Below are 56284 nucleotides of genomic sequence, written 5' to 3'. Positions count from 1 at the left end.
AGGCGGTGCGCGGTCATGGCGCTGGTCGGTCAACGCGCGCAACTGCGTCATCGCGGCCGCCGCCGCCGTCGACGGATGGCCCGCCCGCGCGCTGCCGTGGCAGCCCTCGGACGAGGAGCCCGGCTGGTGGGAGCGGATGCTGGCCACCCACTTTCCCGACGCCGAGGTGTCCGTCTGTGCCACCTGGTCCCAGGTGAACGATGCCGTCGTGGACACCGGGCCGGGTACCAGGGGCGTGGTCTGGCTGCGCCGTCAGCTGCGCGGGCAGGAGGTGACCGGGCAGCTGTTCTACGCCCGGTTCGACGAGCGGAACACGGTCGCGTCCGTGCTCGACCCGCAGATCGGCGCGCTCGCTTCGGTGGACGATGGTGAGGTGGAGCGGCTCGTGGTGGCTCGCTTCCGTCGGCAGGCTGCCTGACGCGTTTCCTGGTAAGGCTTTTCGCGTCGCGCGGTCCCCGGAAAGGCTTGGCCTGCCCGAGGACCTACCGCGTGTGCGCCGTGGAATCACCACTCATGACGATTCGCCGATACTCGTTGACAAGGGCTTTCAGCGAGGTCCCGGGTACCCGCATGGACGCCGGCGCGCCGGGGTTGAACAGCACGTCGGCACCGGAGTCGGCCAGCTCCTTGACGGTGACGTCCACCCAGCCGTGCGCGGCCACCCGGGGGCGATGCGCCGGCGCGGTCGTCGCCAGCAGGGACGGTACGCCGTCCGGCGCGGGCTCGATGACGGCGAGGCCCGTTTCGTCCACGGCGAGTCCGAAGTAGATCTCCGGCAGCACGGCCAGGAGGTCGGACATCTCGGCCTCGCCGCGGGCGACGAGTTGCAGGTTCGCGTCGACCGGGTCGGTCGGGAGTCCCGGCTCGGACGGTTCGTAGCCCGGATTGGGCCGGAAGTGCCCGGTCGTCCCGTTCTGCCCGATGTACCAGGCGCCCACGACGGCGCCGTCCGGCGGCTCGGGCTGCTCTTCGGTGGGCCGCCAGGCGGTGTCGACCATGAGCACCCACTGGTCCCGCAGGGGGACGTCGGTGCTGCTGGTCGTGATCGTGCTGTCCTCGGTCATCGGGGTCCTTTCGTCGCCGTGTTCGCCGGAAGGGCCACGTCGTCAGTAGCCGACGTAGCCGCCGCCGTCCGCCAGGCCCTGGATGCCCGGTACTCCGTTCAGCGAGCCGTAGCGGGAAATCGCGTAGCGGACCCCGGCGATGATGTTGTCCACCGGGTTGTTGATGACGTCGTGGCCGGGCAGCTTGTAGGCGTCGAACGTCGTGTCGATCGTCTGCATCAGGCCCATGCTGGGATGGCCTGCCGCGGCGTTGCTGTCCCAGTTGTTGATGGCGTTGGGGTCGCCGCCGGACTCGTGCTGGATGATGGTCGCGATGAGCGCCGCGTCGGCGTCGCTGACGTTCACGCCGTTGGCCCGGAGAATCTCGATGGCTTCCCGGATCCAGTCGGCTACGTCGCCGCTCGGCGGAACCATCGACCAGCCGCCCCCGCCGGGCACGGACACCGGGTAGGTGTGCGATGGCACGCCCGCGCCTCCGCCGGACGAGTAGGTGACGGGGTACTCGGCACGGGACGTCGATCCGGTCGACGACGTCGGTACGGCGGCGGGGGAAGACTCCGACGCCGCAGCCGGTTCCTGCTTCGCCTTCGAGGCCGCGGGCGCTCCTTCGGTGGGGGAGGCCGGATCGGATGGCTCCCGAGGGCGCGTCCTTCCCGGCTGACCGTCTTCGCGGGGTGACCCGGCCCGCGGACCCCACTGCGAAAAGACGAGCGGATCCGCCACCGGATAGAGGTCCGGCCGTTGGAGGCCACCGGTGCTCGCGCGCACGACATGGCCGTGGGGTGAACCATTCGGCGGGAAGGGCGACTGGTGGGACACCGTGAAGACGCCGTGGTTCGGCTCGCCCGGCGACCCGGAACCGCCGCCGCCCGGCCCCCCGGTGTGGTCCGGACTCTCGGTGCCTGCCGGACTTCCGCCGCCCGGCCCTTCGGTGCCTGCCGGGCTCCCGCTCTCCGGATACGTTGTGCTTTCCGGACTACCGGTTCCCGGATCCGACGCGCCGGGCTCGTACTCGGCGCGGGTGAGGGTGTCGTTCAGCGCCCGCGTGTCCTCGGTGAGCTGTCGTACGGCGGCGGTGCTCCCGTGGTCGACCGCTTCGAGGTCCTGGGCCACCGTCTTCAGATCGCGGGCGATCTTGCCGAGCGTCGCCCGGAGATCGTTCGTGTGCTGGACGATGCCGCCTTCCCGGTGCTGCAGTACAGCCTGGAACCGGGCGGCGGCGGGGAAGTCGCCCGGGCGGAGACCGGCGGCGTTGAGCCGCCCGAGCGAGGACATGTCGTCCATGAGCTCGCCGATCTCGGCCGCGCTCCGTCGCAGCACGTCGGGATCCAGCGAGGTCCGGTCGGGAGAACTGGTCATCGCTGTCGACCCCCTTTACGTGACGGCCCGGTCACGGGACTTCCGGAGCTGCTGGGACCAGCAAACCGTGAGAGCGGTACCGGCGGCCAGGGTTGTGCACGTCCGGCTCGCAGGTTTGTCCCTTCGGCCAGGGAATGAGCCCGTACCGCACGTGGTGCGGCGAAACTGACCACGGCCGGGTCGAGCCCGATACGGCCGGATTCGGAGGAGGCAGTTGATGAAGAAACTGATGGTCGCCACGCTGCTGGGGCTCGGCGCGGTGGTGGCCACGGCGGTCCCCGCGTCGGCCGACTCACTGACCTATTCGGGCCGCTGGTTCCACGACAACCGCGAGTGCGTGCTGACCGGGCTCGCCGTCAGCAAGGGCCCCTACGAGTGCAGGTGGAACGCGGGCGGCAGCGTCTGGGAACTGTGGTGGAGCTGAGCGGCACGACATACGGAGAACTCGGTGTGGTGCGCTGAAGTCCCACCGGATCCGTTTTGACACCAGGAAGACGGAGTCCGCGCTGTCCGGCGCGGGCCCCGTCTTCCTTGGCCACACCGGAACACTTCAGTCGGCTGACGAGTTCCGGTTGTTCTGGACACCGTTTTCCTCATGGCGCCGCCAGAGCGCGTCGCAGATTTCGTGTATTCCCGCTTGGAGGTGCCGGCGGTAGCTGCTGAACGGCACGCCGAGCCTGGCCGCGGCGGCCCTCTGGCTGGTGTCACGGTCGAGGTGGGTGGCCTGGACGGCGCGCAGGTGTTTGATGCTCCGTGGGTCGCGACGCAGGGCGTCGACGGTGGTGACAACGGCCGCACGCAAGGCGCCGACATCACCGTAGACCCGGATGAGCCGGTTCACCGCGATCGCCTCGTCGTCATGCCAGTCGCGCAGGGCCTGCTTGACCGCGGTGAAGAATTCCTCCTGGGAAATCGCCGGTGCCTGCCCGGCGCCCTGCGCGGCGTACCCCAGCATGCCGGCGAGCCTCAGTTTCCGCTCGGCTCGTTCGAGATGATGCCCGAGGGGAGTCTCGCGCCAGTCGCGCGTGAACAGCCCCCAGCTCCCGTCCTCCACCTCGGGGATCTTCCGGTACAGCACAAGGTCGTACGCTTCGAGATGGGGCGCGACGATCGTGGCGTTCGGCGCGGGTACGAAGCTCGCGACGAGGCTGTTGTCGCGATGCAACGACTTGATGGACTGGTACCCGGTGTGGAGCGTCACCTCGATCACGTAGTGCTTGGAGGACAACGCCGGAACGTGGAAGCGAGCCACCCCGACATGTTCTCCGGGTTTCACCTGCCCGGCGTGCTCGAGATACTCCTGGACCGGCGCGAGCGCGGGGTCCCCGCCGAGCTCGTCCGTCCCCGGAGACAGGCGCAGCCAGACGTCGAAGGACACCACCGTCAGGTCCCCGGCGCGGTGGTGGACGGTGAAGCCTTCCGGTTGCCTGTCGAGCCAGTAGGCCACCAGGCGCGCGTGTTCCTCGCCCCGGTCCTCGCGCGCCAGCCGCAGTAGATCCTCACGCATCTCCGGCAGGTACGCACTCTCGAACAACGCCTCGCGTCCCCGAAAAGCGAGGCTCTCGTTGCTTGACGAGGTGAGATACCGGCTGAGGTACAGCAGATCCTTCGCCGCCACGTCGATCGCGTCGTCCGAAACGGCCGATCGGCCGTCGAGCAAATGCCGCCACAAACGCAGATTCACTTCGGCGTAGACGAGCGGGTCGCGCCATTTGAAGGAGGAATCGAGTACCTCGCGGACCAGTTCGTGGCAGATCAGTCCGTGCCGCCCGACTTCCACGTACGGCAGTTCGGTGAGCCAATCGAACACGACGCGTGCGTCGTGTTCGCTCAGGCCGGTGCGCAGCAGGCCCATGGTGGTGTGGCGGACGTGGCCGCAGACGCGCAGGCCGTACTCGTGCGCGGCGGACGGTGCCCGGTCGATCACGCGGGCCAGCAGGGTCTCGACGACCTGGGGGCTGGGTTCCCACGGGGTGTCGCAGGCCGTAGCGGGTGTGGCAGCGGTTTCTTCGGCCGCCAGGCAGAGGGTGAGCGGATGCCCGGCGGCGAAGCTGTTCACGGTGGTGTGCAGTTCACCGGGAACACCACGCTGGGTGAGCAGATCACCGGCCTCGTCCACGGTCAGCGGCGCCAGGGCGATCGTGCGCACGAGGTGTCGCCAGCCGGGGCCGAGTGTCCAGCGTGGTTCGGGGCGGTGCCGCCCGGCCACGACGACGACGGTGTCTTCGGGCGCGGTGGGCAGCAACTGGTCGCGGAACCAGGTTTCCAGGGCCTGACAGTGCTCGAACCCGTCGACGACCAGCACCGGCCGGGTACTCGTGTGCACCGGCGCGACGGCCTCGGCCAGCGTGGTGGTGGAGGTGAGCACGTACTCCCCGTCCACCCACACCACGGTGTGCCCCCGTTCCAGGGCGTCGTCGGCGAGTTGCCGCAGCAGCGCCGACTTCCCGATCCCGCCGGGCCCGTGCACGAACAACACCTGCGGAGCGCCCGGCTCGCCGGCAAGCGCCGAGGCGAAAACCCGCCGATACTCGGCGCGGCCGACGAAACCCGCACGGGAGAACTGCCGCACACGCTCGGCCATCGAACGCCGTCCGCTCGGGCAGACGCTTGGGAGGGGCACTACTTCGTTCACGCCTCGTCCCCTTCGAACTCGGACGGTTTCACGCCGGTGTCGGCAAGCATATTTCCGATAGCGGGCGGACTCACGCGGGCGGCACCTCACAATTCCATTGAGGACAGTAGCGGGGCGGTCGCTCTCCGGCACGGTCGATCGACGGTGAGGGCGTTCTCGGCGTGAGAGGGTCAAACGGTGATTCCATAGTGAAAAAGTGAAGATATTTCTTCTTATGGCCCCGGGCAGGCTCGGAAAAGCTTTGCCCGCGCGGAAAACCCTGCGCGAGGGGAAGTGGCGCGGAAGGGCGGCATAGGGGTCATCGGCACGTACTCGCTATCGCCAGGTTAACCGTGTAACTAGAATCGTGGCGTCCAGCCTACCCGCCCGGCCGCGAAGCCGGGATGTGAGATCCGGCTCGCCCCCGCCGGCGGCCCGCGACGGCACAGGGCACGACCGGCGGGCGGGGGTTCAGCGCGGCGAGGCCGCCGATCCGGTCGCCCGGTGGGCCGTGCTGCCCCGCACCACCAGTTCGGTGGGCAGGGTGACGACGTGTGTTCCCGGCTCCCCGCCGATGGTGTCCAACAGCAGGCGGGCCGCCTGCTGTCCCTTTTGCGTCATGGGCTGCCGGACTGTGGTCAGCCCCGCGCCCGCCGCCGCGGGCAGATCGTCGAACCCCACCACGGCCAGGTCTTCGGGAACACGCAGGCCACGGCTGGCCGCCGCTTCGAGCAGGGCCAGTGCCAGTACGTCGGTCGCGGCCAGTACCGCCGTCACCCGGCGGGTGTCGAGCAGCGTTTCGGCGCCCGCGCGGGACTGCGCCGCGCTGAACCCCCCAGCCTCGACGACCGGCGGCACGCCGACCCCGGCCTCGGCGAAGGCGTCGCGGTAACCCTTGACCCGCGCTTTCATGACCCGGTCACGAGCATGGGCGACCCGCGAGTGGGACGCCGTCCCCGAACGGCCGTCCGGGCTCAGGCGGCTGACCAGCACGCCCACGTCGCGGTGGCCGAGCGCCAGCAGGTGCCGCGCCGCTTCGCGGGCCGCGCCGCGGTCGTCGACGCCGACCATGGAGTGTCCCTTGAGCGCGGGGCCGTCGATGGTCACGACCGGCAGCCGGCGGCGCAGGACGCTGTCGAGCACCGGGTGCCGATCCGGCATCGCGTACACCATGAAGCCGTCGACCACGCCGCGCAGCAACGTGTCGAGGCTCGCGGCGGCGGGTGTCGTCTCCAGCGGTGCGGGCAGCAAGGTCAAGGCGATCTGGGCCAGCTCGCCGACTTCCGAGATGCCGCGCATCAGCAGCGCCACTCCCGGATCTTCGAACGCGTAGGACAGGGAATCGGTCAGCACCAGTCCGAGCGCGCCGATCTTGCCCGTACGCAGCCCGCGGCCGGTGGGGTTCGGCCCCGGGTAGCCCAGCGCGGCGGCCGTCTCGAGGATGCGTGCTCGCTGCTGCTTGGAAAGTTTGTCGGGCCGGTTGTAGGCATACGAGACCGCGGCGTGCGAGACGCCGACGGCTTCCGCCACCTCCCGCATGGTTACCAAAGACGGCCTCCGGCTTCCTCTTCGGCTGCGTTCCGCCGCCTCGGTTTCCCTGTGGGCATCCTACGTTCGCGTGCTCGCCCCGATGGCCGTTGCTTGCACAGACGCACATGATCAGGTTACCCGGTTAACCGTCGATGGTCGGCCGAATGATCACGTGGCTCAGGCGGGGCAACAATCGTTGCCCGCGAGGGCACGGCGCTGTTCCACCATGTCGCCGGCGCGTTGTCCGACGGACAGGTCGAAGTCGAGGAGCTGGCGGCGGAACAGCCGCTCACCCAGCTCGCACTGACGAAGGTGGTCTCGCGCCCGCTGGCCGCCGGTCGCGACACCGTGGCGAGCATGATCACCTACGGCGTGCTGGCACTGCCGCTACTGCCGCGCAACCCGGACCGGCTCGCGAGGCTCCGCGACGACCCGGCCGCGGCACCCCACGCCACCGAAGAACCCCTCCGTCCGCCCGGCACCGGCGCCGGGCTGACGCGGGTGGCACGGGCGGACACCGAGCTCGCGGACACCCTCGTCGCGGCGGGGTGACTACCTGGTGGCCTCGGTGCGGGCCGCCAACCACGATCCCGGCGGTTTCCCGCTCCCGGCCCGACCGGCTGGGGCTCACCCGGCCGCGCGGCACGCATCTCGGCCACGGCCCCGCAGCAGTGCCCCGGCCAGCACATCGCCCGGCTGGAGCCGATCGCGGTGCCGTTCGAGGAGATCCAGTGCAAAAAGGACACTGCCGGGCTCGGACCGGTCGCGTTGCCGGTCGCCTGGGACGAGGTGCGGCCCTGTCGGACAGTCCGGACCTCCACGCCCACGTCCTGACCGAGGTCGCGCTCGCCGTGGCCGAGTCGATCGCTGGGAGCGTCCCGCGCAAGGCGTTGCACCCGGCCCGCGCTCTCGGGCTCCCCAGCGACCACAGTGGACAGTCCGCAACCGGAAGGAAAGCTTCCGGAAAGCACAAAACCCCAGGTCATCGTTTCCGATAACCTGGGGAGTGCGGGTGCGCCATCAGGGACTCGAACCCCGAACCCGCTGGTTAAGAGTCGAAACCCGGACGTGTCGGGTGGTGTCGAGTGATGCCATCCAAGGTCGTTTCGTCTGCTCGGGGCGCTGATTGGACAGTCCGAAGTGTCGGCTTGTGTCGTGCGGTGTCGTCGTGTCCGTGTTCTCTCGGGCTCCCCTCGGGCTCACAGATGCCGGTCTCTGTCGCCTGGTCAGGCCGAGTACGGACATGTTCGTGGTGCCGTGTGAGCCGGCGGGTGTGGTGGCGGTGAGTGCGGTCGGTGATCGGGTGCGCCGGGATCGGGCGTTGTGGATCCAGTGTGCATGTACGGCGCTGGTGGCTCTTGGTGCGGCGTATGCGTCGTATCGCCATGGTCGGGAGTTCGCGTTGCGGTTCGGTGCGGATGAGTCGACGGCGTCGATCTGGCCGTTGATCGTGGATGGCCTGCTGACCGCGGCGACGGTCGAGCTGTGGAAGAACGGCCATGATGCCCGCGCAACTGGTCGCTGGGCGGCGTGGCTGGCGTTCGGCTTCGGCATCTCACTGTCGTTGTGCGCGAATATCGGTTCGGCTTCGCGGTTGAGCGTGTTCGGCGTGATGGTCGCGGCGTGCCCGCCGCTGGCTCTGCTACTGGCCGTCGAGCTGCTGAACCGGGCGCTAAAACGGCACCGAGCTGAGACGGTGCCTGTGGCGACGGAGAGTGTTTCCGAGACCACCAACGAGAGCGACGATCGCTGCGAGTCTCCTGTCGAGACTGGGGCGGAGGTCAGTCTCGCTGTGGTCTCGGACGGGGCGAGACTGACCGCGGAGGAGCGGATGTGGGCCTACTTCGTGGTGGAGCGCGCGAAGGGGCGTACACCGAGCGGTGCTGAGCTGGATCGGATGGCCGGCACGCACAATTACGGTCGGCGGATGGTCCGGAGGTGGCGTGACAACGGGCGGCTCTCCGAGCTTGTGGCACAGCGGCCGCTGCGCGCCGTTCGAGCCTCGCTGTGAGGTCGGTCTGGGAGCTCATCCTGCTAAGGGCGGTGGGTATCTTTCGTAACGGACGCTCGCGTAGACGTGCACGATCGTCTTGGCAGTCCTCGTTCGTGAGCCGATCACGCGCCGATCGGGACGTCATGTGGCCGGAAACCTGAGCGGGCATGGCCGAAAGTCCCCGCTCGCCGCGACGGAGGCCACTGGTGCGCCGTCAGTCCGGTCGGCAGGCTGGAAGTGCGGCGAGGAGGACGGGACGATGCTGACCAAAGCGACAGCGAGCACCGGGAAGACGCACACGTGGTCACAGGACGAGAAGACCGTTCTCGTGGGTGCTGCCCGCGAAGCTCCCCCGCGGAGACTCGGCGGTGGTTGGGTGATGGGGATCGACGGTGGCGTGATCGACTTGTACGAGCGGCCCGGTGTGCCGGTACTCGGTGGTGACCGTACGGGCCGCGCGCGGCTGATCGGCTGCGGCGCCGTGCTGGCGAATCTCGAGGTGGCCGTGCGGGTGCTGGGCTGGGTGCCCCGGACCGGGTTCGGGGGTACCCCGGCGGAACCGGACCGGGTCGCGCGGATCGTCAGCGGGACACGGGCGGCGCCGACCGCGCGAGACCGGGCCCGGTACTGCGCGGTGTTCGGCAGAGCCATCGAGTCCGAAGTAGACAGACTGTGGCTGTCGGACAGGCTGGTGCGCCGGTTGCGGCCGTGGCTTCAGGGGAGTGGCGTGTATATCCGGGCACTCCGGGAGGAACGTGCGGAGACCCGGATGCGCCGCCGCTGCTTGCCAGTCGGCGGGGACGGGCGTTCGTGTGACTGTGTGGCGGTCGCGGTCGACACCGAGACGCGTTCTCAGCTGGTCAAGGTCGGAAGGGTGGCCCAGTACCTGCTGCTCGCCGCTGCCGAACTGGGCGTCGAGGGCAGGTTGGAGACCAAGCCCTTCGCTTATCCGGGGACTCGCGCGGAGAAGGCAGCCGCACTGGGGATGCCCGGTCTCGCGGAACTGCTCGTCACCATCGCGATACCCGATGGGGTGCGAGGACCGGTCGACGGCCCGGTGCGCCCGGCCGCCTGACGTCCGGCGCCGGGCGCCGGACCGTCATCGCGTTCCCGCTTGACCGCAGCCGCGCGTTTCGCGTTCACGGAGACGACGCGGCGTGGTGCCGAGCGACCCGGTGCGTCGGCCGCCGCTGCGGGCGGGCGCACCGCACGCGTGGGAAGGAGATGTACATGGACGATCGTGAGAAGGCACAGGCAGGGACGGAAGGCCGAACCGGAAACACTCCTCCAGACCGTGAAGAATCATGACCAGGGTCCGCGGGGCCGCGATCTCGTGACCACGCACGTCTTCAGCGTTGAGGAGGAGACCCCCGCTCGAGGAGATCGTGCGGACCCTGGTGGACCACAAGGTGAGCGCGTTGCCGGTGCTCGATGGGCAGCGTCGCGTGGTCGGGGTGACCCCGAGGCCAACCTCGTGCTCAAGCAGCGGGAGCCTCCTCACCCGTCCCCATCGCGCGCCGCTGATCGGCCGGATCCGGACGACAGGGCGGATCGCACGCTCCGCGTACGGGTGGGCCGAACGCCCCTGCGACGGGTGACCTTCGCCCACAGCGGCGTCGCCGCGACGCGGTGAGCATGGCGGACGGACGATTCGCGCGAGGCGAGGAGACACCATGGCACAGGTGCGGGACTTGAGCGGGATCCGGGCGGCAGACGCCGAATCCGCCGGGGGCAAGGCGGCGAACCTCGGCGAGCTGATCGCGGCGGGGTTCGAGGTGCCCGGTGGCTTTGTACTGCCACGGGAGGCGTACTGGGCGGCGATGGAGCGGGCGGGGGTACGTACCGAGATCGCGGAGCTGCATGCCAAGGCCCTGACCGTGGTCGACGACGCCGACGAGCTGAGCGGTTACTGTGACCGTCTTCGCCGGCTCGTGCGCGGCGCCGGAATGGGTGCCCCGCTGCGTGAGGAACTGCTCGGGGCGTACCACGCGCTGGACTCGTCGATCCCGGTCGCGGTGCGGTCGTCGGCCACCGGCGAGGACGGCGCGGAGGCGTCGTTCGCGGGGATGAACGCGAGCTTCACCAACGTCTGGGGTGACAACGCGCTCGCGGAGCGGGTCGTCGACTGCTGGATGTCGTTGTTCTCCCCTCGGGTGGTCAGCTACCGGGCGAGCCGCGGCTTCACCGGCGAGCCCGCGATCGCCGTGGTGGTGCAGCGCATGATCCCGGCCGAACGTTCCGGGGTGATCTTCACCGCCGATCCGCGCACCGGCGACCGGCAGCGGGTCGTCATCGAGGCGGTTTTCGGCCAGGGTGAGGCGATCGTCAGCGGCGCGGTGGAACCGGACACCTACGTGGTGGCGAAGGAGGACCTGCGGGTGCTGTCCGCCAGGGTCGGGACCAAGAGCCACAAGATCATCGCCGAGGCGGGCGGAGGTGACGTCAAGATCGAGCTTCCCCGGCAGGCGGGCGGGCGGCGGGTGCTGGGCGACGCCGCGCTCCTGGAGCTGGCGCGTACCGCCGTCCGGGTCGAGGATCACTACGGTGTGCCGCAGGATATCGAGTTCGCCATGGCGGACAACAAGATCTGGCTCGTCCAGTCGCGGCCGATCACCACCTTGGCGCCGGTGGGCAAGCGCGCAGACCACGTGCTCGTGTCCGGCCTCGGCGCTTCACCGGGTCAGGGAAACGGAAGCGTTCGGGTCCTGCGCGACCCCGCCGAGGCCAAGCACCTGCGCGACGGCGAGGTGCTGGTGGCGCCGATGACGAATCCGGACTGGGTGCCCGCGATCCGCCGGGCGGCGGCGCTCGTCACCGACGGGGGCGGCATGACCTGCCACGCCGCGGTCGTCGCCCGCGAGCTCGGGGTGCCGTGCGTGGTCGGGACCGGCGACGCCACCCGGGTGCTCGCCGGGCGGGGGCTGGTCACCGTCGACGGGACCGAAGGGGAGGTCCGTGAGGGCGTGCCTCGGGAGCCCGTCCGCGCCGAAACCGTTGTCGCGCAACCGGCTCCGGAGCCGATCGGCACCCTGCTGTACGTCAACCTCGCGATGCCCGAGCACGCCGAGGAGGTGGCGCGGCGCCCGGTCGACGGTGTCGGGCTGCTCCGGGCCGAGTTCCTGCTGACCGAGGCGCTCGGTGGCAGGCACCCGCGGCAGCTGATCGCCCGCGGCGAGCAAGAGTCCTTTGTGGACGCCATGGCGGCGTCGCTGCTGCGGATCACGAAGGCGTTCTCGCCGCGGCCTGTCGTCTACCGGACGACCGATCTGCGCACCAACGAGTTCCGTGGCCTGACCGGCGGCGCGGAGTACGAGCCGGTGGAGAGCAACCCGATGATCGGCTACCGGGGCTGCTACCGCTACGTGCGGGAGGAGGAGCTGTTCGGGCTGGAACTGCGCACGCTGGCCAGGGTCCGCGAGCAGACCCCCAACCTGCACCTGATGATTCCCTTCGTCCGCACCAAATGGGAGCTCGAAGCCTGCCTCGACCTGGTGGACGCGAGCCCGCTCGGGCGGCAGCGCGGCCTGCGCCGGTGGATCATGGCCGAGGTGCCGTCGGTGACGCACTACCTGCCGGAGTACGCGGGGCTCGGGATCGACGGTGTTTCCATCGGCAGCAACGACCTGACCCAGCTCGTCCTCGGTGTCGACCGGGATTCGGCGGAGTGCGCCGAACTGTTCGACGAGTCCGATCCCGCGGTGCTGGGCGCGATCGCCCGGATCGTGCGCACGGCGGTGGACCTCGGGATCACGTCGTCGCTGTGCGGGCAGGCGCCGTCCGCGAACCCTGGCTTCGCCGAACATCTGGTGCGGTGCGGGATCACCTCGATCTCGGTCAACCCGGACGTGCTCGGCCCGGCCCGGTCCGCGATCGCCGCGGCGGAGCGGCGGCTCCTGCTCGGGCGTGCCCGGTGACGGCCGCGATCGAGATCGAGGGCCTGCGGAAGTCGTTCGGGCATACCGTCGCGCTCGACGGGCTGGACCTGAGCGTGCGCGCCGGCGAGGTCCACGGCTTCCTCGGCCCGAACGGGGCGGGGAAGACGACCACGATCCGGCTGCTGCTGGGGCTGCTGCGCGCCGATGGCGGCCGGATGCGGCTGCTCGGCCGCGACCCGTGGCGGGACGTGGTGTCGCTGCACCGGCGGCTGGCCTACGTCCCCGGCGAGGTGTCGCTGTGGCCCGCGCTGACCGGCGGGGAGGTGATCGACCTGCTCGGCAGGTTGCGTGGCGGCCTCGACCCGCGCCGCCGCGAACGGTACCTCCACCGCTTCGAACTGGACCCCACCGTCCGGGGGCGCGCCTACTCGAAGGGGAACCGGCAGAAGGTGGCGCTGGTCGCGGCGCTCGCGTCCGATGTGGACATTCTGCTGCTGGACGAGCCGACCGCGGGGCTCGACCCGCTGATGGAGGAGGTCTTCCGCGAATGCGTCCGCGAGGAGCGGGCACGCGGCAGGACCGTGCTGTTGTCGAGCCATATCCTGGCCGAGGCCGAGGCGCTGTGCGACCGGGTCAGCATCATCCGGGCCGGGCGCACAGTCGACACCGGGAGCCTGGACGAGCTACGGCACCTCGCCCGCACCTCGATCGTCGTCCGGATGGCAGGGCCACCGGACGGATTGGCGGCCCTGCCCGGCGTGCACGACTTCGGCCGGGATGGCGACGTCGTGCGGATGAGCGTCGACAACACCGGTCTGGACGCCGTGCTGGCGCTGCTGGGCCGGTGCGGGGTACGGAGCCTGACGACGAAGACTCCCACGCTCGAAGAGCTGTTCCTCCGCCACTATCGCGCCGACACCCCGGCGGTGACGGCATGAGCGGGCCGGGCGGCCGGGTGATCGGTACCGGCGCGCTGCTCCGGCTGGCGGTCCGCGTCGACCGGGTCCGTCTGCCCTTCTGGATCGTGACCTTCGCGGTGATCACCGGCGCCTCCGCCGCGGCCACCGCCGAGCTGTACCCGACCGCCGAATCCCGGGCCTCGTTCACCGACGGGGCCGAGGCGGTTCCGGCGCTGCTGGCAATGTACGGCCACATCTACGACCCGGCGTCACTCGGCGCGATCGCGGTGCTGAAGCTGACCGGGTTCGGGGCGGCGCTCGCCGCGCTCGTGACGGTCTTCACCGCGGTCCGGCACACCCGCGCCGAGGAAGAGGCAGGACGGCTCGAACTGCTGGGCGCGGGAGTGCTGGGACGTTACGCGCCGCTGGCATCCGGGCTGGGCGTGGTCGCGGGCTGGAGCGTCCTGCTCGGTGCGGGCACTACGGCGGGGCTGGCCCTCGTAGGGCTTCCGGTGGCCGGGTCGCTCGCGCTCGGGGCCGGGTGGACGGCTGCGGGCCTGGTGTTCGGCGCGCTGGCCGTCCTGACCGCGCAGCTGACCAGAAGCGCCCGCACGGCGTCGGGGCTGGCGGCCGTGGTGCTGGCGGCGATGTTCGCGCTGCGCGCGGTGGGCGACTCCAGCGGCCCCGGATGGCTGTCGTGGGTCTCACCGATCGGCTGGGTGCAGCAGGTCCGCCCGTTCGCGGGGGACCGCTGGTGGGTGTTCGTCCTTCCCATGGCCTGCACGGCAGTGCTCGTCGCGGTCGCGGTCGCGTGCGCACGGATCCGCGACCACGGCGCGGGACTGCTCCCCGGACGTCCCGGCCCCGCGCGGGCGGGACGGTTGCTGGGCGGCACGGGTGGGTTGGCCGTGCGGCTCACCCGGATGAGCCTGCTCGTATGGCTGTCGGCCTTCCTCCTGACGGGATTGCTGGTCGGCAGTATCGCCTCGGACATCGGGGAGTTCCTGGACAATCCACGGGCGCGGGCCTTCATCGCGGCGCTCGGTGGTGCGCAGGGGGTGACGGACGCGTTCCTGGCCGCGGAACTGGCGTTCGCCGGTCTGTTCGCCTCGATGTACGTGGTCGCGGTGCTCGCGCGGCTGCACGAGGAGGAACAGTCGCTGCGGACGGAACCCTTGCTGGGCACGGCGATCGGGCGCGTGCGCCTGCTCGCCGGGTATCTGGGGCTGGCCGCCGCCGGGAGTCTGCTGGGCCTCACCGTCGCGGGCGCCGGGGCGGGGCTGGCCTACGGCGCGCACACCGGGCACGTCGCCGCCGAGCTGGTGCGGGTGACCGGCGCCGCGCTGGCCCAGTGGCCCGCGGTGCTGGTTTCCCTGGGGACGGCTGTCGCGGTTTTCGGTCTGCTGCCCCGGTTCTGGGTGCTGGCCTGGGCGGTGCTGGCGTTCTTCGGCGTGATCGGCGAATTCGGCGTCCTGCTCGGCCTCGCCCAGTGGATCCTCGACCTTTCGCCGTTCTCGCACCTGCCCCGGCTGCCCGGCGGCACCGCCACCGCGACGCCGCTGATCTGGCTGACGGTGGTGGGCGCCGGGCTCGCTGTGGCCGGGCTGATCGGGTTCCGGCGGCGGGACGTGCCCGCCTGAGGCCGGTGTCAGCTCAGGTGCGCGAGCGCCCGCGCGAGGGATTCGGCCGGGGTGCCGTCGCACGGCACCGGGCGGGACTCCGGCCACGGTTCGGTGTCGGCGGCCATCCGGTCGGCGATCTCCGGTGAAGCGTCCGAAAAGGACGGTCCACGGGACTCCAGGCGATCGGCCGCGGTGGCCGCGGGAACGTGGCACCGCAGCGCGACGAGGTCGCTGTGCGTTCGCGCGGCGACCCCGGTCGCGAGCTTCCGGTGCGTGTCCGCGTTCCACGATGCGTCGATCACCACGGTCTCGCCGAGCGCGAGCAGGGCGCCAGCGCGGTGGACGAGTTCGGCATAGGTCCGGTCGGTGTGCTCGGGGGTGTAGAGGCCATGCCGGTACTCGTCCGCGGCGGACGTCTCCGGGGACAGCCCGGCCACCTCCTTGCGGACGCGGTCGCTGAGCAGGAGGCCGGCGCCCAGCCGGTCGGCGAGCGCGGCGGCGACGGTGGACTTCCCGGTGCCCGGCAGCCCGCCGACGAGGATCAGCCGTACCCTGGCGGCGCGGAGATGGTCCAGCGCGATCCGGGCGTACTGGCGGGCCAGGGGAGCCGAGGAGCCGTCGCCCTGCCTGTGCCGCAGGCAGGCCACCTTGACCCGTACGAAGGCCCGGTAGGCGAGGTAGTGGTGCCGGAGCGCGGCGGGGGCGGGATCTCCGGAGAACTCGGCGTAGCGGTCCAGCAGCCGGGCCGCGAGGCTCGCGGCGCCGAGCCGTTCGAGGTCCATCGCGAGGAACGCGACGTCGTCGAGGCCGTCGAGCCTGCGGAGCCGGTCGTCGAATTCGAGGCAGTCGAGTACCCGGGGCCCGTCGTCGAGACAGAAGATGTCGTCGGCGAGCAGGTCGCCGTGCCCATCGACGATCCGGCCGTCGGCGATCCGCCGGTCGAACAGCGCTTCGCGCCCGGCGAGGAACTCCCGGGTCAGGTGCTCGGTCTCGGCGGCCTCGGCCGCGTCGAGCACCGGACCGTGAAACGGGCCGACCTGGGCGAAACTGGCCTCCCAGCGCGCCCGGATCGCGTCGCGCGAGCCCTCGGCGGAGATCTCCGCGCTCCGGTCGGCGCGGGCGTGGAAGCTCGCCAGCAGGCGGGCGAGCCGGTCCACCTGTGTGTCCAGCGGCTCTCCCTGTTTGACCACAGTGGACAGTCGGCGTTCCTCGGGCATTCGGCGCATCACCACGAAGTGGTCGCAGGGCTCGCCGTCGGGCCCGGTCAGGTCGGCGACACCGAGGTAGACGTCGGGAGCGAGCCGCCGGTTGAGCTCGACTTCGCGGTGGCAGACCCGTCGGCGCGCCGTCCGGGAGGTGAAGTCCAGGAAGCCCAGATCGACCGGCTTCTTCAGCTTGTAGGCGTGGTCGCCGACGAGGAACACCGCACCGATGTGCGTCTCGTGCACGGCGGCCCAGGCGGGCGGCGGGGGAACCGGCGGCGTGGGGGAGGAGGCCATGGGACCAGGCTCCTCGGGAGCAGCATCCGCGCACAGGGCCGGAGGTCACCACAGCGATGTGACGATCCGCCCGGTCCCGGCGAAGGCGGGAACCGTACCGATGTCGAGAGGATGGTAAAGCTCGGTACCGGTGTCCCGGACGAGGTGCCCAGCGGTTCGGGGCTTGTGGTGGGTGCCTACCCCACCGGCGCCCGGGAGCGCGAGAGCCGCCAGGGTCGCGACTGCGGTGTCACGATGGCTTTCGAGTCCGAAGTGGACAGATTGGCTGGTTCCGGGGCCTCGTCGCTCATCGGCGAAACCCCGGAGTCTCCTGCGCGCGTGGTATTCCTGCCACCAGGCGACCGAGGGTCGGTGTCGACGCGACCATCGGCTTGGCGTGCTGGTCAAGGTGGTTCATGCTCGAAGACCACCCACCGTCCCCCGATGAGTCTCTCGCGCCGGTTGTTCGCCCTGATCGCCCGGGCGAAACGGGAACTCGGCCTCGTGCCGATCCTCACCTCCGAAGGAACCGTCGACACGCCCTTCGACGAGGAGGCCAACGGCGACCCTGCTGATCGCCGTACGAACCGTGTTCGAAGAGGTCGCGCGGCAGGTACGCGACGCCAGAGTCGAGGTCGCCATACACGCGGGGAGCGAACTCGTCCTGCGGATCCAGCACGCCGGGAGCAGCACCCGTACCGCTCTCGTGGAGGGCTGCGCCAACGCGGGCGCGCCTGGCGGCACCGCCCGGAACACGAGGCCCGGGACCGGCACCGACCTGGAATGGCGCCCGTCGCCGGGCAGGCTCGGGCAGCGGGCTCCTAGAGATTCCTGGCGATGAGTTCGACCAGGTCCAGGGTGCGGTGCGCGTAGCCCCATTCGTTGTCGTACCAGCCGAAAACCTTCACGAGGTGGTCCTGCGTGCTGGTCAAATTCGCGTCGAACACGCACGAGGCGGGGTCGCCGATGACGTCGCGGGACACGATCGGCGCTTCGGTGTATCTCAGGATTCCCTTGAGGTCGTCTTCGGCGGCCTCGGCGAAAGCGCGGTTCACCTGCGCGGGGGTGACCGGATTCGCGACTTCGACCGTCAGGTCGGTGAGCGAGCCGTCTTCGACCGGGACGCGGACGGCGACTCCGTCCAGCCTGCCTTCCAACAGCGGCAGTACCTGGCCGATGGCACGGGCCGCGCCGGTGCTGGTGGGGATCATGTTCACCGCCGCGGAGCGGGCGCGGCGCAGGTCCTTGTGCGGGCTGTCCAGCAGCGCCTGATCGTTGGTGTAGCTGTGAATCGTGGTCATCAGGCCCCGGTGGATGGTGAACGCGCGGTGCAGCACCTTCACCATCGGGGCCGCGCAGTTGGTCGTGCACGACGCGTTCGAGAGCACGTCGTGCCGGTACGGGTCGTACTGGTCCTCGTTGACGCCGAGGACGATGGTCGCGTCGACATCCTTGCCCGGCGCGGAGATCACGACCTTACGGGCCCCCGCGGTGAGATGCGCCGCGGCGGCCTCCCGGCTCCGGAACCGGCCGGACGACTCGATCACGACGTCGACGCCCAGATCACGCCAGGGCAGCCCGGCGGGATCGGCGGTACTCAGCACGCGCACGCGCCGGTCGCCGACGAGAATGTCGGACCCGTCGACGGTCACCGGGACGCGCAGCCTGCCGTAGGTCGAGTCGAACTCCAGCAGGTGCGCCATCGTCCCGGCGGGGGCGACGTCGTTGACCGCGATCACCTCGACGGGGCTTTTACTCCTTTCCAGGGCACACCGCAGGATGTCCCGCCCTATCCTGCCGAAGCCGTTGATACCCACTCTGACCGTCACGGTTTCCCTACCTTTCAAGTGGCCGACCAGGTCGAGACTGCCCGCGCGAGAGGGCTGGCGCCTAGGGCCGAACAGCACTGAAGCCAGGGACCAACGCCGTCGCCGTGCGGTCGGGGACTTTCGGCTCCATCGCCGACGGCCCGGGTCGGCCACAGTGGCGGTTATGAACGGATTGTGCGTGGATCTGTACGAAATCCGGATGGCGGTGAGCTACCTGCGCCGGGGGATGCGCGGGCCCGCGACGTTCAGTCTCTTCGTGCGGGAACTACCGCCGTGCCGGGGGTTCCTGGTCGCGGCGGGTCTTGCCGACTGCCTGGATTTCCTGACGCGGTTCACCTTCGACGAGGACGAGCTGGACTACGTCGGCCGGACGTTCGGCCTGGATCGACGGGACCGGCAAGCCCTTGCCGTCCTCCGATTCACCGGGGACGTGCGGGCCGTCCCCGAGGGAAGGGTGGTCTTCGCCGGGGAACCGCTGCTGGAGGTGACGGCGCCGATCGCGCAGGCCCAGCTGGTCGAAACGGCGATGCTGAACTTCGTGACCTTCCAGACCGCGATCGCGTCGAAGGCCGCGCGCTGCCGTCTCGCCGCGGGCGAAGCCGACCTGGTCGACTTCGCCGCGCGCCGTACCCACGGATTCGAGGCGGCGGCCGCGGCGGCCCGTGCCTCCGCGATCGCGGGATTCGGGGCCACCAGCTATGTCGCGGCCGCGCGTGCCTACGGTCTCCGGTGTGCCGGGACGATGGCGCACTCCTACGTCGAAGCCTTCTCGGACGAGCGCATGGCCTTCTCGGCGTTCGCCGAGGACTTTCCGGACGTCGCGGTGTTCCTCGTCGACACCTACGACAGCCTCGCCGGTGTCGACGCGGCCATCGACGTGGCGCTGCGGCTCGGCGCCGGGGCGAGGCGAGGAGTACGTCTGGATTCCGGTGATCTGGCGGCGCTGGCGGCCGGGACACGCCGCCGGCTGGACGCCGCGGGACTCGGGGACGCGCGCATCATGGCCAGCGGTGGTCTCGACGAGCACCGGATCGCGGCCCTGCTCACGGCCGGTGCGCCGATCGACGCGTTCGGGGTCGGGACCAAGATGGGCGTGTCCGCCGACGCACCGTCGCTGGACACCGCCTACAAGCTGGTCGAGTACGACGGGAGACCGGTCCTCAAGCTGTCGGCGGGAAAGGCGACGTTGCCGGGGGCGAAGCAGGCTTTCCGGGGCGCGGAAGGGGACGTGCTGACCCTGCGCGGGGAGCGGGCGGCCGGTACGCCGTTGCTCGTCCCGGTGATGCGTGACGGCCGCCTGCTCGGTCCACTTCGGACACCGGAGCAGTTGGTGCGGGACGCGCGGACCCGGTGCGCGGCCGATCTGGCCGCGCTGCCCGAGCACAGCCGCCGCCTGGTGGATCCGGTGCCTGTCCCGGTGACACCGAGCGCGGCGCTGACGGAGCTGACCGACCGGCTGCGCGCCCGGCACCCCAGCGGCGGTGCGCGGTCTTGAGCCGTCTCACGGTGTCGCGCGGGCGAGCAGGATGCGGTGCACGGACCTGGCCGCGTCGGCGCAGTGGTGTCCGCCGGGCTCGTCGAACGGGGTCTGTTCGAGGCCACGGGCCAGGCTCGAGATCGCGTCGGCCAGCAGGTCGATCTCCTGTTTGAGGTCGCGCAGCCGGGTGTGCACGTGCTCCTCGGCCACGACCTGCGCGGGTGGCTCGCCCGGAAGCAGCACCGCGCGGAGCGACTTCGGCAGCTGGGCCAGCGAGTGGTCGAGCTGCTCCGGGGAGAAGAGCTCCCTCAGCGCTTCCGACACCGCCCGCGCGGCCGGGCCGGCGTCGTCGACGGCGATTCCGGCCTCGTGGGCGAACTCGCCCACGAACTCCGTGGTGGTGTATCGGATCGGCACCCGGCTCGGGGCCCAGCCTTCGAAATAGACGCCGCGCAGCAGTTCGGGCAGTTGCGCGGCGAAGTGCGCCGCGGCGTCGGCGGTCAGCCGGTCGCGCAGCAGGTGCAGCCACGCCCGCAGGACGCGGTAGGTGTGGTGGCGGTCGCCGGTGCCCAGCCGGTCGGCGATCGCGGCGAGCCATTCGTGTGCGGAGTGTACGGCGTGTGCGAGCGGATCGTGCTGGTGGTTCATCAGTCGTCCTCCGGTCTTTCGCGGGTCAGGCAGGTACCAGGAGAATCCACAGTGGACCGGCGGCGAACGGGAGCGGTGTGCCCGCCGTGGTGTGGAAACGGGTGGGGGAGTCCGGGGTGGCGCGGGTCCAGGAGGCGGCGAAGCGGAGACCGTCGCGCAGCACGGTCGCCGGTCCGGTGCCGATCGTCGTGGCGATGGGCGAGCCGGACACGGTTCCGTACTCACCGGGCTCCCCGTACCGGACGGTCACCCGCTGCTCCACCACGGTCGCCGCCGTGACCGCACCGGATTCGGTCGACGTCACCGGCGAGCCGTCGAGCGAGACCGTCCACCGCGCGGTGCTCGCGGACCAGCCGAACTCGAACCTCGCCGCGCCGTAGCCGATGGCGTACCCGGATGCCGGCACGCCCGCGGGCGGCACCGGTCCGTACCGCGGTGTCTCCTCACCCGGCGGGACGTCGTCGCTCGGCAGCCGCGCGGCGTGCACGTAAAGGTTGTGCGGGGCGGGGCGGGCCGGATCGCGGAAATAGAGATCCGGCACCTCCTGGGGAGAGGCGTTGACGAAAGACGCGGCATGGAGCGCGGGCAGGATCTCCGGGGCCGCGCCGGAGTAGGCGAGTGTCGGCCTGCCGTACTGCGAGAGCAACTGGACATCGGTGGCCCGCGCGCTGCGGACCGGCCCGGCCAGGGCGGGCGCGGCCGAGAAGTAGACCACGATCAGCCGTGTCAGGCCGCCTTCCACCGGCTCGACGTAGACGACGTCGGCGGCGCCCAGCCCGGTCTGCGGCCGAGCCTCGGGCACGTCGTCGATCTTGACCGCGAACACGGGGTGCCGGTGTGGTGGAACCGGCTGGGTGGACCCGGCGGGGTCCCCGGCCGTCGACGGTCCGGACAGCGAGCGCGCGACGACGAGTGTGGCGGTGGTGAGTGCCAGCGCGACGACGGCGACGAGGATCCACCAACGGCGTTTCACGGAACCGGCTGCTTTCCCGCGTCTTCCGGGTATCCGTGCAGAGCGAAGGCGATGCGCTTGCCCAGTGAGACGGCGTGGTCGGCGAAACGCTCGTAGTAGCGGCCGAGCAGCGCCACGTCCATGGCGGTCTCCAGGTCCGGCCTGGTGTCGGCGTGCTGCAGACGCCGGTACAGCGTCTCGGCGAGCCGGTCCATTTCGTCGTCCTCGCGGGCCAGTTCGGGGGCCTTCGCGGCGTTCCGTTCGGTGAGCGCCTGACGGGCCTCGGCGGTCAGACGCCGCGCGACCCCGCCCATCTCGGCGACGAGTTCCCTGGCCATGGCGGGGACCACCGGAACGGCCCGGCCTCGCCGCGCGAACTCGGCGAGATGCCGGACGAGCGCGCCCATCCGCTCCAGGTCCACGCTCATCCGCAGCCCGGCGACGATCGTCCGCAGGTCGGTGGCCACGGGTTGCTGCCGGGCGAGCAGCGTGAGCGCTTCGGATTCCAGGGCGTGGTGGAAGGCGTGGATCTTCTCCGCCTCGGCGACCACCTCGCCCGCGAGCACGGGATCGTCGGTCAGTAACGCCGTCGTCGCGCGGCCCACCGCCTGCTCGGCCAGACCGGTGAGTTCGGCGAGCCGTGCCACGAACCGGGCCAGCTCTTCTCGGTAGGCCTCACGCATCGGTGTCCTCCAGACGGACCGGGATCGTTCGTCCTCGACGGTAAGAGGGGTGTCGTGAGGCGGATAGGGCCTGTGGTCGCGAATGGCGGGGACATTCGCCTCTGCGCGGGGCCGGGGCACGGCGGCGACGCTGACAGGCGGACCGCGTCCGGGCCCGGCGGGATCGCCGGGCCCGGCTCGAACCTCCTCAGCGGGAGCCCGAGCGGAAGCGTCCTTTGTGGAATGTAGTCGCCGGGTACAGACGAAGGGAGCGTGATCCTCGATGTCCGGGGACCCGAAGCCGATAGTGGTCGGTGTCGACGGATCGGCGTCCGCGCTGCGGGCGGTGGGCTGGGCGGCCGCCGAGGCACGACGGAGGCATGTGCTCCTGAGCCTGGTGCACGTCGTCGACGAGGCACCGCTGGCCGCCGTCCGGTTCGTGCCGCGCTACGACGAGGTCGTGCGCATCGCGAGCATGCGGGGACGTCGCCTGCTGCGCCAGGCCAGGGATCTGGCCCGGCAGGCTGAGCCGACGGTGGCGCAAAGCGAGCACCTGTTGCGCGGAACCGTGAGCGGATGGCTGCGCACCGAGTCGGAGGACGCGAGCCTGCTGGTGCTCGGCACGGAGCCGGCCGGGGCGATCGGACGGCTGGTGGCGGGGTCGGTCGCGATCGACCTCGCGGCGCACGCGTCCTGTCCCGTCGTGCTCGTCCGATCGCACGTCGCGGAGGACGAACCGCCGGAGACCGGGCCGATCGTGGTCGGGGTCGCCGGGACGCCGGCGAGCGAGGCCGCGCTCGCCTTCGCCTTCGAGGAGGCCGCGTTGCGGCGCACGGGGCTGGTCGTGGTGCACAGCCTGGACGATCGCCTGCTCGTCACGCTGTTCGAGGAGGGCAAGCGGCAGCTCGACCACACGGCGGTGGAAAAGCACGAGGACCAGGCCCTCGCCGATCGGCTCGCGGGCTGGCGGGAGAAGTATCCGGACGTTTCCGTGGACCGGATCGTGGTGCGCGGCCGTCCCGCGACCCGGTTGCTCGACCTCGCCGACCGCGCGCAGCTGCTCGTCGTCGGTGGCCGGGGCCGCGGCGGGTTCACCGGGCTGCTGTTCGGCTCGACCAGCCAGGATGTGCTCTCCCGCGCGCTGTGCCCGGTCGTCGTGGTCCGCGACTACGAAGACTCCGGCACGCCGCCCCGCGGCTGAGGCGGGGTGTCCCGGGCGATCAAGGGTGCGCGAGCACCCACGACGCGAGTACCAGGCCACCGGAGTTGGTCGTCAGGTGCACCAGTACGGGGGCCAGCAGACCACGGCCGGTGTGCCGCCACCAGCACAGGAACACCCCGGCACCGGCCGCCGCCAGCATCGCCAGTGCCGAGACGACGCCGAGCGGGAGCCCGCCCACGGTCGCGTGCACGGCGGAGTTCCGCACGAGTGCGAGTGAGGGCAGCAGATGCCAGAGTCCGAAAAGGACGGACGCGCCGAGCACCGGCCACCAGCGCCACCGGTCGCCCGCGCCGAGCAGCGCGGGCAGCACGCCGCGGAAGGCGACCTCCTCCACCAGTACGGTCCCCAGCGGGATACGGATCAGCGCGAGCCAGGCCAGCTGCCCGGCGTCCGGCGATCCCACCCGGCCGTCGTGGAACAGCGGGCGCAACGCCGGGACGGCGAGCGCGATCCCGAACCCCGCCGCGACGAGACCGGCGCCGCACAGGCCGACCAGCGCGGCGCGGGGGAGGTGCCGCCGTCCGAGCCCGATCGCGCCAGGACGAAGCCCGGCGAACAGCGCGAGCCCGACGAGCAGACCGGCGGCGACCGCGCCACACACCGGGTACGCCCAGCCAGGGAGTACCCGGTTGGCGAGGGTGGTGGCGGTCGCCAGCACCAGCACGGCCAGCACCACCGCGACGACGCGGCGCGGCCGGACGGCGAGGGGGAGCGGAGACGTGGTGAGCGTATTCATCGTGGTTCCATTGTGCGCCCGGGAGCGGCGGTGGTGCGAGGCGATCGCGTGAACGGGCCGGGGACGCGCGACCCCTTCGTGGACTGGCTGCGCGCGACGAGCCTGGTCGTGGTGGTGATCTGGCACTGGGCGTTCACGATCCTGCGCTGGACGCCGGACGGGCCGAGCCCGACCAGTCCGCTGGGCTTCCTGTCCGGGTTGTGGATCCTGACCTGGCTGCTGCAGGTGCTGCCGGTGTTCTTCTACGTCGGCGGACACGTGCATCTGATCTCGTGGGAACACGCCCGTGCACGTGGCGAGCGGCTCGCCGGGTACGTGTGGGGACATGTCCGGCACCTCGTGCTGCCCGCGATCGCGCTGGTAGTGACATGGACCGTGCTCGGCACTGTGCTGGCGGCGGCCTTCGACCTGCGCTGGATCCGTGGTGCCGTGCTGCTCGTCCTCAGCCCGCTGTGGTTCCTCGGCGTGTATGTGGGGCTGCTCGTGTTGCTGCCGCTGTGGTTGTGGTTGCACCGCCGGTACGACGTGCTGGTGCTGGTGTGGCTCGGCGGTATCGCGTTGCTGGCGGACGTGCTCCGGTTCCGTTACGGCGTTTCGTGGGCGGGCTGGGTCAACCTGCTCGTCGTGTGGGCGCTGGCGCACCAGGCAGGGTTCTTCTTCCAGCGGTTGGCCGACGCGCCGCGCCGATGGACCCAGGCCCTGCTGTGGGCGGGACTGTTGGGTCTGGCCGGTCTGGTGTTTTCGGGGCTGTACCCCGGTTCTATGGTCGGGGTCCCCGGGGACCGCGTGTCGAACATGGGGCCACCGACCTTCGTCATCGTCGCCCTGCTGGTGTTCCAGGCGGGACTGGCCGAGCTGATCCGCCCGGTGCTGCGGCGCTGGTTCGACCGGCCGGGGCCGCACCGGTTCACCGCGGCGCTGTCCCGGTTCGCGCTCCCCTTGTTCCTCTTCCACACCACCGGGATGGCGCTGGCCCGCGGGTTCGGCTATCTCGTGTTCGACCATCGCCTCGTCGACGACAGGGCGCCGGACCTGATCTGGTGGGTCCAGCGGCCACTGGCGATACTCGGCCCGTTGGTGTGCACCGTGCCCTTGATCGTGCTGTTCGGCAGGAACCGGAAGAAACACACGGTGTGAGCGCCGCGCGGCCGCGGTTGCCTGCCAGGCAAGGGCTTTTGGTCACCGGAGGAGCGTGCGAACGGCCGTGGTGGCGCGATGTGGAGCGGGAGTTTCCTGGCCGGGGTACCTTTCCGCGATACTGGAGGCTGCTATGGGGCACCGTTTCCCGTTGGATGAGCTCGGATTGAACACCGGCAAGAAGGTCAGGCTGCGGCGTGTCCTGTACGGGCACGGACTCCGCAACGGTACGGCGTTCTTCCTGCCCTACGACCAGGGGCTCGAACACGGACCGAGGGATTTCTTCGCGAACCCGGTGGCGGGCGATCCGCGGTATGTCGTCAAACTCGCGATCGAAGGCGGGTTCAACGGCATCGTGCTCCAGATCGGTCTGGCGGAGAAGTTCTACTGGGACTACGCGGGCGAGGTACCGCTGGTACTGAAACTGAACGGCAAGACCGAGATCCCGTCCGACGCCGAGGCGCTTTCCCCGCTGCACGGCAGTGTGGCGGAGGCCGTACGGTTGGGCGCGGACGCGGTCGGTTACACGCTCTACGTCGGGACTCCCGCGCAGGAGCGGGACTTCGCGCAGTACCGGCGGGTGCGGGCGGACGCGCAGCGGCTGGGCATGCCGCTGATCGTGTGGGCGTATCCGCGTGGCTCCGCGGTCGAGGCCAAGGGAGGCCGGGATTCCTTCTACGCCGTCGACTACGCGGCCAGGACCGCGGCCGAACTCGGCGCCGACGTCGTTAAGGTGAATTTCCCGCATCCGGAGAAGACCGACGGCGTCCCGGCGACCTACGCGCGGGAGTTCACCAGCCGGCAGGCGATCGACGCGGTCGTGCGTTCCGCGGGCCGGACGTTGCTGCTGGTCTCGGGTGGTGGTAAGACAAGCGACGAGGCGATGCTGAACAAGGCGCGGGAGTCGATGGCGGCCGGGGCGACCGGTCTCATCTTCGGCCGCAACGTTTGGCAGCGCGAGCACGACGAGTCGCTGCGGTTCGTCGCGGCGCTGCGGGAAATCCTCGCCGAACACCCGGGTCCCGGCTGAGGCCGGGCACCGGGCCGCTCAGCGCCGCAGGGCGGCGTAGACGATGATGTTGTCGCGATAGCTCCGCGCCGCGCGGTCGAAGCTGCCGCCGCAGGTGATCAGCCGCAGTTCCGGGCCGGGTGTGTCGCCGTAGACCGCGTCGGTGGGGAACCGGTCCTTGGCGACTTCGGCCACGCGGGAAACGACGAAGACGAGTTTCGTGCCGTCCTTCCGTGTCACAGCGATCTGGTCGCCCGGTACGAGTTCCTTGAGCCGGAAGAAGATCCCGGCCTCCTTGTTGCCGTCGACGTGGCCGACGACCACGGCGGGGCCCTTCTCGCCCGGGGCGGGGCCGAGCGCGTACCACCCGGCCTGCATCGGGCGGCTCACCGGTGGCACCTCGAGTGTGTTGTCGGGGTTGAGCCCGAGCCGGACCAGCGTCGAGTCGGCGCCGATCTTGGGGATTTCGACCGAGGCGGGCTCCGAGCGGGGCGCCGGGGTTTCGTGCGAAGTCGCGGTCGCCGACGAGGGAGGGGCGGACGGCGTCGTCGGTGCGGGAGTGGTGCTCTGACCGGTCGCCAGTACCACCGCCAGGCAGATCAGTGCGATGAGCGCCGCGGCCGCCGAGAGCGCCAGGCCCCAGCAGCCGCGGAGGGATTTCGAACCGCTCATGGCGTCACTGCGCCGTGCCGCCACCGCCGGTCGCCACACCACCGGCGGGCACCTTGGGCACCTGCGGCGTCGTCGACGAACTCGGTGGCGTGGACGGCGAGGAGGTCGTCGTCGGCGAAGTCGGCTTCGTGGTGGGGCCCGTGGTGGGACCGGAGGTCGGGCCCGTGGTCACGGTGGTCCCGGGAGTGGAAGGGACGGTGGTCGGTGGCGCTGCCGCGGACGGCGTGGCGAACAGCAGTCCGCTGAGCAGGCCGATCCCGGCCGCGGCCGCGAGTTTCGGGGAGAACTCCATCATGACCATCTCCTTCTGGGACGAGAACGGATTCCGTTGAGGTCCGCGGTGTCCGGGAACTGCCCGGGACGGCCTCACTTCGTCATTTTTCATATGGGAACAAACGAACTGAAGGGCCGAAGGTCCCCGCGACGTGGGACCACTTCAGTGGTCCGCGTACGTACTCCTGCCGAGCAGGGCCAGCTCGACGGCGCGGGTGAGATCGTCCGCGTCGACGACCCCGGTCAGCCTGCCGTCCCGGACCACCATGGCCAGATCCCGCCCCCGTCGCAGGGTGGTTTTCGACAGCAGCTCGGCCACGGGGGTCCCGATGTCCACTATGGACGCTCCTGGCGTGGCGCGGCAGACATCGGTGACGCGGGTGAACCGGCGCTCCCGTGGGGCGACCTGGGTGAGTTCGGCGAGGCTGATTACCCCGACCGGGTGTCCCTCGAAGGAAACGACGGGAAAGACACGTCGCCGGGTGCCCGGGGTGACCTGGTCGAGGAAGGCTTCGATGGTGAGCCATTCGGGCGCGGTGTCCGGTGCGGGGTCCATGATGGCGCCGACCGGGAGGTCGCCGAGCCGGTCCCGCGCGGGCGATCCGGCGAGTTCGGCCTGGGCGGCGGCGAGCAGGAACACGCCGGCGAACACCAGCCACAGTCCGGAAAAACTGCCGAAGAGCAGGTCACCGACTCCGATGGCAACGACGAGCAGGCCGACCCCTGTCCCGGCGCGCGTGGCGATCTCGGCGGCGCGGGCCCGGTCGCCGGAACGGTGCCAGAGCACGGCGTGCAGGATCCGCCCGCCGTCCAGCGGGGCACCGGGGAGCAGGTTGAAGACACCGAGCACGACGTTCGTCAGGCCGAACCAGCCGAGCCCGGCCACCACGAGCGGGATCGCCGGACCACGCAGGGCGAAGGCCGCGCCGAGGCCGGCCCCGCCGCACACCAGGCTGGCGATCGGTCCGGCCACGGCGACGAGCAGTTCGGTCCGCGGATTCGCGGGTTCGCCGTCTAGTTCGGTGGTCCCGCCGAGCATCCACAGGGTGATGCGGCGGACCTGGGCGCCCTCCCGCCTGGCGGCGAGCGCGTGCGCGAGTTCGTGCGCCAGCAGCGAAGCGAGAAAGCCGACGGCGATGATCACGGCCACGACCCAGTAGGCGGCCATGTCCTGGTCCGGGACGGTACGACGCAGGAGATCGGTGGCGAGCGATCCGGTGAGCAGGGCGAAGGCGACCAGTACCGACCAGTGGACATCGATGGCGACGCCCGCCCAGCGGCCCAGGGGAATCACGGTGCGGGACATGCGGGACCTCACTTCCCGGCCAGGAGGGCCGACGAGCGTGGGACTCCGGTCGTCATCCACTCTTCGTCCTCACCACGGGTGTCGATAGAGCCGAACCGCCTCGCGTGGCGGGCCCGGAATCCGGCGACCGGGGACGTTCGGCCTTTCTCCCGCCGGTCTCCGGCGCACATCGTGGAGGGACGGAACAGGGAGGCCCTGATGCGGGAAAAGCGTTGGAAGGTCGACATCTTCATCGACGAGCACGAAGCACGGACTCGTGCCGTCGCGCGCCTGGAGAACCCTGATCACACCGGCCTGGTCGGCACCGGGCTCGCCCGGCTGAGCCCGCGTGACACCGATGTGCCGGAGATCGGGGACGAACTGGCCGCGGCCCGGGCGCTCGCCGATCTGGCGCACGGCCTGCTCGAAGCCGCGGCGACGGATATCGAGGGTGTGACGGCCGAACCCGCGCACCTGCGGGAGTGAGCGTGCGGACGGAAAGGATCGCGAGATGACCAGGCGGCACGAGGTGCGTTCGGTGATGAAGACGACCGTCGCGACCGTCCACCCGGAGACACCGTTCAAGGCGGTGGCGGCTCTGCTGGCGGCGTGGGGAGTGAGCGGCGCCCCGGTGGTGGACAACGAGGGCCGCGTCGTCGGTGTGGTGTCACAGGGGGACCTGCTGGAGCGGCGGACCTGGCCGGCCCGCCGTCGCCGGGGCCGCCGTCGGCTGTACCGCAAGGCGGCCGGGATCTTCGCCGCCGACCTGATGACCGCGCCCGCGGTGACGGTCGAGCAGGACGCGGACGTGTCGCGCGCCGCGAAACTGCTGGAGGAACACCGGATCCACCGGCTGCCGGTCGTCGATTCGGGAGGCGGGCTCGTCGGCCTGGTCACCCGTGGCGACCTCCTTCGGGTCTTCCTGCGGCCGGACGCCGAGATCCGCACGGAGATCCGGGAGGACGTGATCGAGCGCGTGCTGTGTATCGACCCGCGGACGTTGTTCGTGTCGGTGCACAACGGGGTCGTCACGCTGGGCGGGCAGCTGGAACGGGCCAGCCTTATGGCGATGACGCTCGAGTTCGCCCGCCGGGTCGACGGTGTGGTCGAGGTGCGGAACCAGCTCACCGCGAAACTGGACGACACCCGCCTCGACGAGGGCGCGGCGGCGCGGGGCAATGTCGGAGTGCTGGGGGCGATGCTGAAGAAGTGACCCGCGCCGAGGAGGAGCCACCGGGTTCGTCGCGTGGGTACCCGCGGCGGAGCCGGCCCGGCCCGAGCAGCGCGGGAAGTCTTCCCCTGGGCGGCCGGAACTGCCATGGTGTTGGCGTCCGACGGCATCGACACCCGTGGGACCCCCGGGTGCGCCCCGGGCTCCTGCGGCGCCCTCCCACGGTGGTCGCTGTCGTCCTCCACCGCGACCGCACCAGGAAGACCGACGACGACGCCGTCTTCGTGGTCCACGATGTCCGCCCGGGGCAGACGAAAAGAGCGAAAGGTGAACTTCACCGAAGAACGCGAAGCCTTACACGCGTTGGCGTCGTGCCAGGCCGAGCTGGACGCCGCTCGGCAGCGCGTCGCCGAACTCACCGAGGAGCTGGACACCACCAACCGCGGGATCATCGCGCTGCACACCCAGCTCGACGCCGCTCGCGAGGCCGAGGCCGAAGCACTGGCCAGCCAGGAGGTGCTGGCCGACCGGGACCGGATCGCGAACCGCCTGCACGACGAGGTCATCCAGCGGGTCTTCGGTTCGAGCCTCAATCTGCAGGGCGTCGTCAGTCTCATCGGCCACCCCCGCGCCGCCGGGCGCGTCCAGGCCGTGATCGGCGAGCTGGACGCCACCCTTCGCGAACTCCGCACGGCGATCTTCGGCCTCGACGACCAGCCCCGGCGGGCCACGAGCCTGCGGGTGGCGTTGTCCGATCTGATCGCCGAGGTGGAACGGCAATCCGGTGCCGTCGCGGCCCTCGTGTTCGAAGGACCGATCGACGCGGTGGTCCCCGACGACCTCGCGCTCGATCTGCTGGCGGTCACCCGGGGGATGTTGCGTGACATCGCTTCTCGCGGCGTCGGGGGAGTCGAGGTCACGGTGCACGCCGACACGGGCCTGATATTGCGCGTCGAACTCGACGTGGCGCCCGGCCGTCTCGAACTGCCCGACGAGGTCCGAGCGCGGATGTCGGAGCGGGGCGGCACGGTCACGATCACCGAAACAGCGGGCGAAGGGGCCTCGCTGGAATGGCGTGTCCCCTTACCCGCGCGCGAGAGCGGCGCCCCGTCTTCTTGAGGGGTGAGGTGCTCGTCGCGGCCACGGCGCGGGGGAGACACCGCTCGCCGTCCTTTTCGGACAGCCGGCCGCCCGGGTGTCTGTCTGGTGTCCACGGGCTGTTATCACGTGGCGGGACCCTGACGGTTCGACGAGAAATGGAGCTTCGGCGATGGGATTCGGTGTGGCTTCCGAGGTGGGCGGCTTGAGGCAGGTCGTGGTCCACCGTCCAGGGGTGGAGCTGGCCAGGCTCAGCCCGCGCAATGTCGGCGAGTTGCTCTTCGACGACGTGATGTGGGCGAAGAAGGCAAAGGAGGAGCACGACGTGTTCGCCGAAGCCCTGCGCGAACGAGGGGTACGCGTGCACTACTTCGGGGAACTGCTCGCCGAAACGCTCGAAACGGCGGCGGGCCGGAGATTCGTGCTGGACCGGGTGTGCACCCCGGAAGTCGTGGGTCCCGCACTGGCCGGACCGCTGCGCGAACTGTTCGAGGACCTGGACGGCGCCGGTCTGGCCACCTCGCTGGTCGGCGGTGTGCTGAAGGCCGAGCTGCCCGCGTTGCGGGCGGAAAGCCTGAAATGGCATATGCTCCGCGCCGACGACTTCCTCCTGCCGCCGCTGCCCAATCACCTCTTCCCGAGGGACAACTCCTGCTGGATCTATGGCGGGGTGTCGATCAACCCCATGGCGAAACCGGCTCGGCAGCGGGAAACGCTGAACGTCCGCGCCATCTACCGGTACCACCCGCTGTTCGGCGGAGCCCGGTTCCCCGTGTACTACGGCGACGACGGCGTGCGTTACCCGGCCACCATCGAAGGCGGCGACGTCCATGTCCTCGGCGGTGGCGCGGTGCTGATCGGGCTGGGGGAGCGGACCACACCGATGGCGGTGGAACTGCTCGCCCGCGCGTTGTTCGCCGGCCACCGGGCGCACACCGTCCTCGCCGTCGAACTGCCGCGTTCCCACGCGACGATGCACCTGGACACGCTGATGACGATGGTGGACAAGGCCACGTTCGTCCTCTACCCCTACTTCGACCGGGCTCTGCGGTCCTGGACGGTCACTCCCGGTGAGAGCGAGGGGGAGGTCCGCGTCCGGCCGAACCGTGACCTGTGGGGCACCCTGGCCGCGACGCTCGGAGTGGACAGGGTGACAGTGCTGTCGACCGACGAGGACGTCCGCGCCGCCGAACGGGAGCAGTGGGACGACGGCAACAACTACCTCGCCGTCGCGCCGGGAGTAGTGGTCGGCTACGACCGTAACGTCGCCACCAACACGATGCTGCGCAAGCACGGCGTCGAAGTGATCACGGTGCCCGGCGGCGAACTCGGCAGGGGGCGAGGGGGACCCCGGTGCATGAGCTGCCCCGTCGAGCGTGATCCGGCGTGAACCCGGCGAGACACAGCTCGCGTGGGAAGAGTCGTCCGCCGGGGGAGAAGGGGCTCAGGATCGTGGTGGCGCTGGGTGGGAACGCGCTGCTGCGCCGCGGCGAGGCGCCGGAATCGGCGATCCAGGAGCGGCACGTCCTCGCCGCCGCGAAGGCACTCGCCCCGCTCGCGCGGGAGCACCGGCTCGTGCTCACCCACGGCAACGGGCCCCAGGTCGGCCTGCTCGCGATGGAGAACGAGAACGACCCGGCACTGGGCCGCCCGTACCCCTTCGACGTACTGGGCGCACAGACGCAGGGCATGATCGGCTACTGGCTGGTGAACGCTCTCCGTGCCGCCGCGGGGCTCACCGCCGCCTGCGTGCTGACGCGCACCCGGGTGCGGTCCGATGATCCCGCGTTCGCGCGGCTCACGACGTTCGTGAGCCCCGAGTATGACGAGGCGGCCTCGCGGGAGGCCGCCACCCCGCAGGACTGGTGGGGCGGAACCGCGCGGCGGCGGGACGCGGGCGGTGGGTCGGGGTGGCCACGGTGCGCGACATGGGTTCTCCTCGTTGTCCCGGCCACCTGAGCCGTGTCGGCACGGGCGATGCCGGTCTTCGCGTCGTTCACGGATGGTGCCGCGCGTGGCAGAGCCGGAGTGCCCTGGCCAGAGGGCCGTAGGTCGCTGTTCACGCGTGGGCGGGTGCCGGATCGTGGGATGTGACGGTCGGAAGCCCCGTGCTGAGGAGGTGCCTGATGAGTTCGTCCGGGTCCAAGGCGGTGGTGGTGTTCGAATCGATGTACGGGAACACCGAGCTGGTGGCCGAATCGGTCGCCGCCGGGCTGGCACCGCACGTGCCGGTCGAGGTGGTGAACGTCGACGACGCGCCGTCGGCCTGGCCGGAGGCCGAGCTGTTGGTGCTAGGCGGGCCCACCCACGCGCACGGGATGTCCAGGGCGAACACGCGGGCGGAGGCGGCCCGGCAGTCCGCGTCCGCAGCCCAGTCCCGGCGGACCGGGCTGCGGGAATGGCTGGGCACGCTCGAGCAGGCCCCGGGCTCCGTGGCGGTGTTCGACACCCGGGTGGCGAAGCCGCGCTGGATCACCGGTTCCGCCGCACTCGGCGTGGCGAGACGGCTCCGCAGGTTGGGGCACACCCTGGTGGTGCCCCCGGAGAGCTTCTTCGTCGACTCGAGCAGCTCGCACATCGTGCTGGCCGAAGGCGAGCAGGATCGCGCCCGTGCCTGGGGCGACGACCTCGGGACCCGTTACACCGCGCTCGCGGACCGCCGGTGATCTCCGGCGCCCGCGCGGCACATCAGTCCACTATGGACTAACTGCTCGTCGAACGCGGGGCGGCCTGCCTGCGGGAGGCAGTCCAGGTCCGGCGGAACAGGTCCATCGTACTTACTGTCCACTATGGATGTTCGGCTCCGGTCGTCGCCGGAGCCGACCGGACCAGGGTTCGCCCCGGCGGCACTCCGGGGTTAGGGCAGAACGTCCCCGTCTCCGGGGACTCGGTGCCCTGGAACGGCGCGCGCGATCGCGCCGACCCTGGAGGCGGAATCTTCGAGGAGGCGGTGGTGAGCGTGGGCGGCGTCCGGCGTTACCCGGCTGAGCTGGTGCTGCTCACCGGTGTCGTGCTCCTCCTCGCCCTCGGCGGGCTGGCATGGCTCTGTTCGGCGGTGGTGACCGCTTCGGTGCTGTGGGCGGGCGCCGCGGCGGCCGCGCTGGTGCCCGCGGTGGTGTGGGTGGTCGCCGACCTCCGCGCCGGGCGGTGGGGCGCGGACCTGCTCGCGGTCCTGGCACTCGGCGGCACGGTCGCGGTCGGCGAGTACCTGGCGGGCGCGATCATCGCCGCGATGGTCGCCACCGGCCGGATGCTGGAAGCGGGGGCCGCTCGGCGGGCGGGACGGGACCTTTCCGCGTTGCTGGAACGGGCGCCGAGCCGGGCACGTGTGCGGTCGGGCGCGGAGGTGGAGGTCGTCCCGGTGGCCGAGGTCGCCGTCGGCGACGTGGTGGTGGTCCTTCCCGGTGAGATCGTTCCCGTCGATGGCGTGGTGCTGGACGGCGGGCAGTTCGACGAGTCGGCGGTGACCGGCGAAGCGGTCCCGATCTCCCGCACGGCGGGGGAGCCGGTCCGCAGCGGGGTGGTGAACGCGGGCGGTGCGGCCGACCTCCGCGCCACCGCCACGGCGGAGGCCAGCACCTACGCCGGGATGGTGCGGCTGGCCGAGCAGGCGGCGGTGGACACGGCCCCGGTGGCGCGGCTGGCGGATCGGATCGCCGTGTGGTTCCTGCCCGCTTCGCTGCTGATCGCCGCGGTGGCCTGGGTGCTCACCGGGGACCCGGAGCGCGCGGTGGCGGTGCTGGTGACCGCGACGCCGTGCCCGTTGCTGCTCGCGGTCCCGGTGGCCGTGACCGGCGGGCTGTCCCGGGCCTCGCGTTCGGGCGTGGTGGTCAAGGGCGGGGCGGCGCTGGAGACGCTGGGGCGGGTCCGCAGTCTCGCCATGGACAAGACGGGCACGGTGACCGCGGGCAGGCCGGAGGTCGTCGACATCGTGTGTGCGCCGGGAGTGCGGCCGGACGAGGCTCTTGCCGAGGCAGCGGCGGTGGAGCGGTACTCGCCGCATGTACTCGCGGGCGCGGTGCTGCGGGCAGCGCGTCGCGCGGGCGTGACACCACCGGCCGCGGAGTCCGTCACGGAGCGGGCCGGACACGGTGCGAGCGGCATCGTCGAGGGACGTCCGGTGTGGGTCGGGAAGCTCGAAGACGCCACTGTGCTTCCGCCGTGGGCCGCGGGCGCCGCGCGGCGCGGACGGCTCGACCTCGCCACCGTGATCTGGGTCGTGACCGACGACGAGCCTTATGCCGCTCTGCTGGTCCGTGACCGGGTACGTCCGGACGCGGCCCGGACGATCCGGCGGCTGCGCGCGGCCGGGCTCTGGCACATCGTGCTGCTCACCGGCGACCGGGTGGACAACGCCACGGAGGTCGCGGCGCTGCTCGGGCTGGACGAGGTCAAGGCCGAGGCGGCCCCGGCGGACAAGATCACCGTGGTCCGTGCCGAACGCGAACACGGGACCACCGCCATGGTCGGCGACGGCGTCAACGACGCTCCGGCGCTGGCGGCGGCCGACATCGGGATCGCGCTCGGCTCCCGGGGCTCGACCGCGGCCGCGAAGGCGGCGGACGCGGTGATCGTCGACGACCGGATCGACCGGCTGGCCGACGCCGTCGAGATCGCCCGCCGTGCCCGGCGCCTCGCGGTCCAGAGCGCGGGACTGGGCACGCTCCTTTCGGTGGCCGCCATGGCGCTGGCCGCGTTCGGCCTGCTCGTTCCCGTCGCGGGCGCGCTGGTGCAGGAGGCCATCGACGTCGCGGTGATCCTCAACGCGCTGCGTGCCGTTCGCGGGCCGATGACGTGGCGCCCTCCGGCACGTCCGACGGTGCTGCTGCGCCGGTTCGCGGACGAGCACGAGACCCTGTTGCCGACGCGTGCGGCGGTCCGGCGGGCTGCGGACGCCCTCGCCGAGGGCGCGGGTCCCGCGGCGGACGAGGCCGTGCGGGAGGCACACCGGCTGCTGACCGACCGCCTGTTGCCGCACGAGTTCGCCGAGGAGACCCAGTTGTACCCGGCGCTGGCCGGCGTGCTGGGCGGGCCGGAGAGCACGATGACGATGAGCAGGGCCCACACCGAGATCGAGCGGCTGGTGCGCCGACTCGGCAGGCACCTGGCCGAGGCCCCGGCCGGCATCCAGCCCGACCAGGTCGACGATCTGCGGGCCACGCTCTACGGCCTGGACGCGGTACTGACACTGCATTTCACCCAGGAGGAAGAGGCGTATTTCACCCTCGCGCCGCGGGTTCGCGACTAGCTGGAAGGCCGGTGCGGGCGGGGCGTCTCGGGCCCGCGCGGCCCGCCCGCACCGACGTGTTCAGGGGACGCCGGGAGATCGGCACCGAAGCGGGAAATCGTGCCGGTCGGTGGCCGTGTCGGTGTCCAGGAAGGCACGGGACATCGATTCGTCCGGCACCGGCGGCGCCAAGCGGGCGGGGGCGACCTGTCGCGTGATGAATCCGATTCCCGTGGTGGCTTCCTCGGTTTCCATGCTGCGGCAGGGAACACCCCGAGGACAAGGGGCCAGTACGCCGGTCGCCGGGGCTCGACTGTCCACAGTGTCCCGTTCGCGACGGGTGCGGCCAGGCACTGTTCGTCCGCCGAGCCGGGGCTATTCGGCTCTATCGACGCGTTCCCGCCTCCGGCACCGTCGGATCGAACCAGACAGGAGGAAAGCCGATGTCCCGATCACCCCGGCTCGCCGCGCTCGTGGTGCCGATCGTCATGCTGTGCCTCGCCGCCTCGGCGGGGCCCGTGCCGGCCGGGAACGCCCGGTCCGGCGCGCCGACAGCCTCCGCCGGCAACCTGCCGAGCCGGGTGGGGACGCCGCTGTTCCCGTCCGGCGGGCGGGTCGAGCCGGGTCAGGAGGTGGAGAGCGCCACCACCGGGGCCGTCACGACCCCGGCCGCGGTATCCCGGCCTTCATCGCCCGTACCGCCCGCCGTACCGGCCGAGGCGGGGAGCGAGACGAGCTGGCCGTTGCGAGTAGGTTTGTTCGTCCTCGCCATCGGGCTCGGACTGGTTCTCGGCCTCGCGCAACGACGGAGGCGGCGCTAGCGGCACGGAGTGTCCGAAGTGGATGGACAGGGACCGGGAATCAGCCGAGGCGCCGTTCCGTACGGGAGCGTCCGCGCCACCGCCAGAGTTCGTCGGCTCCCCAGACCAGGAGGGCGAACAACGGCAGGAGCGCGAGGTCCCGCGCCGAAGGGAGCGCGGTTCCGAACACGTGCCGCAGCGGCGGGAGCGTGACGACCGCCGCCGCGAACAGCACTTCGAACACGATGCCCCACAGCAGCAACCGGTTGCTGAAGAACCCGATCGCGCGCAGCGAGGCGTGCTGGGTGCGTGCGGCGAACGCGGTGCCGAGCTGGCAGGCCACGATTCCGAGGAACGTCATGGTGGTCGCCTGCTCCCAGAGGTGGTGCAACGGCTGGCCCTCGCCGACCGGGGCGCCCGGGTACCAGCCACCGGCCAGCAGCGTCAGGAAGAACCCGCCGAGGACCAGCACGGTGGAGACCCCGCCGAGCAGGCCCCACGCCCTGCCGAGCATCCGGGCGTCGATGACCCCGGCGGTGCGGCGCCGCGGCGGGCGCCGCATCAAGCCGGGCTCGGCCGGTTCCCGGCCCAGCGCGAGCGCGGGCAGTGTTTCGGTGCCGAGGTCGATGGCGAGGATCTGGAGCACGGTCAGCGGCAGCGGGATCTGGCCGCCGGAAAGGGCGAACAGCAGGAACGGGACGACCTCGGGCGTGGCGTGGGCGAAGATGTAGACGATGAACTTGCGGACGTTGTCATACACCCGCCGTCCCTCTTCGACCGCGGAAACGATGGTCGCGAAGTTGTCGTCGGTGAGCACCATCGTGGCCGACTCCCGCGCGACGTCCGTGCCCGCGCGGCCCATGGCGACGCCGATGTCGGCCCGGCGCAGCGCGGGGGCGTCGTTGACACCGTCGCCGGTCATCGCGACGACGTTGCCCTGGGCGCGTAACGCGTCGGCGATCCGCAGCTTCGCCTCCGGCGACGTCCTCGCGAAGATGAGTTCCTGCCCATCACCGAGGAGTTCGTCGAGCTTTTCTTCGCTCATCGCGTCGAGGTCGGCGCCGGTGATCACCGTGCTGCCGTTGCGCGCGATACCGACCTGCCGGGCGATCTCGGCCGCGGTCAGCGGATGGTCCCCGGTGACGACGACGAGACGTACTCCGGCGGTGTGACAGCGGGCGACCGCGTCGGCCACCTCCGGCCGGGGCGGGTCGAACATCGCCACCACGCCGAGCAGGACCAGATCGCGTTCGGCGTCTTCCCGGTTGCCGGGCACCGGCTCGTCCGGCCGGAGGTCGCGCCGGGCTATCGCGAGGAGCCGTAACCCACGCGAAGCGTATCGGGTGATCAGCTCGGTGAGTTCCACCCGGTCGGCGGGGCCCAAGGGCCTCGATGAGCCGTCCGCGGTGACGATCCGGGTGGCTCTGGCCAGTACTTCCTCGGGCGCGCCCTTGGTGTTGACCGACTTCCCTCCCCCTTCATCGTCCACAGTGGACATGAGGCGGAGTGCGGGGTCGAAGTGGAACAACCGCACCCGTCGCCGGTCCCGGCGGGCGAGGGAGACATCCGCTCCCCAGGCCGCGGCGGTGCGCAGCAGGGCGATCTCGGTCGGATCCCCGGTGGCCGTGCCGGGGTGGTCCGGATCGAACTCCGCGCTCGTGCACGAGGCGAGTGTCTCGGCCAGCGACGAGGCGGCGGGGGACCCGGGTGCGCGCTCGGGCTCGAAGTCGCCCGCCGGGGTCCAGACCTCGGTGACCCGCATGCGGTTCTGGGTCAGGGTCCCGGTCTTGTCGGTGCAGATCACCGACGTCGAGCCGAGCGTCTCGACGGCGGAAAGCCGCTTCACCACAGCACCGCTTCGGGCGAGCACCCGGACACCCACGGCCAGCGCCAACGTGATGGTGGGGAGCAGTCCTTCCGGGACGTTCGCCACCAGGAGCCCGATCGCGAAGTTGGCGGCGTCGGTCAGCGGCAGGCCGGCGATGAACGCGCCGAGCGGCAGGAAAGCGGCCCCCACGCCCACCGCGACCAGCGCGATGAGCCAGGCGACCCGCTTGACCTGCTTCTCGAGCGGGCTTTCGTCGCGGCCGACCCGTTGGGAGAGCGCCGCGATACGGCCCAGTTCGGTACGCATGCCGGTGGCGAAGACCACGCCCGTGGTTTCCCCGCCGGTGCAGCTGGTTCCGCTGAACAGCAGGTCGCGGGCGTCGAGGAGTGAACCGTCCACATCGGTCAGGTCGGCCGCGCGATAGGCCGGCAGGGACTCTCCGGTCAAAGTGGACAGATCGACCTCCACGGCGCCGTGGAGCATCCGGAGGTCGGCCGGGACGCGGTCGCCCTCCTCGACGAGCAGGATGTCGCCGGGGACCACGTCTCGGGCTTCCACCACGGTTCGGGTGCCGTCGCGGATCACCTTGGCCTTGGCCGAGAGGTAACCGGCCAGCGCCTCGACCGCTCGCTCGGCCTGGCGTTCCTGGAGGAAGGCGAGCGCGGCGTTGAGCACGATGACGGTCACGATCGCGATGCCGAGCACCGTCGTGCCGGAGATCACCGCGAGTGCCGCCGCGAGCCAGAGCAGCAGGGCGAGGGGATGGGTGAACTGGCGAAGCAGCCGGGTCGCCCAGTTGCCCTGGCGACGCCGGGACAGTTCGTTCGGCCCGTGCACCACCAGGCGCCGGGCCGCCTCGCGGTGGGAGAGTCCTTCCGGACGGGTTCGCAGGTCGCGCAGCAACCGGTCGGTCGGTTCGCGGGGATCCTCGGCCTGGACGTCGCTGTCGATCGTCATGCGCCGAGAATCCCGAGGACCGGCCCGAACGAGATAGAGGCCAAGGCCCATCCGGCCGGGCCGGAATGCTCTACTGCGCGGTCAGCCGTTGCGGTGGTGGGGCTGCGGTGCGACGTACTGGGTCCGTGCCCACGCGGCGCGCGCACCGGAGTCCCCGATACGTACGACCTGCACCGCCGACGTCGCGCCGAAACCCACGGTGAGCACGGCCAGCACGACGACCACCGCTTTTCTGCCCCGAGCCGGGACGGGCTCGGATTGCTCGACCGAGGCCTTTTCGGCCAGCCGCCGGCGGTGGTGATCGAAGCCGACCAGGGCGGTGACGAGAACGAACAGCGCGGCCACGAACACGAGCAGCTGGTCGCCGAGATGGGCGTGCTGGCGGATCAGGTCGGTGGGCACGAGGCGGTCCCGCAGATCCTCGCCGCTCCCGGTGGCGATCGGGATGAGCGCGGTCGCCACCAGTGCGAAGCCCACTGCCGGCCAGCCATACCGCCGTCGTGCCGCCGGCCAGGCCGCCACGACGATCGAAGCCAGCACCGCGAGCGGGACGAGCACGACCACGGCGTGCACGACGAGGACGTGCAGGGGAAGTCCGGTGATGAACACGGGCATGCGGAGACTCCGATCGGACGGTGATCCGGCACACCCGAGTCTGCCGGGTGATCTTGGGAGAATTCTTGGAACGGCGCGGCCGAACGGCCCTGCGGGTTCACCCACGCGGAAGCGTGACCCGAAAGACCGCACCGTCGTTCTCGTTGTGCGCGGACACCGTCCCGCCGTGCCGGGCCACGACCTCGGCGACCAGCGCGAGGCCGAGGCCGTAGCGCCGGGGCCCGGTACCGGTGTGCCTCCGTTCACCGGACACGAACCGCTCGAACAGCCGGGGCAGGACGGCGGGGTCGATGCCGGGGCCGTCGTCGGCGACGGTCAGGACGATCCGGTTCCCCTGCGTGGTCTCCGTCGCGACCACCTCACCGGCGGCGTGCCGGATCGCGTTGTCCAGCAGCGCGCCGACCGCGCGCCGGAGGCCCGCGTCGAACCCGTCGACGACGGGATCGCCGGGTTCCCGTTCGAGGCGCAGCCGGATGCCCCGCTGATCGGCGAGTGGCCTCGCCGCCTCGACCTCCTGGCCGACGAGATCGGCGAACCGCACCGGACCCCGGGCGGAGCCGCCGCGGGGGTCCGCGGCGATCAGGAGATCGTCGAGGATCGCGGCCAGCCGGTCCGCGTCGGTCACCAGACCGTCCACTTCGGACCGTACGGTGGCGCGTCCGTCGTCGCGGTCCAGCTCTCGCCGGATGAGCTGCGCGCGGGTGCTCAGCAACGTCAGCGGCGTCCGTAGCTCATGTCCGGCGTCGGCGACGAACCGCCGCTGCAGGGACAGGGACCGCGCCAGCGGGATGACCGCGCGACGGCCCAGCCACGCACCGGCGACGGCGGCGAGAAGCAGCCCGGCCACCCCGCAGCCGAGCAGGATCCGGACAAGCCGGTCGCGCTCCCGGTGTGCCGTGCGCAGGCTGAGGATCGCCTGGACCACACCGCCGTCGTGGGGTTCGGTGCGCACCTCGTACTCGACCCGTTCCGTGGTCACCTCCCGGCTCCGGACCTCTCCGGCCGAGGCGGCGCGCAGGTCGTCCTCCTGGGGGAACCCGGCGGGCAGTCCTGCGGTGGCCTGGCGCCCGCGGATGTTCTGGAGTACGAGCCAGACACCGGCCGGCGGATCGTCCACGTCGTCGGCCCTGGCGATCGTGGCGCTCAGCAGCTCGTTCTGGGACTGGTGCTGGTCGCGCAGCACGACCAGCACGGCGACGCCGACCAGTGCGATCACGGTCAGTGCCACGGCCCCGGCGGTCTGCAGACCGACCCGCAGGGAGGCACGGCGCACCATCGCCGCGTCGGCCGTGCGTGCCGGGCGCCGCCGCATCACCGGGTCCCGAGCTGGTAGCCGCGGCCACGCACGGTGTCCACGGCCCGTGTGCCCAGTTTCCGGCGCAGGTAGTGCACATAGGTGTCGACCGTGACCTCGCTGTCCGCGTCATCGAAGACCAGTTCCAGCAGCTCGGCCCGCGAGAAGACCCGCGATGGCCGGGCCGCGAGCGATGCCAGCAAGGCACACTCCCGTTCCGACAGCCGGACCGGTGGCTGGCCGCCGACGGACGCGAGGCGGGTGTCGAGGTCGAGCGCGCCGCCGGGGAGGGGGAGCGTGCGGGCCGCGTCGAGATGACGTCGCCGCAGCGCCCTGAGCCGGGCGAGCAGCTCGTCGATGTCGAACGGCTTGGCGAGGTAGTCCTCGGCCCCGGCGTCGAGACCGGCCACCCGGTCCGCGGGAAGGCCGAGCGCCGAGAGCACCAGCGTCGGCGTGGTCACCCCTTTGAGCCGAAGCCGCGTCAGCAGGTCCAGCCCGTCGATCGCGGGCAGCCCGCGGTCGAGTACGAGGACGTCGTAGCCACGGGTCAGTCCCAGGTGGAGCCCGCGCTGGCCGTCGGCGGCGATGTCGACCCGATAGCCCTCGTCGACAAGCAGGCGGCACAGCATGTCCGCGAGCCGGGTCTCGTCTTCGACCAGCAGGACACTCGGCGCGGCTGCGTTCATGCGCTCATTGTGGTCTCGGTGCCGGGATGGGCGGGGCAGCCGGCCCCGGCGCGGCGGGGTCGATCGGCCTGCGGCCGTAGACGAGATAGGCCAGCGGGCCCGCGAAGTTGATCGCGATGATCCACGCCCAGCGGCGTTTCGGCCCGCGGATCTCGGCGGCGGGCCTTATCGCGAGGTCGGTCCAGGCGAGGGCGGCGAGGGTGAGTTGCACGCCGGTGGCGAATGCCAGCATGAGGTGTTCGTGCTTGGTGTGTCCGGCGGGACCGTGGCGGCTGGGCATGACATCTCCTCGGGGATGGGCTTTCCAGGCTCCTTGTCGCGGCCGGCGGTGGATAGGGGCGGAGGTCACCGCCGGCTCGACCGCTCGGCGACAGGTCTGGGTGCGAGGTGAATTCGGTGACACGAAATCGTGTTCGAAACCGAGATCAGTGGGCGTGTCCGTGATGGGAGATCGAGAGGGAGAGGTGCATGTCCGGTACCGAGGAGCCGCACGCGCAGACCCGGCGCATGATCAAGGTGCTGCTGGACGCGCACGACGCCGCCGGGCCGGTCGTGGGGCCTGGCAGCGCAGGCACGCCGAACGACTGGCCTGTTTCGGGGAAGAGCTGGTCGACGTCCGCGGTGTCGAATGGCGTTCGCTCGCTCGCCGGCTCGGTTACCGCGACGCCGACTCGTGGCATGTCGGCGACGCCGACGACTATCCGGGCGGTCGCCGGGCCGGTGGAGGGGGTGCGCCGACGGTGCTGCTCGCCCTGCTGGTTCGGCAGCAGCGTGAGCGGCTGCGCGATGTTCGCGCCGCCGCGGGAACGCGCGTTCCCACGGCGGCGGGGGAGGCCGGCTGAGAGCAGTAGCCGTTCGGCGACGCGTCGTGCCGCGGATCCGTGAGCGCCGGCCAGGCCGGGAAGTCAATTGTCCACAGTGGTCTTTCAGCTGTTTCGGCTGGACAAGCCTTGCGCCGTCAGCAACTGGCGGAGCCGGGACAGCGCCCTGCACTGGGTGACCCGGACCGCGCCCGCGCTCGGCATATCCAGCAGCCTGGCCGTCTCCTCGGCCGTGAATCCGAAGATCGTGCGGAGCGCGAGCACCTGTGCGTGCAGCTTCGGCAGTTTGGTGAGTAGATCCTGGGCCGCGATTTTATGTTCGAGAAAGCCGATCGTGTCAGGGGAGGAATGCGGGCTCGGGGTCACGAAGTCGAGAATGTCAGTAGGGAAAGTGTGCACTTCGCGCGCGCGTCTCCGGTAGTAGTCGGAGACCTTGTGCGCGGCGATGCCGAAGACGAACGCGAAGAATTTGTCGGCCTCCTTCTCGTAATGGGGCAGAGCCAGTGTTACTGCCAGCAGAATCTCCTGGACGCAGTCCTCGACTCCGAACGAGCCGATTTCCTGGTTGCGCATCCTGTGTAGGCAGTAACGAAAGACAATGGGGCGTACTTGCTGTATCAGAGAGTGCACGGCGGCTGGTTCCCCGCGTGCGGCTGATCGCAGGAGTGAGGAGTCAACGGGAGAAACCGTGTTCGCGGATCGCTGGGTTGGGAGTGGGGCCTGACCGAGTTTCTGAATCATTTTCGGGCATCCCTTCTCCCCGGCCGATCTCCTGAATCGGCCGGTCCGGACCTGCTGGGGGAGTGCGCGAACGTCGGGGTCTCGGGCGCCTCGCGCGACTGAGATCATCCTTCCGTATCGGCCAAATGTGGGCAATGGGCTATGGCATTCGGACGCCTTGTTGATCACGTTGAAGCGGCAACGATTTGGTATACGTGGCGGTGACCAAAAGTCGATGTCGACTGATTTTCAGGAGACTTGTTGTCGTGTGTCTTGTGTTCGGTGACGGCATAAATAGCCTGGTGTGTGATGCCGGCTACGGGAATGCGCTTGCGTGTGTTGGCCAGGTAGCCGTATCGGTGGTTCCGGGCGGTTGGATATCCGATATGCGCATGATCGCCGCGTGGTGGTGCGCCGGAAAATGCTCGCGGCTGCCATGTCCTCGGGACGGCTTCGGCTCAGGGGCGGGATCGCCGTGACTGCACCACGGTGCGCGCGTGCGGCCGAATCGTCACGACGCAGGGACGTCTCGCACCTGGTCGGCTCGCGGCCCACGCAGCGCGTACCAGCTACGCAGGCCGATGCCCGCCGCTTCGGCGAGCAGTGCGCCCCGCTCGCGGGCGGCATGGCTGAAATCGGCGCTCTTGGCCAGCAGCGCGATGGCACCGCGTCGGTGCTCGCCCAGTGGGATGGGCAGCGCGCGCACCGCGTTGATGCCGTATCTTCTGGTCAGGCTGGGAAAGCTGGGCCACCGGCTCGAGGAATCGAGGTCGAGGACCTCCACCGCGGCGCCTGTCCTGCTGGCTTCGAGCACCGGTCCGGTGAGGCACAGTACGCGCTCGGCCTGCGCCCAGCCGGGATAGGCTCCGTAGCCGATGGACCGGACGGTAGCATCGGTCACCAGTACCGTCGCGGCGATCGCCGGGACCAGGTCGACGCACTGGTGGGCGAGCCCGCGGAGGAAGTCGTCGTGGTCGGTGATCGCGCCGGCGTCGGCAAGGCCGAGCAACAGGCGGATCGCTTCCCGGTGCGTCGGTGAGCCTGGACGCCATTCGCTGGTGCCGAGGATGGTGTCGGCCACGGTTTCGCAGTGCAACGACTAGACCCTGTCTCGGGAAGCGGAAACTCATGAAGGCACGCGGGCGGTCGCCCCGCGGGGTAGCGGTTCGCGCAGCTGCCGCGCCTTGAGCGGAACGAGTGGTACCCGTGCGACCGTTCAGTCCGATGTGGACCCGGTTCGCCCGGTCGGCCTGGCGGGCACCTGGCACAGCCGGCGACTCTGGTACGGCGAAGTTCTTCGCCGATGCGTGCGAAGAGGCGCGCGCCGTACGGCCGGGAGGTACCCGTCGAGGCCCGGCCCGCGTCCGTGCGAGGAACGTGAGGAGACGCCATCGGCGGAGAGAAGGGCGACATCGGTTGCCGGCGCGGCGTTTCGGGAACGGTTCGCCGCGGCCGAGGTCACGAGCATGCCCATTACCTTCCGTGTGACGCGAAGTCCGCCAGGGCGGTTCCTGGTGACATCGCGCCTCGCGAGACTGCGCGACACCTTAAGCATGTCCTATGTGCGACATTTGGCGTGAGTACCCCCGGTACTCATAACGTCGGCCGATAATGCCGCCGGGCGGAGGACTTCCGGCAACCGGCGGCGAAGTGGGCCACTCGGCATGGTCGAAGGGCGCCTCCCCGCAGCGCCTTCGCTACGACCGTACGTGACCACGGCCTCGGGTTCGGTTCCCCGGCGTCGCCGTCGCCGGAGTCGGCCGTTCCTGGCGGGAGAGCCTGCTGTTCTTCAAGGCCTGTCACGCAAGCACGCCGACCAGGCCCAAGCTCTGGATAGCCCCGGTATCTCCACGGCCCGGCATGATCGGAGTCCATAGTAGACAATACTGTTCTTCCGCCCGCCCCGTGCCGCGCCATGTTCGGCGAGTGGCCCGACAAGGTTGACGACCGGTTCTCCGCCTGGTGCGAACGAGGCGATCGCACGTCTTCGCTTCGTCGGCGACCGAACACCGGAACGGTCCTGTCGGTGTGACGGACGTGGACCATGGTGGTCACTGCGGAGCCGGGTCTCGCGTCTTGTGTGAGGTCCGCCGGTGAGGTGGGGAAGAAGGTCCCTGTCCCATGGGTCGATGGGCTCTTCGCCCGGACTGGGTCGCCTGCGAACGTTGGTGGCCGAGAAAAGAGGAGGGCGCATGGAACGGTCGTTCCGGACGGCTACTGCTCTCGCGCTGGCCGTCGCGGTGTTTCTGGGAGTGTCGGCGGGACCGGCGTTCGGCGAGGGAACCGCATCCGTCTCCCCGCCCACGCCCTCGGCCGGTTCGCCGGCCTCCAAGCCGCCGGCGCCCTCGGCACCGGCCCCGCCTTCGAAGCCCACGCTGCCCCCGACTTCGGGGAAGCCGGCGCCACCGGCCAAGACGGTGCCACCGTCGGCGCCGGCGCCATCGTCGGCGGTGGCCGCACCCTCTGCCAGGCCGGCACCGACCACCGCTCCTGGCACCTCGGTCAAACCGTCCCCCACCGCCCCGCGGGAACAGCCTGACCTGCGCCTCACCGTGGTGCTCGACAGACCCTCCTACCACCCGCAGGACCTGGTCAGGGCCACGGCGACCGTCGTGAACGCCGGGACCGGGCCGGCGACCGCGGTGAGACTGTCCTCGTCCGGCAACCTGACGAACCACGACTGGGATGGCTTCACCGGCAGGGAAGTCACCCTCGCACCCGGCCAATCGGCGATGGGCGCCGCCCTGGCCTGGGTGGCGGATGTGTCCGAGGGCGTGGTGCGGCTGACCGTCACGGTCGGCTCCGCGGAACCGGACGCGAACCCCGCGAACAACACGGTCACCGTCACCGCGGCGCTCATCGTGGTGCGCGGCGGTTTCACCGGCGTCGCCTATGGCGACCGCAACTGGAATCACACGCTGGATCCGGGTGAAGCGCTCGCCGGTCTCCGTGTGCTCGCTTCGGGAGGCCCGCTGGGCTTCTACGAGACGGTGACCGACCACGAGGGTCGCTTCGCCTTCCACGATCTGCTCGCCGGCACCTGGAGCGTCTACGTCGACAACCACGACTGGATCTTCACCGGCGCCACCGTTGAGGTGGACGACACGCATGTGCCCGACGTGGCACTACGCGGCGAGTACGACACCACCGGATGGCTGGCCGGCAGTGCCCGGTTCGCCGCCCCCACCTACGCCCGGGGTGACATCGCTCGGATGGCGATCACGCTCACCAACAGCGGCCGCGGCTCGGTCCCCGGGTTGACCGCCCGCTGCCTGGTAAGCAACGGTGGGCCGGTCGACGCAGGCGAGCTCGACAGTTCAGGACCGGGCGCGACCCTCCCGGCCGCGTCCTCACGGACCTTCCAGCTCACCGTCCCGGTCGACGCGTCGGCTGCGAACGACGGCTACCTGGAGCTGAGCTGCTGGGTCTGGCAGGCAGCGGGCCACGGCGGCGTCGTGACGGTGACGGCGACGGCCCGGGTCCCCGGCGCCCGTGCGTCCAAAGTGGTCGGACTGCTTCTCACCCCGGTCCCGTCCCCATGCGGGTGCTGGCCGCGCTACGACCCGGTTCCCTCGGTCAAGGTCTACCTGCGCAACCAGGTCAGCGGCCAGATCGTGGCCCGTGCCGTGACCGACACGAACGGATTGTTCGTCTTCTACGACCTGCCTGCCGACCGCTACGATCTCGGCTTGATAGGCCCCTGGCGGGGCCACTACGGCAGGACGCCCGTCTTCCTCGTCCACGGCGGTGACGACGGCTCCAGACCGCCCTACACCGTCATCGTGGAACCCGGTCCCTACCAGCCCGACCCGGAGCCGGCGCCGAGCCCACCACCCGGCCGCGGCGCCGAACCACCCGCCCCCGCGCCCGTGCGGCCTGCCCATGACGTCGTGCCGGCACCAGCGGTGCTCACCCAGCCACAACCGCTCGCCACGACCGGCGTAAGCGTCGGCTGGCTCGCCCTGGGTGGCCTGCTGACCTTCGTCACCGGTGTGGCCCTCCTCCTGGGCAGCAGGCGCCGAACCAGCTGACAGGACACGAAGCGACACGCCAATTCCACACGTCGCGCCGGCCGACGGCCGGGCCGACGGTCTGCCGTCAACACCTTCTTCCTGACTGTCCCCGATCAGGAAGAAGGTGTTGACGGCACCGGGAGGGCGCGCGGAGCACCGGACGCCTTCCTCGGGGGCAAAAAAGCGAGTCCCGTGGTACGAAACCGTGTTCGAAACCGGGATCAATGGGCGTGTCCGTGACGGGAGACCGAAAGGAAGAGGCGCGTGTCCGATACCGAGGCGCAGCACAAACAGGTCCGGCCCGATGCACGGTCGTTTTCCGTTGACAGGGGGCTGACTCCCCTGCTCGGCGCGTTCGGCCAAGGGTTTCTCGGCCCGGCTACCGACGTGCGCTGCGCTCCGCCGCCAAGCCCAGATGCCAGAGCGCCGCTGGAAAAGGTGGCTGTCCGATGCGGGTCACCGTCAAGTCGTCCGCGATGCCGGCCAGGCACCGGCGGCGGTCTCAGGAAGGTGACCGGACGCGAATCAGATCGTCGCGGCCTCGGTGGCGATGAGTACGGGGCAGGAGGCGTGGCGGAGGAGAGCCTGGCTGGTGGAGCCGAGAAGGAGCCCGGCGAATCCGCCGCGACCTCGGCTGCCGACCACGAGGAGCTGAGCCTTGTGACTCCACTGGAGAAGCGCGGTGCGCGGTTCGTCGCGGACGACGACGCGCTGGACGTCGAGGTCGGGATAACGCTCGTGCCAGCCGGCGAGGCGCTCGGCCAGGACGGCGGTTTCACTTTCGACGGAGGGGGACCAGGCGTAGTAGGCCGCGACTTCGCCGAAGACGCGGGTGGTCTGATCGGTTCCCCAGGCGTGCACGGCGACGAGGTAGGTGTCGCGGGCGGACGCCTCGGCGAACGCGGTCGCGACCGCGTGTTCGCTGAGTGGGGTGCCGTCCACGCCGACCACCACCGGCAGTGTGGCCGTCGAGGCGGCCGGGGCGCCGCCGCGAACCGAGACGACCGGGCAGTGCGCGTGCGCCGCCAGTGCGAGCGTGACCGAATCACCGAAGACGGCGCCCACCCGGGTGTGCTCGGAAGCGCCCAGCACGATCATCCGCGCCTCTCCGGACAGTTCGAGCAGGGCCGCCGCCGCGGTGTCCTCGCTCAACCGCAGGTGGACTTCGGCGTCGGCCGTCGCCTTCGCGGCGTTCCGTGCCTGCCGGAGCAGTTGATGGCCGCGGTTGCGGAGCTCGAGCACCAGGTGCTCGGGCGGGGGCACCACCTGCCCGCGGTACAGCTCGGCGGTGCCGAGGCCATGGGCGAGGACGAGCGGGACGCCCCGGTTCGCGGCGGTGGTGGCGGCCCAGCACACGGCGTCGGTCGATCCAGGGGTGCCGTCGACCCCGGCGACGATCGCCGCGGTGCCGGATTCCGGGGTGTTCATCCTGTGCTCCTGTCTCCGCGCAGCTGATGCTTCGAAGCTAGACACGTGCCGGGGCGCGGACGACTGTCGTTGGTCCCATCGCGTAGGGACTTCCGGCTGCTGCGCTCGGTCGTGTCCCGGAGTTGGCTGGAGGCCGGAAGGACGTTGCCACGAAGGAGAGAAGGGATCATGACCGCATTGGTACCGGCGCCCCGGTTCGCCCTGCCGAGCATCGCCGCCTGGTTGGAGAATCCGTGGCCGTTCGCCGGGCACAACCCGGTTCGGGTCGAGGAGTCCGACACTGACGGCAAGTACGTCGTCCGCGCGGAGTTGCCGGGCTTCGACCCGGAGAAACACATTTCGGTGACCACACACCACGGCCTGCTCACCATCAGCGCGGAACGGGAGGCGAGGGAGATCGAGCACGGTCGCAGCGAGTTCTTCTACGGCAAGTTCAGCCGCACGCTGCCCCTGCCACAGGGCGTCGACACGGCGAAGGTGAGCGCGAGCTACGCGGACGGCATCCTCGAGGTCACGATGCCGCACCACGAGCAGACACAGCAGAAGGAAGTCAAGATCGACGTGACGAAGGCCTGAGATCGGGCACACCGGGCGGGTGCGGCTGGACGGCCGTACCCGTCCGGCGTTGTGCGCGGAGGCAGGTCGAGGAGGTCGTGATGCGTGTACTTACCCTCAACCCGGGCTCTTCGAGCGTCAAAGCCGCGTTGGTCGTCGACGGGACGGCGGTGGGCTGGTCGGCCTGGGAGACCAATGGGTCCACAGTGGACGAGAGGACCATCGCCGACGCGGTCGGGCGGTGGCGGGAGGTCGACGCGGTGGCCGTGCGGTTCGTGCACGGGGGGTCGCGTCGCGAGCCCGCGCTCGTGGACGAAGAACTGCTCGACGCGCTGGAGCGACTCGGCCGGTTCGCGCCGCTGCATCAGCCGCAGTCGGTCGCGATCGCCCGCGCGGCGCGAAACGTGTACCGGGCGACGCCGGTGGTCGCGTGCTTCGACACGGCGTTCCACGTCGACCTGCCGGAGGCCGCTGCCCACTATCCGTTGCCACGCGAGTGGACCCGGCAGGGCCGTCTCCGTCGTTACGGCTTTCATGGCCTGTCGTGTCAGTACGTCGCGCGCCGGGCCGTGGCCATGCTCGATCTCGATCCCGCCGTGGCGCGGCTGGTGTGCTGCCATCTCGGGGCAGGGGTCTCGGTGACCGCGATTCACGGGGGCCGCGGTGTCGACACCAGTATGGGATTCACGCCGCTGGAGGGGCCGGCGATGGCGACGCGGTCCGGGACGGTGGATCCGGGGCTGCTGTTGTATGTGATGGAGGCGGCGTCGATGTCGCCCGCCGGGATGGCCGACGCGCTGTACCGGCGGTCGGGGCTGGCCGGGATGAGCGGGACCAGCGGGGATCTGCGGGAGGTGCGGGCCGCTGTCAAGGCGGGCGAGCCGGACGCGGTGCTGGCGCTGGAGGTCTACCTGCACCGGCTGCGCCGCGAGATCGGCGGTGTGGCGATGAGCCTGCCGCGGCTGGACGCGATCGTGTTCACCGGAGGAGTAGCCGAGCACTGTCCCGAACTGGTCGAACGTCTGGCCGACGGGCTGAGGTTGCTGGGAATCGTGGTGGACCCGGCCCGCTGCGCCGGGACGGGGGACCGGGTCATCAGCCCCGACGGCGTTTCGGTCGCGTCGATGGTGCTGATGGCGCGGGAGGATCTCGAGCTCGCACGCGGTGCCGAGCGGACGCTCACGCACGCTCGGACCGGGTGAACGGGTGACGGCGGTGTGCCTGTGCGCACACCGCCGTCACCTTCCCTGCCGACTCAGCGGAGCCACCGGTTCCGGTCCACGAAGGACAGTTCGGCCCAACGGCGGCCGAATCCCCAGGTGGTGCCCGCCAGCGTCAGCGCGAGTGCGATGAGTACGAGGGCGTAGACGAGGTGGTAGTCGATGACCGGGTTGGTCGAAAGGCTGGGCTTGCCGCCGGCCGTGGTGCGGGCCGGCGGCCATTCGGCGGCCCACATCAGCAGCATCATGATCGTCCCGGCCGTCGCTGAGATTCGCAGCCCGATCCCGAGCGTGACCGCCACGCCGATCCCGGCCAGCCCGATCATGAACAGCCAGTCGGCCCACCAGTCCCCGGCCCAGGAGCGCAGAGTGCCGGCGAACGGGCCGACATCGACGTGGCCGAGGAAACCTCGGGTGGGGGAGCCGCCGTTGACCCAGGCGTTGGCCGAGGTGGTCGAATACCCCCACCCGAAGGTCTTGTCCAGGAACGCCCACAGGAACAGCAGCCCCGTCGCGACGCGGAGTACGGCCAGCGCGCGACGGCCGTTGTCGGGGCCGGGCCGCTGGATGGGTACGTGGGCGGATTCGTGGTGCGCGCGATTCTTGGTGACGGACATTGGCTTCCTCCTCGAAATGGGTGGTTCAGCTGCCCTGCGTGGATGGCTGGAAGTGGTGGTCACCTTCGTCGTCCCAGACGAAGTCGAGCCGGTTGTGGACGTCGATGACGCCGGGCACCCGGGCGGCGAGCAGACCGGCCCGGGTGACCTCACCGCGGCTCTGGAGTCGTCCGACGAGGGTCACGACGCCGTTGTCGACGGTGACTGTGGCTTGTTCGGGTGTCGCCCAAAGGGATTGCTGAAGGACGGTGCGTTGGATGTCGGTGTGGATGTCCTGGTCGGGTCGGCAGTACCGGCCGAGCAGGTCGCGCCGGGAAACGACACCGACGAGGCGGCCGTCCGCGACGACGAACAGACGGCGGAGGCCGGCGTGGGCGAGCCGGATCGCCGCGACCTGGACGGCGTCGTCCGCGGCGATGGTGTGTGCGGGGGCGGTCATCAGGTCTTCGGCGACGAGTGCGTGTGCCTTGGTCCATTCCCGGCGTGTGCGGCCGCAGGCGAGCAGTCCCGGTCGCGGCTCGGCCGGGTTGGCGCGGAGCCGGGCGAGCAGGTCGGCCTCGGAAACGACGCCGAGCGGCGCGCCGTCGTCGTCGACGACGGGCACGGCGCTGATCCGTCGTTCGGCCAGCAGCCGCGCGATGTGCTTGTAGGACGTCTTTGGGGTCACGGTGACCGGGTTCGCCGTCATGACGTCGGAAACGGGTTCGTGCATCATGTCCTCCGATCGGCCCGCCACGAGCCCGATCCGGCTCCCGGCCGTTGCCTGATGCCACGCTAGGTCCGCCGGGGACGAGCGCTCTGGAGCCGTTGGTCCCGGATAGCGGGGACCTCCGGAGCCGGTCCGAGGTGCCGTGTCGTCCGTTCCGGTACGCGTGTCGTCCGGTTCCCGACGCTGGGGAAGGGACGACACGCGTACTCAGCCGGACGACACGCGTGTTCGGTGGAGAGGCCGGTGACTTTCGCCGTCTGTCGCGGGCCGTTCTGCTCTAGGTCACCCACGCCGGTACGAGCGAGCCTGAGGTGAATCGGCGAACAGGAGGCGTCATGCGTGCCCATCCCGGGGACTGGCTGGTGATCAAGGGATACCGGGTCGACAGCCCGGTGCAGCGCGGACAGATCCTCGAGGTCCGGTCCGAGGACGGGTCGCCGCCGTATGTGGTTCGCTGGCTCAGCGACGACCACGTGTCGACGGTGTTTCCCGGCCCGGACGCGGTGGTGGAGCCGAGCCATGCGACCCGTTAGCGAGCGCGCCGTCGTCGTCGGCGTCGACGGTTCCGAGGCCGCGCGGCTGGCCGCGGTCTGGGCAGCCGAGGAAGCGGCGCACCGCGGCCTGCCCCTGCGGCTGGTCAGTGTGTATACGGTGCCGGAAGCCGGGGTGGGTTCGATCACCGGTGCCGTCCAAGGGATGCGGGATGGGCTGGAAGCCAGGGCGAGGACCCGGCTGGAAGCGGTGAGGAAGTCGGTGACCGCTCTGTACCCGCAGCGACCCGTACAGCTCGCGGCGCGGGAATGGCACCCGGTCGCCGCGCTGGTGCAGGAGTCCGAGCGGGCAAGTCTGGTCATCCTGGGTTCCCGGGGACTGGGCGGCCGCACCGGTCGGCAGGCGGGGGCGACCGCGGCCGCGGTGGCGATGCGCGGTCACTGCCCGGTGATCGTGGTACGCGGCGGAACGCAGAGTTCTCCGGCGGCGGCCTCCGGCCCCGTCGTCGTCGGGCTCGACGGGGCGGCGGACAGTACGAACGCACTGGAGTTCGCCTGTGAGGAGGCATCGTGGCGACGGGCGCCGCTGGTGGCGGTGCATACCTGGAACCCGGCGCTGATCGACGGCGTGCCACGGCCACACCCCTTGGCGCTCGACCCGGTCGAGGTCGAGCAGGAGGAGCGCCGGGTGCTGGCCGAGCAGCTGGCGGGCTGGCAGGAGAAGTATCCGGACGTCGTGATCGAGCGGGTTGTCGCGTGTGGACGTCCGGTTCGGACACTGCTGGCCCGCGCCGATCGCGCGCGGCTGCTCGCGGTCGGCTCGCGAGGCCGGGGTGGGTTCGATGGCATGATGCTCGGCTCGACGAGCCAGGCGTTGCTGGCCCATTCGCCGTGTCCGGTGGCGGTCGTCCGTTCGGTGGACGCGGGGTCATGACGGCGCTCCCCGCGCCTCGGCGGCCGCTGCCCGTGGGCTCGGTGGCCGAATTCTTCGATACCGCCGGGCTCGGGCTGCTCGGGCGAGGTTTCGCGCTGTCGCGGCAGAACGGGGAGTGGCGGTTGTATTCGCGACGGCGTTGCGTCCTGCTGCCGTACGCCGCGGCCGATACCGCGGGGGTGGCCTGGCTGGTCGGGGCGCTCACCCGGGGCGCCGGACTCGAACCGGTTGCTACGGAGGCTGTTCAAGCCGGGGAATGTGCCGGGGTCGCGGCGGTCGTACATGCCCTCGGACAGCGGCTTGTGCGCCCCGAGAGGCCGCCCGACGGCTCGGCACGGGGTAGGCTTCTCGTAGCCTTGCGTTCCTCGATCGATACGCTCGCCGAGGCCGATGTCGATGTCCGGCTCGGTGAGCCCGCCGCGGTCACCCACCTGCGAGATGCCGCCAGACGGACTCGCGGTTTGCTCGGTGCCGGCGCTCCGGTACTCGGGGGACGACGACTGGGCGCGGGAATCCGGCGGGAGTTGCATTGGTTCGCCGGTGAACTCGCACCGGCCCGCGGTACCGAGGTGCTGGCTCCGCGCCTGCGGCGACGGCTGACCGCCGTGCCCGCGCATTCGGCCCATGACCACACGCGAGAGCGCATCGCCGGGTCCTTCGTCACCGACGGCCGGGCCCGCGTGTTCGGCGCGATCGGGTCGAGGCGCTACCTCCAGGTGCTCGATGCGCTCGACGTGCTGGAGGTGGTGTTGGCGGAGACGCCGTCGAGGCGGTGGGCGAAAGCCGCACGGCGTCCGGCCGAAACCGAGCTTCCCGGCCTGGCCGCGCCGTGGGCGGCAAAGGCGACCCGGCACCTCCGCGCGGCCGCGCGCACGCCGGGGCGGGACCGCGAGCTGAGTCACGTGCGCCACGCCGTCGAGAAGTTCCGCTGCCTCCGCGACGCGAGTTTTCCGGCCGGAGCCGAGCCCTCGCAGGTCGCCGCGCGGCTCGACGCTGTCACGGCCCTGCTCGAAGAGCACCACACCGCGGTGCTGGCGCAAGCGCACCTGCGCAGGCTCACCGCGCAGGCCATCGAGGCAGGCGAGGACCCGGTCACGTTCGAGAAGCTCCTTCGCGCCGAGCGCGAAGCCGTCGAGGAAACAGCGGCACGGATCCCGGGAGCCTGGCGGGCGGTGCATTCGGCTTCAAGTCCACTGTGGACTGAAGGGACGTAGGTCCCGGCCGGTGGTGACGAAGGCACGCGGCGTGGCGGGAACCGCCTGGAATACCGTCGGAATAAGGCCGCGAGCAGGGAGGTAGCCCATGCGAGCCCGTGACGTGATGACCTCACCAGTGCGCACCGTAACCCCGTCGACGACGGCTAAGGAGGCGGCGGAAATCCTTTCACTGCATGGATTCACCGCACTTCCGGTGGTGGACGACGACGAGTGCCTGATCGGCATCGTCACCGAAGCCGATCTGATCCGTGACCGGGTGCCCGCCGATGCGCGCCACGGCTCCGGCGGGGAGCGGCAGCCCCCGCACAAGGATCCCGGAACGACGGTCGGGGCGCTGATGACCACGCCGGTGACCGGGATGTCGCCGGGCAGCGATGTCGCCGACCTCAGCCGGGCACTGGTCGACGCGGGCATCCGCGCGATGCCGATCGTGGACGGGGCGAAGGTGCTCGGCATCGTGACCCGTGGCGACATCGTCCGGGTGCTGGCCAGGGACGATCGGGCGATCCTGGCCGACGTCCGTCACCACTTGGAGATCTATGGCGGGCAGGGGCGCTGGAACGTGCGGGTGAAGGACGGCGTCGTCCGGGTGGTCGACGCCTATGACGACGAAACCGACCGGCACGTGGCGACCTTGCTGGCCCAGGCAGTGCCCGGCGTGGTGGCTGCCCAGGTCGTTTCCGAACACGAAGGGAGTTCTCGATGAGCGACACCATCCTGGTGGGTACCGACGGCTCGGCCGGCGCGGAACGGGCCGTGGTCTGGGCAGCGCGTACGGCGGCGATCCACGGCGATGTGCTGCGGATCGTGAGCGCGGCCAACATCGCCGGGCTGTACTACGGCGGTGGTCTCGCCGTCGGCGAGAGCATGCTGGACGACCTGCGGAAGGCGAGTGAGGGTTTCGTCCGGCAGGCGGAGGGCACCGCGCTGTCGGTGCGTCCGGGCCTCCGGGTCGAGGGCAGGACGTGGGCGGAGGCACCGGTGCCGTTGCTGATCGAGCAGTCCCGTAACGCGCGGATGCTGGTCATGGGCAGTGCCGGACGCGGACAGTTCCTCTCGACCGTGCTGGGTTCGACGATCTCGGCGGTGGTCGGGCACGCGCACTGCCCGGTCGCGGTGGTCCGGGGCCGGGGCGTTGCCGAGGAGGTGCCGGTGGACGGCCCGGTGGTGGTCGGGATCGACGGCAGCCCGATCAGCGAGCGCGCTCTCGCCATCGCCTTCGAGGAAGCGTCACTGCGGAACGCGCCGCTGGTGGCACTGCACGCATGGAGTGACGTCGTCTACGAGTCGACGCGGGGCACGGCCCGGCTGCTGCCGCAGTGGGAATCCTTGCGGGACGACGAGGAACGGCTGCTGGCCGAGCGACTGGCGGGCTGGCAGGAGAAGTACCCCGGCGTCGAGATCCGCCGCGACCTCCGGCTCGACCGGCCGCGGCACGCGCTGCTGGAGTTGTCCGGGCGGGCCCGGCTGGTGGTGGTCGGCAGCCACGGGCGTGGCGGCTTCACCGGGATGCTGCTCGGCTCCACCGGGCAGGCGCTGGTGCAGCA

52 protein-coding genes (1 of these 52 cut by a window edge) are annotated in these 56284 nt (G+C 70.9%); 30 read left to right on the top strand and 22 right to left on the bottom strand.

Annotated features, from left to right (window positions below; genetic code table 11):
* On the top strand, nt 1-418 hold the 3' portion of the coding sequence (locus tag ABD987_RS27975; RefSeq protein ID WP_345400156.1) for a toxin glutamine deamidase domain-containing protein. 245 nt of this gene lie to the left of the window's left edge; the window shows 418 of its 663 coding nt (coding positions 246-663); the start codon falls outside the window, past its left edge; it ends in the stop codon at nt 416-418.
* Between the two features lie 64 nt (nt 419-482).
* Here the strand turns inward: ABD987_RS27975 and ABD987_RS27970 are convergent, their stop codons facing one another.
* Together ABD987_RS27970 and ABD987_RS27965 are read right to left on the bottom strand one after the other, a co-directional pair.
* Nucleotides 483-1064 (bottom strand): type VII secretion system-associated protein, encoded by a 582-nt coding sequence (locus ABD987_RS27970; RefSeq protein ID WP_345400153.1) that lies wholly within the window; start codon nt 1062-1064, stop codon nt 483-485.
* 42 nt (nt 1065-1106) lie between these two features.
* Nucleotides 1107-2423, bottom strand: a complete 1317-nt coding sequence (locus tag ABD987_RS27965; RefSeq protein ID WP_345400150.1) for a transglycosylase SLT domain-containing protein — start codon at nt 2421-2423, stop codon at nt 1107-1109.
* Between the two features lie 217 nt (nt 2424-2640).
* Here ABD987_RS27965 and ABD987_RS27960 point away from each other — a divergent pair, with 217 nt between their 5' ends.
* On the top strand, nt 2641-2847 hold the full coding sequence (locus ABD987_RS27960; protein ID WP_345400147.1) for a hypothetical protein: 207 nt from the start codon (nt 2641-2643) through the stop codon (nt 2845-2847).
* Between the two features lie 126 nt (nt 2848-2973).
* Here the strand turns inward: ABD987_RS27960 and ABD987_RS27955 are convergent, their stop codons facing one another.
* Complete coding sequence (locus tag ABD987_RS27955; RefSeq protein ID WP_345400144.1) at nt 2974-5007, bottom strand: ATP-binding protein; 2034 nt, start codon at nt 5005-5007, stop codon at nt 2974-2976.
* Between the two features lie 501 nt (nt 5008-5508).
* A complete protein-coding gene (locus tag ABD987_RS27950) occupies nt 5509-6567 on the bottom strand; it encodes a LacI family DNA-binding transcriptional regulator (RefSeq protein ID WP_345400141.1) in 1059 nt (352 codons plus the stop codon).
* Nucleotides 6568-6807: 240 nt separating this feature from the next.
* Between ABD987_RS27950 and ABD987_RS27945 the strand changes: the two genes are divergently transcribed.
* The 6 genes from ABD987_RS27945 to ABD987_RS27920 all read left to right on the top strand — a co-directional run bounded on the left by ABD987_RS27945 (nt 6808) and on the right by ABD987_RS27920 (nt 14974).
* On the top strand, nt 6808-7119 hold the full coding sequence (locus ABD987_RS27945; protein WP_345400138.1) for a hypothetical protein: 312 nt from the start codon (nt 6808-6810) through the stop codon (nt 7117-7119).
* Between the two features lie 691 nt (nt 7120-7810).
* The gene (locus ABD987_RS27940; protein ID WP_345400135.1) at nt 7811-8578 is read left to right on the top strand and encodes a DUF2637 domain-containing protein; all 768 of its coding nucleotides are present in this window, start codon (nt 7811-7813) and stop codon (nt 8576-8578) included.
* A gap of 361 nt (nt 8579-8939) precedes the next feature.
* A complete protein-coding gene (locus ABD987_RS27935; RefSeq protein ID WP_345400132.1) occupies nt 8940-9635 on the top strand; it encodes a hypothetical protein in 696 nt (231 codons plus the stop codon).
* A gap of 598 nt (nt 9636-10233) precedes the next feature.
* Nucleotides 10234-12474 carry a phosphoenolpyruvate synthase gene (ppsA, locus tag ABD987_RS27930; protein WP_345400129.1) on the top strand — a complete coding sequence of 747 codons (2241 nt, stop codon included), beginning with the start codon at nt 10234-10236 and terminating at the stop codon, nt 12472-12474.
* Entirely contained in the window at nt 12471-13373 is a 903-nt protein-coding gene (locus tag ABD987_RS27925) for an ABC transporter ATP-binding protein (protein ID WP_345400126.1), read from the top strand. The genes ppsA and ABD987_RS27925 overlap by 4 nt, the downstream gene beginning before the upstream one ends.
* Nucleotides 13370-14974: an ABC transporter permease gene (locus ABD987_RS27920; protein WP_345400123.1), complete on the top strand. Its 1605-nt coding sequence runs from the start codon at nt 13370-13372 to the stop codon at nt 14972-14974. Before ABD987_RS27925 ends, ABD987_RS27920 begins: the two co-directional genes overlap by 4 nt.
* 8 nt (nt 14975-14982) lie before the next feature.
* On the opposite strand, the gene ABD987_RS27915 is transcribed toward ABD987_RS27920, so the two are convergent.
* Nucleotides 14983-16455, bottom strand: a complete 1473-nt coding sequence (locus ABD987_RS27915; protein WP_345400120.1) for a bifunctional aminoglycoside phosphotransferase/ATP-binding protein — start codon at nt 16453-16455, stop codon at nt 14983-14985.
* Between the two features lie 800 nt (nt 16456-17255).
* Complete coding sequence (gene gap / locus ABD987_RS27910) at nt 17256-18263, bottom strand: type I glyceraldehyde-3-phosphate dehydrogenase (protein WP_345400117.1); 1008 nt, start codon at nt 18261-18263, stop codon at nt 17256-17258.
* A 163-nt stretch (nt 18264-18426) separates the two neighbouring features.
* Between gap and ABD987_RS27905 the strand changes: the two genes are divergently transcribed.
* Nucleotides 18427-19758, top strand: coding sequence for a nicotinate phosphoribosyltransferase (locus ABD987_RS27905; protein ID WP_378213996.1), 1332 nt, complete (start codon nt 18427-18429; stop codon nt 19756-19758).
* A 6-nt stretch (nt 19759-19764) separates the two neighbouring features.
* Here the strand turns inward: ABD987_RS27905 and ABD987_RS27900 are convergent, their stop codons facing one another.
* From ABD987_RS27900 to phoU, 3 genes are read right to left on the bottom strand one after another with little or no spacing between them, the layout of a single operon-like run.
* Nucleotides 19765-20388 carry a DUF2267 domain-containing protein gene (locus ABD987_RS27900; protein ID WP_345400111.1) on the bottom strand — a complete coding sequence of 208 codons (624 nt, stop codon included), beginning with the start codon at nt 20386-20388 and terminating at the stop codon, nt 19765-19767.
* A gap of 25 nt (nt 20389-20413) precedes the next feature.
* Nucleotides 20414-21361 (bottom strand): DUF3048 domain-containing protein, encoded by a 948-nt coding sequence (locus ABD987_RS27895; protein WP_345400109.1) that lies wholly within the window; start codon nt 21359-21361, stop codon nt 20414-20416.
* Complete coding sequence (gene phoU / locus ABD987_RS27890; RefSeq protein ID WP_345400106.1) at nt 21358-22023, bottom strand: phosphate signaling complex protein PhoU; 666 nt, start codon at nt 22021-22023, stop codon at nt 21358-21360. Before phoU ends, ABD987_RS27895 begins: the two co-directional genes overlap by 4 nt.
* Before the next feature lie 262 nt (nt 22024-22285).
* Here phoU and ABD987_RS27885 point away from each other — a divergent pair, with 262 nt between their 5' ends.
* Nucleotides 22286-23203: a universal stress protein gene (locus tag ABD987_RS27885; protein WP_345400103.1), complete on the top strand. Its 918-nt coding sequence runs from the start codon at nt 22286-22288 to the stop codon at nt 23201-23203.
* 19 nt (nt 23204-23222) lie between these two features.
* Here ABD987_RS27885 and ABD987_RS27880 read toward each other — a convergent pair whose 3' ends face one another.
* The gene (locus tag ABD987_RS27880; RefSeq protein WP_345400100.1) at nt 23223-23960 is read right to left on the bottom strand and encodes a CPBP family intramembrane glutamic endopeptidase; all 738 of its coding nucleotides are present in this window, start codon (nt 23958-23960) and stop codon (nt 23223-23225) included.
* A 48-nt stretch (nt 23961-24008) separates the two neighbouring features.
* Between ABD987_RS27880 and ABD987_RS27875 the strand changes: the two genes are divergently transcribed.
* Both ABD987_RS27875 and ABD987_RS27870 read left to right on the top strand, forming a co-directional pair.
* Nucleotides 24009-25097: an acyltransferase family protein gene (locus tag ABD987_RS27875; protein WP_345400097.1), complete on the top strand. Its 1089-nt coding sequence runs from the start codon at nt 24009-24011 to the stop codon at nt 25095-25097.
* Between the two features lie 151 nt (nt 25098-25248).
* Nucleotides 25249-26127 carry a class I fructose-bisphosphate aldolase gene (locus ABD987_RS27870; protein ID WP_345400094.1) on the top strand — a complete coding sequence of 293 codons (879 nt, stop codon included), beginning with the start codon at nt 25249-25251 and terminating at the stop codon, nt 26125-26127.
* An 18-nt stretch (nt 26128-26145) separates the two neighbouring features.
* Here ABD987_RS27870 and ABD987_RS27865 read toward each other — a convergent pair whose 3' ends face one another.
* Nucleotides 26146-26778: a class F sortase gene (locus ABD987_RS27865; RefSeq protein WP_345400091.1), complete on the bottom strand. Its 633-nt coding sequence runs from the start codon at nt 26776-26778 to the stop codon at nt 26146-26148.
* A gap of 14 nt (nt 26779-26792) precedes the next feature.
* Here ABD987_RS27865 and ABD987_RS27860 point away from each other — a divergent pair, with 14 nt between their 5' ends.
* Nucleotides 26793-27110, top strand: a complete 318-nt coding sequence (locus tag ABD987_RS27860; RefSeq protein ID WP_345400088.1) for a hypothetical protein — start codon at nt 26793-26795, stop codon at nt 27108-27110.
* Nucleotides 27111-27214: 104 nt separating this feature from the next.
* Here ABD987_RS27860 and ABD987_RS27855 read toward each other — a convergent pair whose 3' ends face one another.
* Complete coding sequence (locus ABD987_RS27855; protein WP_345400085.1) at nt 27215-28357, bottom strand: site-2 protease family protein; 1143 nt, start codon at nt 28355-28357, stop codon at nt 27215-27217.
* Nucleotides 28358-28555: 198 nt separating this feature from the next.
* Here ABD987_RS27855 and ABD987_RS27850 point away from each other — a divergent pair, with 198 nt between their 5' ends.
* The 8 genes from ABD987_RS27850 to ABD987_RS27815 all read left to right on the top strand — a co-directional run bounded on the left by ABD987_RS27850 (nt 28556) and on the right by ABD987_RS27815 (nt 36653).
* Nucleotides 28556-28822 (top strand): dsRBD fold-containing protein, encoded by a 267-nt coding sequence (locus tag ABD987_RS27850; protein WP_345400082.1) that lies wholly within the window; start codon nt 28556-28558, stop codon nt 28820-28822.
* Between the two features lie 25 nt (nt 28823-28847).
* Nucleotides 28848-29549 carry a CBS domain-containing protein gene (locus ABD987_RS27845; protein ID WP_345400079.1) on the top strand — a complete coding sequence of 234 codons (702 nt, stop codon included), beginning with the start codon at nt 28848-28850 and terminating at the stop codon, nt 29547-29549.
* A 285-nt stretch (nt 29550-29834) separates the two neighbouring features.
* A complete protein-coding gene (locus ABD987_RS27840) occupies nt 29835-30626 on the top strand; it encodes a sensor histidine kinase (protein ID WP_345400076.1) in 792 nt (263 codons plus the stop codon).
* A 151-nt stretch (nt 30627-30777) separates the two neighbouring features.
* Entirely contained in the window at nt 30778-31995 is a 1218-nt protein-coding gene (locus tag ABD987_RS27835) for an arginine deiminase (RefSeq protein ID WP_345400073.1), read from the top strand.
* A gap of 62 nt (nt 31996-32057) precedes the next feature.
* Complete coding sequence (locus ABD987_RS27830) at nt 32058-32564, top strand: amino acid kinase family protein (protein WP_345400069.1); 507 nt, start codon at nt 32058-32060, stop codon at nt 32562-32564.
* Nucleotides 32565-32731: 167 nt separating this feature from the next.
* A complete protein-coding gene (locus ABD987_RS27825; protein WP_345400066.1) occupies nt 32732-33271 on the top strand; it encodes a flavodoxin family protein in 540 nt (179 codons plus the stop codon).
* A 293-nt stretch (nt 33272-33564) separates the two neighbouring features.
* A complete protein-coding gene (locus ABD987_RS27820) occupies nt 33565-35853 on the top strand; it encodes a heavy metal translocating P-type ATPase (RefSeq protein ID WP_345400736.1) in 2289 nt (762 codons plus the stop codon).
* A 422-nt stretch (nt 35854-36275) separates the two neighbouring features.
* Nucleotides 36276-36653: a hypothetical protein gene (locus ABD987_RS27815; RefSeq protein ID WP_345400063.1), complete on the top strand. Its 378-nt coding sequence runs from the start codon at nt 36276-36278 to the stop codon at nt 36651-36653.
* Nucleotides 36654-36693: 40 nt separating this feature from the next.
* Here ABD987_RS27815 and ABD987_RS27810 read toward each other — a convergent pair whose 3' ends face one another.
* The 5 genes from ABD987_RS27810 to ABD987_RS27790 form a co-directional block, all read right to left on the bottom strand.
* A complete protein-coding gene (locus ABD987_RS27810) occupies nt 36694-39417 on the bottom strand; it encodes a cation-translocating P-type ATPase (RefSeq protein WP_345400060.1) in 2724 nt (907 codons plus the stop codon).
* Nucleotides 39418-39498: 81 nt separating this feature from the next.
* The gene (locus ABD987_RS27805; RefSeq protein WP_345400057.1) at nt 39499-40032 is read right to left on the bottom strand and encodes a DUF2231 domain-containing protein; all 534 of its coding nucleotides are present in this window, start codon (nt 40030-40032) and stop codon (nt 39499-39501) included.
* A gap of 97 nt (nt 40033-40129) precedes the next feature.
* Nucleotides 40130-41344, bottom strand: a complete 1215-nt coding sequence (locus ABD987_RS27800; RefSeq protein WP_345400054.1) for a sensor histidine kinase — start codon at nt 41342-41344, stop codon at nt 40130-40132.
* Nucleotides 41344-42012 carry a response regulator transcription factor gene (locus ABD987_RS27795; protein ID WP_345400052.1) on the bottom strand — a complete coding sequence of 223 codons (669 nt, stop codon included), beginning with the start codon at nt 42010-42012 and terminating at the stop codon, nt 41344-41346. Before ABD987_RS27795 ends, ABD987_RS27800 begins: the two co-directional genes overlap by 1 nt.
* 4 nt (nt 42013-42016) lie before the next feature.
* Nucleotides 42017-42292 carry a PLD nuclease N-terminal domain-containing protein gene (locus ABD987_RS27790; protein ID WP_345400049.1) on the bottom strand — a complete coding sequence of 92 codons (276 nt, stop codon included), beginning with the start codon at nt 42290-42292 and terminating at the stop codon, nt 42017-42019.
* A gap of 188 nt (nt 42293-42480) precedes the next feature.
* On the opposite strand from ABD987_RS27790, the gene ABD987_RS27785 reads away from it, so the two are divergent.
* Nucleotides 42481-42897 (top strand): hypothetical protein, encoded by a 417-nt coding sequence (locus ABD987_RS27785; RefSeq protein ID WP_345400046.1) that lies wholly within the window; start codon nt 42481-42483, stop codon nt 42895-42897.
* A gap of 41 nt (nt 42898-42938) precedes the next feature.
* On the opposite strand, the gene ABD987_RS27780 is transcribed toward ABD987_RS27785, so the two are convergent.
* Nucleotides 42939-43406: a sigma-70 family RNA polymerase sigma factor gene (locus ABD987_RS27780; RefSeq protein WP_378213995.1), complete on the bottom strand. Its 468-nt coding sequence runs from the start codon at nt 43404-43406 to the stop codon at nt 42939-42941.
* A 658-nt stretch (nt 43407-44064) separates the two neighbouring features.
* Nucleotides 44065-44634: a GAF domain-containing protein gene (locus tag ABD987_RS27775; RefSeq protein WP_345400040.1), complete on the bottom strand. Its 570-nt coding sequence runs from the start codon at nt 44632-44634 to the stop codon at nt 44065-44067.
* A 1369-nt stretch (nt 44635-46003) separates the two neighbouring features.
* Between ABD987_RS27775 and ABD987_RS27770 the strand changes: the two genes are divergently transcribed.
* Nucleotides 46004-47584 carry a hypothetical protein gene (locus tag ABD987_RS27770; RefSeq protein ID WP_345400037.1) on the top strand — a complete coding sequence of 527 codons (1581 nt, stop codon included), beginning with the start codon at nt 46004-46006 and terminating at the stop codon, nt 47582-47584.
* A 507-nt stretch (nt 47585-48091) separates the two neighbouring features.
* On the opposite strand, the gene ABD987_RS27765 is transcribed toward ABD987_RS27770, so the two are convergent.
* Nucleotides 48092-48994: a universal stress protein gene (locus ABD987_RS27765; protein WP_345400034.1), complete on the bottom strand. Its 903-nt coding sequence runs from the start codon at nt 48992-48994 to the stop codon at nt 48092-48094.
* Between the two features lie 168 nt (nt 48995-49162).
* On the opposite strand from ABD987_RS27765, the gene ABD987_RS27760 reads away from it, so the two are divergent.
* A complete protein-coding gene (locus ABD987_RS27760; RefSeq protein WP_345400031.1) occupies nt 49163-49570 on the top strand; it encodes an Hsp20/alpha crystallin family protein in 408 nt (135 codons plus the stop codon).
* A gap of 80 nt (nt 49571-49650) precedes the next feature.
* The gene (locus ABD987_RS27755) at nt 49651-50751 is read left to right on the top strand and encodes an acetate/propionate family kinase (protein WP_345400028.1); all 1101 of its coding nucleotides are present in this window, start codon (nt 49651-49653) and stop codon (nt 50749-50751) included.
* A 53-nt stretch (nt 50752-50804) separates the two neighbouring features.
* Here ABD987_RS27755 and ABD987_RS27750 read toward each other — a convergent pair whose 3' ends face one another.
* Both ABD987_RS27750 and ABD987_RS27745 read right to left on the bottom strand, forming a co-directional pair.
* The gene (locus ABD987_RS27750; RefSeq protein ID WP_345400025.1) at nt 50805-51386 is read right to left on the bottom strand and encodes a hypothetical protein; all 582 of its coding nucleotides are present in this window, start codon (nt 51384-51386) and stop codon (nt 50805-50807) included.
* Between the two features lie 25 nt (nt 51387-51411).
* Nucleotides 51412-52098, bottom strand: coding sequence for a CBS domain-containing protein (locus ABD987_RS27745; RefSeq protein ID WP_345400022.1), 687 nt, complete (start codon nt 52096-52098; stop codon nt 51412-51414).
* 332 nt (nt 52099-52430) lie between these two features.
* Between ABD987_RS27745 and ABD987_RS27740 the strand changes: the two genes are divergently transcribed.
* From ABD987_RS27740 to ABD987_RS27720, 5 genes are all read left to right on the top strand, one after another.
* Nucleotides 52431-52628, top strand: a complete 198-nt coding sequence (locus tag ABD987_RS27740) for a DUF1918 domain-containing protein (protein ID WP_345400019.1) — start codon at nt 52431-52433, stop codon at nt 52626-52628.
* A complete protein-coding gene (locus tag ABD987_RS27735) occupies nt 52615-53520 on the top strand; it encodes a universal stress protein (RefSeq protein ID WP_345400016.1) in 906 nt (301 codons plus the stop codon). The genes ABD987_RS27740 and ABD987_RS27735 overlap by 14 nt, the downstream gene beginning before the upstream one ends.
* A complete protein-coding gene (locus ABD987_RS27730; protein WP_345400013.1) occupies nt 53517-54734 on the top strand; it encodes a CHAD domain-containing protein in 1218 nt (405 codons plus the stop codon). The genes ABD987_RS27735 and ABD987_RS27730 overlap by 4 nt, the downstream gene beginning before the upstream one ends.
* Before the next feature lie 88 nt (nt 54735-54822).
* Nucleotides 54823-55443, top strand: a complete 621-nt coding sequence (locus ABD987_RS27725; protein ID WP_345400010.1) for a CBS domain-containing protein — start codon at nt 54823-54825, stop codon at nt 55441-55443.
* Nucleotides 55440-56284 (top strand): universal stress protein (locus ABD987_RS27720; RefSeq protein ID WP_345400005.1); only part of this gene is annotated, 845 nt, incomplete at its 3' end. The genes ABD987_RS27725 and ABD987_RS27720, both read left to right, overlap by 4 nt.

It is taken from the genome of Amycolatopsis samaneae (genome assembly GCF_039541975.1).
In the GTDB taxonomy this organism is placed as follows: Bacteria; Actinomycetota; Actinomycetes; order Mycobacteriales; family Pseudonocardiaceae; genus Amycolatopsis; species Amycolatopsis samaneae.
The sequence above is the reverse complement of the archived record's forward strand: the minus strand, read 5'-3'. Positions and strand labels throughout refer to the sequence as shown.

Excerpts from the sequence above, each read along its gene's own strand:
- ABD987_RS27750 (WP_345400025.1), bottom strand. The coding sequence starts at position 51,386 with ATGTCCGTCACCAAGAATCGCGCGCACCACGAATCCGCCCACGTACCC.
- ABD987_RS27905 (WP_378213996.1), top strand. The coding sequence starts at position 18,427 with ATGAACGGATTGTGCGTGGATCTGTACGAAATCCGGATGGCGGTGAGC.
- ABD987_RS27865 (WP_345400091.1), bottom strand. The coding sequence starts at position 26,778 with ATGAGCGGTTCGAAATCCCTCCGCGGCTGCTGGGGCCTGGCGCTCTCG.
- ABD987_RS27920 (WP_345400123.1), top strand. The coding sequence starts at position 13,370 with ATGAGCGGGCCGGGCGGCCGGGTGATCGGTACCGGCGCGCTGCTCCGG.
- ABD987_RS27850 (WP_345400082.1), top strand. The coding sequence starts at position 28,556 with ATGCGGGAAAAGCGTTGGAAGGTCGACATCTTCATCGACGAGCACGAA.
- ABD987_RS27755 (WP_345400028.1), top strand. The coding sequence starts at position 49,651 with ATGCGTGTACTTACCCTCAACCCGGGCTCTTCGAGCGTCAAAGCCGCG.
- ABD987_RS27735 (WP_345400016.1), top strand. The coding sequence starts at position 52,615 with ATGCGACCCGTTAGCGAGCGCGCCGTCGTCGTCGGCGTCGACGGTTCC.
- phoU (WP_345400106.1), bottom strand. The coding sequence starts at position 22,023 with ATGCGTGAGGCCTACCGAGAAGAGCTGGCCCGGTTCGTGGCACGGCTC.
- ABD987_RS27795 (WP_345400052.1), bottom strand. The coding sequence starts at position 42,012 with ATGAACGCAGCCGCGCCGAGTGTCCTGCTGGTCGAAGACGAGACCCGG.
- ABD987_RS27845 (WP_345400079.1), top strand. The coding sequence starts at position 28,848 with ATGACCAGGCGGCACGAGGTGCGTTCGGTGATGAAGACGACCGTCGCG.
- ABD987_RS27835 (WP_345400073.1), top strand. The coding sequence starts at position 30,778 with ATGGGATTCGGTGTGGCTTCCGAGGTGGGCGGCTTGAGGCAGGTCGTG.
- ABD987_RS27745 (WP_345400022.1), bottom strand. The coding sequence starts at position 52,098 with ATGCACGAACCCGTTTCCGACGTCATGACGGCGAACCCGGTCACCGTG.
- ABD987_RS27790 (WP_345400049.1), bottom strand. The coding sequence starts at position 42,292 with ATGCCCAGCCGCCACGGTCCCGCCGGACACACCAAGCACGAACACCTC.
- ppsA (WP_345400129.1), top strand. The coding sequence starts at position 10,234 with ATGGCACAGGTGCGGGACTTGAGCGGGATCCGGGCGGCAGACGCCGAA.
- ABD987_RS27785 (WP_345400046.1), top strand. The coding sequence starts at position 42,481 with ATGTCCGGTACCGAGGAGCCGCACGCGCAGACCCGGCGCATGATCAAG.
- ABD987_RS27825 (WP_345400066.1), top strand. The coding sequence starts at position 32,732 with ATGAGTTCGTCCGGGTCCAAGGCGGTGGTGGTGTTCGAATCGATGTAC.
- ABD987_RS27760 (WP_345400031.1), top strand. The coding sequence starts at position 49,163 with ATGACCGCATTGGTACCGGCGCCCCGGTTCGCCCTGCCGAGCATCGCC.
- ABD987_RS27815 (WP_345400063.1), top strand. The coding sequence starts at position 36,276 with ATGTCCCGATCACCCCGGCTCGCCGCGCTCGTGGTGCCGATCGTCATG.
- ABD987_RS27805 (WP_345400057.1), bottom strand. The coding sequence starts at position 40,032 with ATGCCCGTGTTCATCACCGGACTTCCCCTGCACGTCCTCGTCGTGCAC.
- ABD987_RS27730 (WP_345400013.1), top strand. The coding sequence starts at position 53,517 with ATGACGGCGCTCCCCGCGCCTCGGCGGCCGCTGCCCGTGGGCTCGGTG.
- ABD987_RS27740 (WP_345400019.1), top strand. The coding sequence starts at position 52,431 with ATGCGTGCCCATCCCGGGGACTGGCTGGTGATCAAGGGATACCGGGTC.
- ABD987_RS27885 (WP_345400103.1), top strand. The coding sequence starts at position 22,286 with ATGTCCGGGGACCCGAAGCCGATAGTGGTCGGTGTCGACGGATCGGCG.
- ABD987_RS27800 (WP_345400054.1), bottom strand. The coding sequence starts at position 41,344 with ATGCGGCGGCGCCCGGCACGCACGGCCGACGCGGCGATGGTGCGCCGT.
- ABD987_RS27810 (WP_345400060.1), bottom strand. The coding sequence starts at position 39,417 with ATGACGATCGACAGCGACGTCCAGGCCGAGGATCCCCGCGAACCGACC.
- ABD987_RS27970 (WP_345400153.1), bottom strand. The coding sequence starts at position 1,064 with ATGACCGAGGACAGCACGATCACGACCAGCAGCACCGACGTCCCCCTG.
- ABD987_RS27765 (WP_345400034.1), bottom strand. The coding sequence starts at position 48,994 with ATGAACACCCCGGAATCCGGCACCGCGGCGATCGTCGCCGGGGTCGAC.
- ABD987_RS27725 (WP_345400010.1), top strand. The coding sequence starts at position 54,823 with ATGCGAGCCCGTGACGTGATGACCTCACCAGTGCGCACCGTAACCCCG.
- ABD987_RS27935 (WP_345400132.1), top strand. The coding sequence starts at position 8,940 with ATGGGGATCGACGGTGGCGTGATCGACTTGTACGAGCGGCCCGGTGTG.
- ABD987_RS27780 (WP_378213995.1), bottom strand. The coding sequence starts at position 43,406 with ATGCGCAACCAGGAAATCGGCTCGTTCGGAGTCGAGGACTGCGTCCAG.
- ABD987_RS27915 (WP_345400120.1), bottom strand. The coding sequence starts at position 16,455 with ATGGCCTCCTCCCCCACGCCGCCGGTTCCCCCGCCGCCCGCCTGGGCC.
- ABD987_RS27940 (WP_345400135.1), top strand. The coding sequence starts at position 7,811 with ATGTTCGTGGTGCCGTGTGAGCCGGCGGGTGTGGTGGCGGTGAGTGCG.
- ABD987_RS27955 (WP_345400144.1), bottom strand. The coding sequence starts at position 5,007 with ATGGCCGAGCGTGTGCGGCAGTTCTCCCGTGCGGGTTTCGTCGGCCGC.
- ABD987_RS27880 (WP_345400100.1), bottom strand. The coding sequence starts at position 23,960 with ATGAATACGCTCACCACGTCTCCGCTCCCCCTCGCCGTCCGGCCGCGC.
- ABD987_RS27855 (WP_345400085.1), bottom strand. The coding sequence starts at position 28,357 with ATGTCCCGCACCGTGATTCCCCTGGGCCGCTGGGCGGGCGTCGCCATC.
- ABD987_RS27960 (WP_345400147.1), top strand. The coding sequence starts at position 2,641 with ATGAAGAAACTGATGGTCGCCACGCTGCTGGGGCTCGGCGCGGTGGTG.
- ABD987_RS27965 (WP_345400150.1), bottom strand. The coding sequence starts at position 2,423 with ATGACCAGTTCTCCCGACCGGACCTCGCTGGATCCCGACGTGCTGCGA.
- ABD987_RS27900 (WP_345400111.1), bottom strand. The coding sequence starts at position 20,388 with ATGAACCACCAGCACGATCCGCTCGCACACGCCGTACACTCCGCACAC.